This is a genomic window from Stutzerimonas sp. C6.4V, assembly GCF_058536345.1.
Genome location: NZ_JBZUBM010000001.1, coordinates 707,208 through 762,969, shown reverse-complemented (window position 1 = coordinate 762,969; position 55,762 = coordinate 707,208). Strand labels below are relative to the sequence as shown.

General features: G+C 61.5%; 56 protein-coding genes and 2 pseudogenes (1 of these 58 running past the window's edge). 34 read left to right on the top strand and 24 right to left on the bottom strand.

Features of this window, described 5'->3' with window-relative positions; translation table 11 throughout:
- Both AC4LFW_RS03640 and AC4LFW_RS03635 read left to right on the top strand, forming a co-directional pair.
- Window positions 1-694, top strand: the 3' portion of a protein-coding gene (locus AC4LFW_RS03640; protein ID WP_491817872.1) for a hypothetical protein. 254 nt of this gene lie to the left of the window's left edge; only the last 694 of its 948 coding nucleotides appear in the window; the start codon falls outside the window, past its left edge; it ends in the stop codon at window positions 692-694.
- Between the two features lie 5 nt (window positions 695-699).
- Window positions 700-1,275, top strand: a complete 576-nt coding sequence (locus tag AC4LFW_RS03635; protein WP_491817871.1) for a transglycosylase SLT domain-containing protein — start codon at window positions 700-702, stop codon at window positions 1,273-1,275.
- Between the two features lie 24 nt (window positions 1,276-1,299).
- Here the strand turns inward: AC4LFW_RS03635 and AC4LFW_RS03630 are convergent, their stop codons facing one another.
- Together AC4LFW_RS03630 and AC4LFW_RS03625 are read right to left on the bottom strand one after the other, a co-directional pair.
- On the bottom strand, window positions 1,300-1,764 hold the full coding sequence (locus tag AC4LFW_RS03630; RefSeq protein ID WP_491817870.1) for a TlpA family protein disulfide reductase: 465 nt from the start codon (window positions 1,762-1,764) through the stop codon (window positions 1,300-1,302).
- A 30-nt stretch (window positions 1,765-1,794) separates the two neighbouring features.
- Window positions 1,795-3,015 (bottom strand): virulence factor BrkB family protein, encoded by a 1,221-nt coding sequence (locus tag AC4LFW_RS03625; protein WP_491817869.1) that lies wholly within the window; start codon window positions 3,013-3,015, stop codon window positions 1,795-1,797.
- A gap of 153 nt (window positions 3,016-3,168) precedes the next feature.
- Between AC4LFW_RS03625 and arsC the strand changes: the two genes are divergently transcribed.
- From arsC to AC4LFW_RS03610, 3 genes are read left to right on the top strand one after another with little or no spacing between them, the layout of a single operon-like run.
- Window positions 3,169-3,522 carry an arsenate reductase (glutaredoxin) gene (gene arsC, locus AC4LFW_RS03620; protein WP_491817868.1) on the top strand — a complete coding sequence of 118 codons (354 nt, stop codon included), beginning with the start codon at window positions 3,169-3,171 and terminating at the stop codon, window positions 3,520-3,522.
- Window positions 3,519-4,124 (top strand): NAD(P)H:quinone oxidoreductase, encoded by a 606-nt coding sequence (gene wrbA / locus AC4LFW_RS03615; RefSeq protein ID WP_491817867.1) that lies wholly within the window; start codon window positions 3,519-3,521, stop codon window positions 4,122-4,124. Before arsC ends, wrbA (AC4LFW_RS03615) begins: the two co-directional genes overlap by 4 nt.
- Window positions 4,117-4,527, top strand: coding sequence for a DUF2069 domain-containing protein (locus AC4LFW_RS03610; protein WP_491817866.1), 411 nt, complete (start codon window positions 4,117-4,119; stop codon window positions 4,525-4,527). The genes wrbA (AC4LFW_RS03615) and AC4LFW_RS03610 overlap by 8 nt, the downstream gene beginning before the upstream one ends.
- A 74-nt stretch (window positions 4,528-4,601) precedes the next feature.
- On the opposite strand, the gene hda is transcribed toward AC4LFW_RS03610, so the two are convergent.
- From hda to AC4LFW_RS03595, 3 genes are all read right to left on the bottom strand, one after another.
- Window positions 4,602-5,306: a DnaA regulatory inactivator Hda gene (hda, locus tag AC4LFW_RS03605; protein WP_491817865.1), complete on the bottom strand. Its 705-nt coding sequence runs from the start codon at window positions 5,304-5,306 to the stop codon at window positions 4,602-4,604.
- Window positions 5,303-6,400, bottom strand: a complete 1,098-nt coding sequence (locus tag AC4LFW_RS03600) for an AI-2E family transporter (RefSeq protein ID WP_491817864.1) — start codon at window positions 6,398-6,400, stop codon at window positions 5,303-5,305. The genes hda and AC4LFW_RS03600 overlap by 4 nt, the downstream gene beginning before the upstream one ends.
- Window positions 6,401-6,517: 117 nt before the next feature.
- A complete protein-coding gene (locus AC4LFW_RS03595) occupies window positions 6,518-7,582 on the bottom strand; it encodes a DUF2066 domain-containing protein (RefSeq protein WP_491817863.1) in 1,065 nt (354 codons plus the stop codon).
- A 296-nt stretch (window positions 7,583-7,878) separates the two neighbouring features.
- On the opposite strand from AC4LFW_RS03595, the gene purM reads away from it, so the two are divergent.
- The 5 genes from purM to dapC are packed head-to-tail and all read left to right on the top strand — an operon-like array spanning window position 7,879 to window position 12,272.
- A complete protein-coding gene (gene purM / locus AC4LFW_RS03590; protein WP_491817862.1) occupies window positions 7,879-8,937 on the top strand; it encodes a phosphoribosylformylglycinamidine cyclo-ligase in 1,059 nt (352 codons plus the stop codon).
- Window positions 8,937-9,584, top strand: coding sequence for a phosphoribosylglycinamide formyltransferase (gene purN, locus AC4LFW_RS03585; protein ID WP_491817861.1), 648 nt, complete (start codon window positions 8,937-8,939; stop codon window positions 9,582-9,584). The genes purM and purN overlap by 1 nt, the downstream gene beginning before the upstream one ends.
- 8 nt (window positions 9,585-9,592) lie before the next feature.
- Window positions 9,593-10,303 carry a DUF3108 domain-containing protein gene (locus tag AC4LFW_RS03580; RefSeq protein WP_491817860.1) on the top strand — a complete coding sequence of 237 codons (711 nt, stop codon included), beginning with the start codon at window positions 9,593-9,595 and terminating at the stop codon, window positions 10,301-10,303.
- A gap of 57 nt (window positions 10,304-10,360) precedes the next feature.
- The gene (locus tag AC4LFW_RS03575) at window positions 10,361-11,026 is read left to right on the top strand and encodes a COG3650 family protein (RefSeq protein ID WP_491817859.1); all 666 of its coding nucleotides are present in this window, start codon (window positions 10,361-10,363) and stop codon (window positions 11,024-11,026) included.
- A gap of 49 nt (window positions 11,027-11,075) precedes the next feature.
- Entirely contained in the window at window positions 11,076-12,272 is a 1,197-nt protein-coding gene (gene dapC / locus AC4LFW_RS03570) for a succinyldiaminopimelate transaminase (RefSeq protein ID WP_491817858.1), read from the top strand.
- Window positions 12,273-12,310: 38 nt separating this feature from the next.
- On the opposite strand, the gene AC4LFW_RS03565 is transcribed toward dapC, so the two are convergent.
- Window positions 12,311-12,454: a hypothetical protein gene (locus AC4LFW_RS03565; RefSeq protein WP_491817857.1), complete on the bottom strand. Its 144-nt coding sequence runs from the start codon at window positions 12,452-12,454 to the stop codon at window positions 12,311-12,313.
- An 11-nt stretch (window positions 12,455-12,465) separates the two neighbouring features.
- Window positions 12,466-12,711: a hypothetical protein gene (locus AC4LFW_RS03560; protein WP_491817856.1), complete on the bottom strand. Its 246-nt coding sequence runs from the start codon at window positions 12,709-12,711 to the stop codon at window positions 12,466-12,468.
- A gap of 137 nt (window positions 12,712-12,848) precedes the next feature.
- Here AC4LFW_RS03560 and AC4LFW_RS03555 point away from each other — a divergent pair, with 137 nt between their 5' ends.
- From AC4LFW_RS03555 to AC4LFW_RS03535, 5 genes are all read left to right on the top strand, one after another.
- Window positions 12,849-13,181 carry a thioredoxin family protein gene (locus tag AC4LFW_RS03555; protein WP_491817855.1) on the top strand — a complete coding sequence of 111 codons (333 nt, stop codon included), beginning with the start codon at window positions 12,849-12,851 and terminating at the stop codon, window positions 13,179-13,181.
- Window positions 13,182-13,266: 85 nt separating this feature from the next.
- Window positions 13,267-13,632, top strand: a complete 366-nt coding sequence (locus tag AC4LFW_RS03550) for an ArsC family reductase (protein ID WP_491817854.1) — start codon at window positions 13,267-13,269, stop codon at window positions 13,630-13,632.
- Window positions 13,633-13,680: 48 nt separating this feature from the next.
- Entirely contained in the window at window positions 13,681-14,715 is a 1,035-nt protein-coding gene (dapD, locus tag AC4LFW_RS03545; protein WP_491817852.1) for a 2,3,4,5-tetrahydropyridine-2,6-dicarboxylate N-succinyltransferase, read from the top strand.
- Between the two features lie 114 nt (window positions 14,716-14,829).
- A complete protein-coding gene (locus AC4LFW_RS03540) occupies window positions 14,830-16,035 on the top strand; it encodes an aminotransferase class V-fold PLP-dependent enzyme (protein WP_491817850.1) in 1,206 nt (401 codons plus the stop codon).
- Window positions 16,032-16,445, top strand: coding sequence for a SufE family protein (locus AC4LFW_RS03535; protein ID WP_491817848.1), 414 nt, complete (start codon window positions 16,032-16,034; stop codon window positions 16,443-16,445). The genes AC4LFW_RS03540 and AC4LFW_RS03535 overlap by 4 nt, the downstream gene beginning before the upstream one ends.
- A gap of 20 nt (window positions 16,446-16,465) precedes the next feature.
- Here AC4LFW_RS03535 and tcdA read toward each other — a convergent pair whose 3' ends face one another.
- Window positions 16,466-17,272, bottom strand: a complete 807-nt coding sequence (gene tcdA / locus AC4LFW_RS03530; protein ID WP_491817846.1) for a tRNA cyclic N6-threonylcarbamoyladenosine(37) synthase TcdA — start codon at window positions 17,270-17,272, stop codon at window positions 16,466-16,468.
- A 200-nt stretch (window positions 17,273-17,472) separates the two neighbouring features.
- Here tcdA and dapE point away from each other — a divergent pair, with 200 nt between their 5' ends.
- The 7 genes and pseudogenes from dapE (at window position 17,473) to trhA (ending at window position 24,081) form a co-directional block, all read left to right on the top strand.
- Window positions 17,473-18,621, top strand: a complete 1,149-nt coding sequence (gene dapE, locus AC4LFW_RS03525) for a succinyl-diaminopimelate desuccinylase (protein WP_491817844.1) — start codon at window positions 17,473-17,475, stop codon at window positions 18,619-18,621.
- Window positions 18,615-19,424, top strand: a complete 810-nt coding sequence (locus AC4LFW_RS03520) for a putative RNA methyltransferase (RefSeq protein ID WP_491817842.1) — start codon at window positions 18,615-18,617, stop codon at window positions 19,422-19,424. The genes dapE and AC4LFW_RS03520 overlap by 7 nt, the downstream gene beginning before the upstream one ends.
- A gap of 22 nt (window positions 19,425-19,446) precedes the next feature.
- Window positions 19,447-19,818, top strand: coding sequence for a hypothetical protein (locus AC4LFW_RS03515; RefSeq protein ID WP_491817840.1), 372 nt, complete (start codon window positions 19,447-19,449; stop codon window positions 19,816-19,818).
- Window positions 19,772-20,494: a YqhA family protein gene (locus AC4LFW_RS03510; protein WP_491817838.1), complete on the top strand. Its 723-nt coding sequence runs from the start codon at window positions 19,772-19,774 to the stop codon at window positions 20,492-20,494. Before AC4LFW_RS03515 ends, AC4LFW_RS03510 begins: the two co-directional genes overlap by 47 nt.
- Window positions 20,495-20,750: 256 nt before the next feature.
- Window positions 20,751-23,267 (top strand): glycerol-3-phosphate 1-O-acyltransferase PlsB, encoded by a 2,517-nt coding sequence (gene plsB, locus AC4LFW_RS03505; RefSeq protein ID WP_491817836.1) that lies wholly within the window; start codon window positions 20,751-20,753, stop codon window positions 23,265-23,267.
- A 13-nt stretch (window positions 23,268-23,280) separates the two neighbouring features.
- Window positions 23,281-23,436, top strand: a pseudogene (locus AC4LFW_RS03500) (DUF4197 family protein); the annotation flags it as partial.
- Window positions 23,437-23,463: 27 nt separating this feature from the next.
- Entirely contained in the window at window positions 23,464-24,081 is a 618-nt protein-coding gene (gene trhA, locus AC4LFW_RS03495; protein ID WP_491817834.1) for a PAQR family membrane homeostasis protein TrhA, read from the top strand.
- A 19-nt stretch (window positions 24,082-24,100) separates the two neighbouring features.
- Here the strand turns inward: trhA and AC4LFW_RS03490 are convergent, their stop codons facing one another.
- Window positions 24,101-24,556 carry an ATPase gene (locus AC4LFW_RS03490; protein WP_491817832.1) on the bottom strand — a complete coding sequence of 152 codons (456 nt, stop codon included), beginning with the start codon at window positions 24,554-24,556 and terminating at the stop codon, window positions 24,101-24,103.
- 290 nt (window positions 24,557-24,846) lie between these two features.
- On the opposite strand from AC4LFW_RS03490, the gene AC4LFW_RS03485 reads away from it, so the two are divergent.
- From AC4LFW_RS03485 to AC4LFW_RS03475, 3 genes are all read left to right on the top strand, one after another.
- Entirely contained in the window at window positions 24,847-25,296 is a 450-nt protein-coding gene (locus AC4LFW_RS03485) for a DUF305 domain-containing protein (protein ID WP_491817830.1), read from the top strand.
- Window positions 25,297-25,421: 125 nt separating this feature from the next.
- The gene (locus AC4LFW_RS03480) at window positions 25,422-25,679 is read left to right on the top strand and encodes a heavy-metal-associated domain-containing protein (protein ID WP_491817828.1); all 258 of its coding nucleotides are present in this window, start codon (window positions 25,422-25,424) and stop codon (window positions 25,677-25,679) included.
- Between the two features lie 20 nt (window positions 25,680-25,699).
- Window positions 25,700-26,134: a DUF411 domain-containing protein gene (locus tag AC4LFW_RS03475; RefSeq protein WP_491817826.1), complete on the top strand. Its 435-nt coding sequence runs from the start codon at window positions 25,700-25,702 to the stop codon at window positions 26,132-26,134.
- Between the two features lie 92 nt (window positions 26,135-26,226).
- Here AC4LFW_RS03475 and mdoH read toward each other — a convergent pair whose 3' ends face one another.
- The 4 genes from mdoH to AC4LFW_RS03455 form a co-directional block, all read right to left on the bottom strand.
- Window positions 26,227-28,821, bottom strand: a complete 2,595-nt coding sequence (mdoH, locus tag AC4LFW_RS03470) for a glucans biosynthesis glucosyltransferase MdoH (RefSeq protein WP_491817824.1) — start codon at window positions 28,819-28,821, stop codon at window positions 26,227-26,229.
- Complete coding sequence (locus AC4LFW_RS03465) at window positions 28,814-30,331, bottom strand: glucan biosynthesis protein G (RefSeq protein WP_491820118.1); 1,518 nt, start codon at window positions 30,329-30,331, stop codon at window positions 28,814-28,816. The genes mdoH and AC4LFW_RS03465 overlap by 8 nt, the downstream gene beginning before the upstream one ends.
- A 237-nt stretch (window positions 30,332-30,568) precedes the next feature.
- Window positions 30,569-32,857, bottom strand: coding sequence for a beta-glucosidase BglX (gene bglX, locus AC4LFW_RS03460; protein WP_491817822.1), 2,289 nt, complete (start codon window positions 32,855-32,857; stop codon window positions 30,569-30,571).
- A 214-nt stretch (window positions 32,858-33,071) separates the two neighbouring features.
- Window positions 33,072-33,605, bottom strand: a complete 534-nt coding sequence (locus AC4LFW_RS03455; protein WP_491817820.1) for a DUF3087 domain-containing protein — start codon at window positions 33,603-33,605, stop codon at window positions 33,072-33,074.
- A 154-nt stretch (window positions 33,606-33,759) separates the two neighbouring features.
- Here AC4LFW_RS03455 and AC4LFW_RS03450 point away from each other — a divergent pair, with 154 nt between their 5' ends.
- A complete protein-coding gene (locus AC4LFW_RS03450; RefSeq protein ID WP_491817818.1) occupies window positions 33,760-34,248 on the top strand; it encodes a GNAT family N-acetyltransferase in 489 nt (162 codons plus the stop codon).
- Between the two features lie 57 nt (window positions 34,249-34,305).
- On the opposite strand, the gene wrbA (AC4LFW_RS03445) is transcribed toward AC4LFW_RS03450, so the two are convergent.
- The 7 genes from wrbA (AC4LFW_RS03445) to AC4LFW_RS03415 form a co-directional block, all read right to left on the bottom strand.
- Window positions 34,306-34,905 (bottom strand): NAD(P)H:quinone oxidoreductase, encoded by a 600-nt coding sequence (gene wrbA, locus AC4LFW_RS03445; protein WP_491817816.1) that lies wholly within the window; start codon window positions 34,903-34,905, stop codon window positions 34,306-34,308.
- Between the two features lie 349 nt (window positions 34,906-35,254).
- On the bottom strand, window positions 35,255-35,974 hold the full coding sequence (locus AC4LFW_RS03440; protein ID WP_491817815.1) for an LrgB family protein: 720 nt from the start codon (window positions 35,972-35,974) through the stop codon (window positions 35,255-35,257).
- Window positions 35,971-36,336, bottom strand: coding sequence for a CidA/LrgA family protein (locus tag AC4LFW_RS03435; RefSeq protein ID WP_491817813.1), 366 nt, complete (start codon window positions 36,334-36,336; stop codon window positions 35,971-35,973). The genes AC4LFW_RS03440 and AC4LFW_RS03435 overlap by 4 nt, the downstream gene beginning before the upstream one ends.
- A 177-nt stretch (window positions 36,337-36,513) precedes the next feature.
- The gene (locus AC4LFW_RS03430; protein WP_491820117.1) at window positions 36,514-37,293 is read right to left on the bottom strand and encodes a PhzF family phenazine biosynthesis protein; all 780 of its coding nucleotides are present in this window, start codon (window positions 37,291-37,293) and stop codon (window positions 36,514-36,516) included.
- A gap of 150 nt (window positions 37,294-37,443) precedes the next feature.
- A complete protein-coding gene (locus AC4LFW_RS03425; protein WP_491817811.1) occupies window positions 37,444-40,569 on the bottom strand; it encodes a transglycosylase domain-containing protein in 3,126 nt (1,041 codons plus the stop codon).
- A 180-nt stretch (window positions 40,570-40,749) separates the two neighbouring features.
- Window positions 40,750-43,824 (bottom strand): efflux RND transporter permease subunit, encoded by a 3,075-nt coding sequence (locus tag AC4LFW_RS03420; RefSeq protein WP_491817809.1) that lies wholly within the window; start codon window positions 43,822-43,824, stop codon window positions 40,750-40,752.
- A gap of 5 nt (window positions 43,825-43,829) precedes the next feature.
- Window positions 43,830-44,927, bottom strand: coding sequence for an efflux RND transporter periplasmic adaptor subunit (locus tag AC4LFW_RS03415; RefSeq protein ID WP_491817807.1), 1,098 nt, complete (start codon window positions 44,925-44,927; stop codon window positions 43,830-43,832).
- A 94-nt stretch (window positions 44,928-45,021) separates the two neighbouring features.
- Here AC4LFW_RS03415 and AC4LFW_RS03410 point away from each other — a divergent pair, with 94 nt between their 5' ends.
- Complete coding sequence (locus AC4LFW_RS03410) at window positions 45,022-45,681, top strand: TetR/AcrR family transcriptional regulator (protein ID WP_491817805.1); 660 nt, start codon at window positions 45,022-45,024, stop codon at window positions 45,679-45,681.
- Between the two features lie 45 nt (window positions 45,682-45,726).
- On the opposite strand, the gene AC4LFW_RS03405 is transcribed toward AC4LFW_RS03410, so the two are convergent.
- Complete coding sequence (locus AC4LFW_RS03405; RefSeq protein WP_491817803.1) at window positions 45,727-46,935, bottom strand: ammonium transporter; 1,209 nt, start codon at window positions 46,933-46,935, stop codon at window positions 45,727-45,729.
- A 337-nt stretch (window positions 46,936-47,272) separates the two neighbouring features.
- Window positions 47,273-48,769 carry a dGTPase gene (gene dgt / locus AC4LFW_RS03400; protein WP_491817801.1) on the bottom strand — a complete coding sequence of 499 codons (1,497 nt, stop codon included), beginning with the start codon at window positions 48,767-48,769 and terminating at the stop codon, window positions 47,273-47,275.
- A gap of 124 nt (window positions 48,770-48,893) precedes the next feature.
- Here dgt and AC4LFW_RS03395 point away from each other — a divergent pair, with 124 nt between their 5' ends.
- The 4 genes and pseudogenes from AC4LFW_RS03395 (at window position 48,894) to AC4LFW_RS03380 (ending at window position 52,304) form a co-directional block, all read left to right on the top strand.
- Complete coding sequence (locus AC4LFW_RS03395) at window positions 48,894-49,082, top strand: hypothetical protein (RefSeq protein WP_491817799.1); 189 nt, start codon at window positions 48,894-48,896, stop codon at window positions 49,080-49,082.
- Between the two features lie 40 nt (window positions 49,083-49,122).
- Complete coding sequence (locus tag AC4LFW_RS03390; RefSeq protein ID WP_491817797.1) at window positions 49,123-49,800, top strand: MOSC domain-containing protein; 678 nt, start codon at window positions 49,123-49,125, stop codon at window positions 49,798-49,800.
- Window positions 49,801-49,941: 141 nt separating this feature from the next.
- A pseudogene (locus tag AC4LFW_RS03385) lies at window positions 49,942-50,260 on the top strand (DUF2025 family protein).
- Window positions 50,261-50,381: 121 nt separating this feature from the next.
- Entirely contained in the window at window positions 50,382-52,304 is a 1,923-nt protein-coding gene (locus AC4LFW_RS03380; protein ID WP_491817795.1) for a HAMP domain-containing methyl-accepting chemotaxis protein, read from the top strand.
- A gap of 118 nt (window positions 52,305-52,422) precedes the next feature.
- On the opposite strand, the gene AC4LFW_RS03375 is transcribed toward AC4LFW_RS03380, so the two are convergent.
- Window positions 52,423-53,319, bottom strand: a complete 897-nt coding sequence (locus tag AC4LFW_RS03375; protein WP_491817793.1) for an EamA family transporter — start codon at window positions 53,317-53,319, stop codon at window positions 52,423-52,425.
- Window positions 53,320-53,533: 214 nt separating this feature from the next.
- On the opposite strand from AC4LFW_RS03375, the gene AC4LFW_RS03370 reads away from it, so the two are divergent.
- Window positions 53,534-54,238, top strand: coding sequence for a YebC/PmpR family DNA-binding transcriptional regulator (locus tag AC4LFW_RS03370; RefSeq protein WP_491817791.1), 705 nt, complete (start codon window positions 53,534-53,536; stop codon window positions 54,236-54,238).
- A gap of 36 nt (window positions 54,239-54,274) precedes the next feature.
- Entirely contained in the window at window positions 54,275-54,619 is a 345-nt protein-coding gene (locus AC4LFW_RS03365; RefSeq protein WP_491817790.1) for a YajD family HNH nuclease, read from the top strand.
- A 25-nt stretch (window positions 54,620-54,644) separates the two neighbouring features.
- Here AC4LFW_RS03365 and AC4LFW_RS03360 read toward each other — a convergent pair whose 3' ends face one another.
- Complete coding sequence (locus AC4LFW_RS03360; RefSeq protein WP_491817788.1) at window positions 54,645-55,076, bottom strand: universal stress protein; 432 nt, start codon at window positions 55,074-55,076, stop codon at window positions 54,645-54,647.
- 113 nt (window positions 55,077-55,189) lie between these two features.
- Between AC4LFW_RS03360 and AC4LFW_RS03355 the strand changes: the two genes are divergently transcribed.
- Window positions 55,190-55,627, top strand: coding sequence for a group II truncated hemoglobin (locus AC4LFW_RS03355; protein ID WP_491817786.1), 438 nt, complete (start codon window positions 55,190-55,192; stop codon window positions 55,625-55,627).
- Window positions 55,628-55,762 lie beyond the last annotated feature (135 nt).

Genomic DNA, 55,762 nt, shown 5'->3' with positions numbered 1-55,762 from the left:
CCAGGCCTGGCGCGAACTCTATGAAATTCCTCTGGGGGCGTTTGCTGTAGCTGGAGGCGTCGGCGCCAATCTGCTCAACGTGGTGATGCTTGGCAACGTGCCGGAAAGCGCGACTCGCGACTGGATCAGCTACGGATTTGCCGGACTCAACCCCTTCATCAATGTGGAATCCAACGGCCGCTCGCAGCAGAACCTTGCAAGCCTTGATGAACAACGCCGCGACGCCCGGCTTGAGTACTCAAGCTTGCCCTGGGCCGAAAGACCGGTACGAATCACCGCTGGCCCCGAGATCCACGAGCTGGTCACCGACCGCAACGGCATCCTGCGGCTGAACCTGCTCGATGGACCTTTCGCCGACCAGGACATCAGTCAGGTGGGCAGGCTTGAGCTGGAGGTCGAAGACCCACAGGACACCACAGCCGCGTCCGCCATGCTCCTGGTCAGCCGAAGCCTGCGGGGCAAACTGCTTGAGGCGCATGACCTTATTTTCGACGACCTGGAAGGTGACGATGTCAGCCAATGGGTGCACCGCGTCAAGCGGCTGTCCGAGCTCGGCCTCGAAGAAGAAGCCAGCGAACTCGAGCAGAGCCTGATCGAGCTGACGCGCCATGATCCCGATCTGCAGCAGGAATTCCTGCGCAGCCTCATGCAGGACGCCGGTCGCCAGGCGAGCGATTCAGGCAGTGACGACTGAGATCCATGCAGCTGCTGCGCGGACTTCTGCTACTGACGGTGATGAGCATCGCCTGGCCGGCGTTCGCCAGCCTTCGCCAGGCACCAGAACCCGAACTGCGTGACCTTATGCAGCGGACCGTCGCGGAGGCAGAGAGCTTCGCCGACCGATTCGATGCCGAGGTCTGGCTGCTGGATATGTCGACACGACTCAAGCGATACGTACCGGATGCGCAGGAACGCTTGACCTTGCTTCGACTGGTGCATCAAGAAGCCAGCAAGGCAGGATTGAAACCGGATCTGGTACTGGCGCTTATCCATGCCGAAAGTCATTTCGATCGTTTCGCCATTTCCAGCGTAGGTGCGCAGGGCATGATGCAGATCATGCCCTTCTGGAAGGCCGAACTGGGGCGCCCGCAGGACAACCTCACCGATAACGCGACCAATCTTCGCTACGGCTGCACCATCCTCAGCTATTACCTGAAGAAGGAGAATGGTGATATCAACCGGGCATTGGCGCGCTATAACGGCAGCCTTGGCAAACCCCAATACCCGGCCAAGGTCATCGGCTTCTGGCAGGACTTCTGGTACGTAAAGCCGTAACAGGAATGGTACCGCCGAAGCGCCTTACGGGCCCTCTTGCAATCGTGCCAGATGCATGGCCAGACCTTCGGCGGTCTGTTCGCCTACAAGGCTTTGCCGCACTTCTCCTTCAGAATCGACGATGTAGGTGACCGGCAGCACCGCGCTACGTGGCAGGTCGAGCCGCTCGGCAGGGTCCAGGCTCAACACCCTGAAATCGATCCCAAGCGTCTTGGCGGCATCCCGCAATTCGTCACCCTGCAGACCATCGAAATTGACTCCGAGCACGGTCACATCGTCTCGAGAAGCGTCCAGAGTGTTCAGTTCAGGGATTTCGGTACGGCACGGCCCACACCATTCAGCCCAGTAATTGATCAGCAGCCATTGCTTATCGAGCTGGCTTGGCGTTACCTCCGCTCCGTGTTGGTCCGGACCCCAGCTTTCGTTGCAGCCCGCCAGTACGAGACAGGCAAACACGCCCGCCAGCAGGCCATTCAAGCGATTGATCATGCGTATTTACCTTGTGAAGACGAAGTCAGCTTATACCCGTTTGGCCTGCAGCCAGTCGGCAACGCTTCCGCCAAACAGATTGGCCTGTTCCTGCTGTAGCAACTCCAGGGACTGACGCAGCGTCGGGTACCAGGGCTCGTCCAGATGCTCCGGCAGTTGCTGCAGGCCGGAAAGCGGCCATGGGCTGCTGCGAAGCAAGCGATCGAAGCTGTAGTGTCCAAGGTCTCGACACAGCACCCAACCCGACGAACCGGTTCGGCAGACGAGTTTTTCCCGCTCGAAAAACTCCAGGATTTCGTCCCATTCATCCTCAGGCAGGCGCCAGCCCTGACGATGTGCGTCGCGCAGGCGAACCTCCCGGCCCGCCCGCTGGCTGTCATACAGCACCCGGAGCAACCCCAACATGACGAGCAGGCGCGGCACTGATCTCCGTCGCCACTGCACCGACGATGACAAGCCGCATACCAGCTCGGCACCAAACAGCACGATCATCCAGGAGAGGTAGACCCAGAGCAGGAACAAAGGCACCGCGGCAAACGCACCGTAGATCAGCTGATAGCTGGGAAAATAGCTGACATAGAGACCAAACAGCTGCTTGGCTGCCTCGAACAGCACCGCCGTGAACAGCCCACCGGCCAGCGCATGCTTGAGCGGTACTCGTGTATTGGGTACTGCCGCATAGATGAGGGTGAAGGCGGCGACGCTGAACACCAGGGGCATTACCTTCAGAATCGTGCGCGCACCGATCAATGCGTGGGGTCCCGATATCAACGACAGCGAGGTAATGTAGGTACTCATGGCGAAACCCGCACCCAGCAGCAACGGCCCCAAACTGAGGATGGCCCAGTAGAGCAGGAAGCTCGACATGCCCCGCCGCGGCTGCCTCACCCGCCAGATCACGTTGAACGCCTTTTCGATAGTCAGCAGCATCATCAGGGCCGTGGCCATCAGGAAGCCAACACCGAACCAGGTCAATTGTCGCGCCTGGTCGGTAAATGCGATCAGGTATTCCTGGATGGTGGCCCCGGTCGAAGGAATGAAATTGCTGAAGATGTACATCTGGATCTGCTCGCCTACGCCCTGAAAGGCTGGAATGGCCGACAGCATGGCAAAGGTCACGGTCATCATCGGAACGACCGCGAACAGGGTGGTGTAGGTCAGCGCCGCGGCACTGTGCGGGCCGCGATCGGCCAAAAATCGCTGCACAAGGAAACGGCAGAATTCCATCAGGTCGTTGATCCGTTGCTGCAAATCCATCTCCTCGTTGGCGAGTCACGGCCGATGACAGGCCAGCTGGAAGCGAATGATTACCCCTTTTGCTGACCTCCGCTTGGGACCAGCGTTTCAGGCAGTGCCGCAATGAAGGTTAGAATGGCCAACTACACTGGCGCGAAGCAACCACAAATGACCGAACTCGTCCTCTACCACAATCCACGCTGCTCGAAATCAAGGAGCGCGCTGGAGCTAATCGAACAACGCGGCCTTACCCCAAGGGTCGTCCGCTATCTGGAAACACCACTTTCAGCCTTCGAACTCAAGCAACTGCTCCACCGTTTGGGCATATCTGCCCGGCAGCTGTTGCGCAGCGGTGAGGACGAATTCAAGGCGCTTGGGCTCGCTGACCCGTCGCTGAGCGATGCCCAGCTCATCGAGGCGATGGTCGCTCACCCCCGCCTGATCGAACGGCCCATCCTGGTGGTGGGCAACGCAGCGGTGATTGGCCGTCCGCCGGAAAAGGTGCTGGAGCTGCTGCCATGAGCGAACCTTACATCCTGGTTCTGTATTACAGCCGTCACGGGGCAACTGCTGAGATGGCTCGGCACATCGCTCGCGGCGTCGAGCAGGGCGGACTGGAGGCCAGGCTACGTACGGTTCCGGCTGTCTCCGCTGAATGCGAAGCCGTGGCGCCTCAAATCCCCGTGGAAGGCGCAATCTACGCAACTCTCGACGACCTCAAGCGCTGTTCAGGCCTGGCGCTTGGCAGCCCAACCCGCTTCGGCAATATGGCTGCCCCGTTGAAGTACTTTCTCGACGGCACCAGCACGCTGTGGCTCACCGGAGAGCTGGTGGGCAAGCCGGCTGGTGTATTCACTTCGACTTCAAGCCTCCACGGAGGCCAGGAAAGCACCCTGCTGTCGATGCTCATCCCGCTGATGCACCATGGGATGCTGGTGTTGGGGCTGCCCTATAGCGAGAACGCACTGCTCGAAACCCGGGGCGGAGGCACGCCTTACGGACCGAGCCACCATGCCGGCACGGACGGCAAGCGCCAGCTGGATGAGCATGAAATCGCCCTTTGTCGCGCACTGGGCCAACGCCTCGCGCAGACCGCCAAGCGTCTGGAGAATGACCGTGGCTAGAAAGCCGAAACCCCTGCCCTCAATCGAATGGCTGACCCCGCGCGTCAAGCTCAGCCGTGCAGTCAGCCTGGCCAGCTTTATCGGCCTTGCCGTGCTCCTGACGACATGGAATCTGGTATTTGCCGACCTGCATGGCGCACGGACCTGGGTGGTCATCAGCATCCAGCTGATTCCATTGGTGCTGGTCGCGCCCGGCATGCTGTCCGGAAGTCCGCGCGCTCACGCCTGGACCTGCTTTATCGTCAACCTGTACTTCATTCAGGGCGTACTGGCCGCCATCGATCCGGCGCGGATGCTGTATGGCTGGCTTGAGGCACTGATCAGCCTGGCGCTGTTCACCAGCGCCCTGCTCTACACGCGATGGGCCTATCAGTACGAGCGAAAGATGGCAGGCGAAAGCTGACGCAACCTCTATGCAGCGCACCCAGGCGGATGAGCAGCATTTAACGCACCGGCTTCTTTGCCAGGATGCGTCAGTTACCAACCAAGCGTTTGTTTGAGGAACGGGATGGTCAGCTTGCGCTGCGCCTGCAGCGACGCCTGGTCGAGCCGGTCGAGCAGGTCGAACAGAGCACTCATGTTTCGCACGCCCCGCGTCAGGATGAATCGCCCGACATCATCGGGCAGGCTCAGCCCCCGGCGCGAGGCACGAAGCTGCAGCGCGCGGAGCTTGTCCTCGTCGGACAGCTCCTGGAGCTGAAAGACCAGCGACAGACTCAAACGAGATTTCAGATCCGCCAACTGAACGGTGATCTCCCGCGGCGAAGCATCGGCGGCCAGCAGCAAGCGACGACCGCTGTCGCGCAGTCTGTTGAACAGATGAAATAGCGCCTCTTCCCAGACAGGATCGCCCGCCACCGCATCCAGATCGTCCAGGCATACCAGCTCGCTCTGTTCCAGATTGTCCAGAAGTGCCGGCCCATATTGCGCAACGTCTGCAAGAGGGAGGTAAATCGCCAGTTCGCCGCGCTGCTCAACGCGCAGGCACGCCGCCTGGAGCAAGTGGCTGCGCCCGACACCGGCATTGCCCCACAGATAAATCAGCTCATCGGACCAGCCTGCCTCTGGCGAGCAGATGCGCTCGACATAGCCCAGCGCTGCGGCGTTGGCGCCAGGATAGAAGTTGGCGAAGGTGGCATCGTCGCGAAGACGAATACCCAAGGGAAGCTGGATGGGTTTCATGATTGGCTGGGTGGTTCGACCGAGGCGGCAGAAGGCTCTGCGTAAAGGTCGGAGAGTTTATAGAGATCATGAACATGCCGCAGCAACACCATGATTACCGCGGCCACAGGCAATGCCAGCAAGACGCCAGTAAAGCCGAACAACTGGCCACCCGCCAGCACCGCGAAGATCACCGCGACAGGGTGCAGGCCAATGCGGTCACCCACCAGCAGTGGCGTCAACAGCATACCCTCGAGCATCTGTCCCACGGTAAACACTGCCGCCACACCGAGCAGGGGATAGGGATCGAGGCCAAACTGGAACAGTACCGCGATGAATGCCGCGCTTATGCCGACCACAAACCCCATGTAGGGCACGATGCTGGCGAGACCGGCAAGCACGCCGATCAGCAGCCCCAGTTCAACGCCCACCAGCATCAGCCCAGCAGAATAGACCACTGCCAGGGCCAGCATCACCAGCAACTGTCCGCGCAGGAACGCACCGATCACCTCATGGCATTCGCGCATCAACGCCATCACCGTCGCTTCCCGCCGCCGCGGCAACAGCATGCGCAGCTTGGCCATGATCAGGTCCCAGTCCCGCAGCAGATAGAAACAGACCACGGGGACCAGAAGCAGGTTTGCCAGCCATGCCAGCAGCGCGATGCTCGAAGCGGTGGCCTGGCTGAGGATCACGGCGACCATATCCTTGGTATTGCCCAGATTGGCGGAAAACGCGCTCTTGAGTTGGTCGAAGCGCCAGAAATCATCGTCCAGCCCGAATTGCAGCTGGGCCCACGGCAGTGCAGTCATCTGCAGCCAATCCAGTGCCATGGGCGCCAGCTGATACAGATGCATCAGCTGCTTACCGAGCATCGGCACCAAGACCAACAGCAATACCAGGCACAGCAGGCTGAATAGCGCGAAAACCAGAATCACCCCCCAGGTACGCGAGAGCTTCCAGCGCTCCAGTCGATCGACCAGAGGGTCACCCAGATAAGCGAGCAGGATGCCTACAAGGAAAGGCGAAAGAATGGGAGAAAGCTGGTAGACCAGCCAGCCGAGAAACAACAGCCCCGCCAACCACAGCCAGCGGTTGGTTTGAGTGATGGTCATGCTCGAAGCACCTATTAGAGAAGTGAACCGCAAGCTGGGCTACACCAGCCGGCGAAAACGAACCCGCGGCAATAGACGAACGCCACAGGCCGCGCGACGTTACATCCGGAGTATCTGTTACCAGCTGTAGCGCAGCACTTCACCTGGCAGTTCTGCCTCGGGCGACGGCCCGGGTTCTGGCATGGATTGGCCCGGCTCCGACAACGGCGCTTCGGCGTCCAGCGGCTCAGCGGGAACCTCCTGCGCAGGCACTTCATGCAACCGGGCCAGCGCCAGCTGGGCCCGCAGCCGCTCGGGGCTGGCATTTAGCCGATAGACCAGACGATCGCTCTCGACACGCAGCAGGCGCCCGTCAAACGGCTCCAGCAAGCGGTCCAGCTCGGCGAAACGTTCAATGTCGGCACCCAGCACTTCCAGTGTCAGTTCCGAGGTCTCTCCCGGAGCGACGCGGTACTGCGGAGCGAGATAGCTGCTGACCGCCAGCATCACCGCGTCGGCCAGCGCCGGCAGGGTTTCGCCGCTGACCTGGCCCTGGGTCTGCTTGTCACCGATCCAGAGGCGCCAGTTCGCCTCCATGGCTTCGCCGGATGGTCGGGCAACCACGGTCAGCAAGCCGTCGGCATCGTAGCGTTCCGAAACCTGCTGCAACGCCTGTGGATCCTTGGCACCAAGCGTCTCGGCGGTTGCGGACAGCTGCTCACTTAGATCGGCCAGCGGGAGGCGCAACGGCAAGCCGCGGTGCTGTGCAGCCGCTTGAAGATCAGCGGCACCCTCCTGGGCGTCACCGATGAGCTGCGTGCCCTCGGCCGATTCGGTCAGCCACCAGGTCAGTAGACTTGGGCGGTCAGCACCCCAGATCGACAAGCCGGCGTCGCGCAGCGCACGCTCGGTTGTCGTCGAATCGAAACTCACCACCACCGCATCGCTTTCATATGCGTATCGGCTGACCAGCTGCTGCGGGTCATTGCGCAGCGCAGCGACCGCTGGCCGCTCCACGTTCGCATCGCCGGTCAGGCGCAGGACCAGCGTGTCGAACGCCTTGCGCAAGGCCTCCTCGCGCTCGGCAGGCTGCTGGCTGGCAACCGGCTCGCGCACCTTGTAGAGATCAGTGAGTGGCGCAGCCGTCACCGGCACGGAACAGACCGCACCGCAGAGAAGCAATAAGCGGGACAAGAGGCTCATGGAAATACTCGCTGGCTGGCCAGACATTGGGGGCCTTGCGATGGCGTAACGCACCATCGATTTCGGCTCAGGTTGGATCAGGCGTTATACCTTAAACAGGCGCCCTGGCCGGGGCAACCGCCGCGCCTGGACTCTGCATCGCGTATCACCCCGATTGGCTTCGGGATGGCCGGTCCGTGGCAAGCCTGATAAAATCGCGCGCTTTCCGCAGACCGGTCCAACGCCTCATCACGTCGCGACAGAAGCCTGATTCTGACCCGGTCGCCCGCCCTTCCCTTCACAGGTCCGGATTCTCTATGAGCAAGCAACCTTCCATCAGCTACAAGGACGCCGGTGTCGACATCGATGCAGGCGAAGCGCTGGTCGAACGCATCAAAGGCGTGGCCAAGCGCACCGCTCGTCCTGAGGTCATGGGTGGCCTGGGCGGCTTTGGCGCCCTCTGCGAGATCCCGGCCGGCTACCGGCAACCGGTACTGGTCTCCGGCACCGATGGTGTGGGCACCAAATTGCGCCTGGCCTTGAACCTGAACAAGCACGACAGCATCGGCCAGGATCTGGTCGCCATGTGCGTCAACGACCTGGTGGTCTGTGGCGCCGAACCGTTGTTCTTCCTCGACTACTACGCCACCGGCAAGCTCAACGTCGACATCGCCGCCACCGTGGTGACCGGCATCGGTGCCGGCTGCGAGCTGGCCGGCTGTTCGCTGGTAGGCGGCGAGACCGCTGAAATGCCCGGCATGTACGAAGGCGAGGATTACGACCTGGCCGGTTTCTGTGTGGGCATCGTGGAGAAAAGTGAAATCATCGATGGCTCCAGGGTAGCCGAAGGCGATGCGCTGATCGCTCTCCCGTCCTCGGGCCCGCATTCCAATGGCTACTCGCTGATCCGCAAGATCATCGAAGTGGCTGGCGCCGATATCGAAAGCACCCAGCTCGATGGCCAACCGCTGACCGAGCTGCTGATGGCGCCAACGCGCATCTACGTCAAGCCGCTCCTGCAGCTGATCAAGGACACCGGTGCAGTCAAAGCCATGGCGCACATCACCGGCGGCGGCCTGCTGGACAACATCCCGCGCGTGCTGCCCGAAGGCAGCCAGGCGGTCATCGATGTCGCCAGCTGGCAACGACCAGCCGTGTTCGACTGGCTGCAGCAGCAAGGCAATGTCGATGAGCACGAAATGCACCGCGTCCTCAACTGCGGCGTCGGGATGGTCATCTGTGTCGCCCAGGACCAGGTCGAGACAGTACTGGCCAATCTGCGCAGCTCCGGCGAGAGCCCATGGGTCATCGGTCATATTGGCTCGGCTGACAAGGATGCCGAACGCGTTCTGCTGAACAACCTGAAAAGTCATTGATGAGCCAATCCTGCAAGGTCGTGGTGCTGATTTCAGGGTCGGGCAGTAACCTGCAGGCCCTGATCGACAGCCTCGGCGAGGACAACCCGGTACGCATCTGCGCGGTCATCTCGAATCGAGCCGATGCGTTTGGATTGCAACGCGCAAGGAATGCGGGCATCGCCACGCATGTGGTGCAGCACAAGAGCTTTGCCGACCGTGATGCCTTCGATGCGGCGCTGATGGACATCATCGATTCACATCAGCCGGGGCTCGTAGTGCTGGCCGGCTTCATGCGGATTCTCACGGCCGGTTTCGTCCGGCATTACCAGGGTCGCCTGCTCAACATCCACCCGTCCCTGCTGCCCAGGTACAAGGGACTGGACACCCACCGCAGGGCCTTGGAAGCCGGCGACCGGGAGCATGGCTGCAGTGTCCATTTCGTGACAGAAGAACTCGACGGCGGACCGGTGGCGATCCAGGCTTCATTTGCCATCGAGCCGGGCACGGAGATCGGCGCCTTGACCGACCGGGTCCACGCGGCCGAGCATGTCATCTACCCGCTGGCCGTACGCTGGTTCGCCGAAGGGCGCTTGCGCCTCGCCGAACAAGGCGCGATGCTGGATAACACCCTACTGCCGGCTACCGGCCACCTGCTCAGAACCTAGGAGATACTATGCGTCGCGCCTTGCTGCTCGCCCTTGCCGTACTGGCCCTGCCGGTCCAGGCCCTGGAGTTCAAGCCCTTCTCCGCCAGCTATACCGCCGACTGGAAACAGGTACCGGTGAGTGGCACCGCCAAACGTAGCCTTGAAAAGACGGGTGGGGATACCTGGGAGCTGGAATTCGAGGCCTCGATGCTGGTCGCCAGCTTCAGCGAGCGCAGCACCTTCAAGATCGAAGGTGACACCTTCCTGCCGCAGAAGTACCGTCTCAAACGCAGCGGTCTGGGCAAGGGCAAGTCCATCAAGCATGATTTCGACTGGCAGGCCAAACAGGTCGTCGGCGAAGACCGCGGCGATCCGGTCAAGCTGCCGCTCAACCGTGGCCTGCTCGACAAGTCGACCTATCAGATCGCCCTGCAGCATGCTGTGGCGGCTGGCGAGAAGAGCATGAGCTACCAAGTCATCGATGGCGACGAAATCGAAACCTACGATTTCCGCGTGCTCGGTGAGGAGAAAGTCAGCACCAAGGCGGGCCAGGTCGACGCCATCAAGGTAGAGCGGGTACGCGACCCGACTCAGAGCAAGCGCCAGACTATCCTCTGGTTCGCCAAGAACTGGGATTACATGCTGGTCCGTCTGCATCAGGTGGAAAAGGACGGCAAGGAATACCAGATCATGCTCGACGAAGGCACCGTCGACGGCAAAGCCGTCAAAGGTAGCTGAAACAAGCGCGCCAGGCCGCTGGCGTTGCACTGCCCCGCCTGACATCGAGCCCACTCCATGACCTTGTCCTGCCGCCTGCTGTTCTGTCTCCTACCCGCCTTTGCCGGCTGTCAGTCATTGCCGTGGAGCGACCAGCCTCCGGCACGAGCCACGGAAAGGCTGCAGGGCACCATTACCCAGCAAGACGGCAGACTGTACCTAAACACCTGCCAGGGCCGACTCAGCCTGCAGCTGATCGACAGCGCCATGACTGGCTTAGCTGCCGATGCGCACATGCTGATGGCTGATAGTGGCCTCCCCTTATTTGCCGACGTTCGTGGCCACTTGGTCTCCAACGAAGCCGACGGCAGTCAACTGCAGCTGACCAAGGTGTATCGCCTAGAAGCCGAAGGCCGGGGCTGCAGCGACGACGCCTTCACTGAGCTGATGCTGGGTGCAAGCGGACATGAGCCTGGATGGAGCGTGCGGATCACCAGCCGTGGCCTGTTGCTGGAGCGTCCTGAACAGCCACCGCAGGCCCTGCCTTACCTTGAGGAACAGCTGCCAGGTGGCCAGACCAGCTTCAGCAGTGAAGCCAACGATCAGCGCCTCGATCTCTGGGTCGCGCCCCAGCGCTGCCTGGACAGCGCCACCGGCGCGGTCAGCCACTTGACCGCCGAGTTGCGCCTGAACGGAGAGACGCTACGTGGCTGCGCCTACTACGGCGGCGCCCGCCAGGACTGAACATTTCGAGGCGCGCACTGCGCGCTTCCCGACGCTTTGAAGACCGACCATGAATGACGCCCTGAACCTGCTACAGCCTTATCCATTCGAAAAGCTCCGCAGCCTGCTGGCCGGCGCTGAACCGCCTGCCGACAAGCGCCCCATCGCACTGTCGATCGGCGAACCGAAACACCGCTCACCGGATTTCGTGGCCCAGGCATTGGTCGACAATCTCGACCAGCTGGCGGTCTATCCCAGCACCCTGGGAGTCCCTGCGCTACGTGAGTCGATCGCTCGCTGGTGCGAGCGCCGCTTCGGTATCAGCCAGGGCGCACTCGATCCGGCGCGACACGTTTTACCGGTGAACGGCACCCGAGAGGCACTGTTCTCGTTCACCCAGGCAGTGGTCAATCGCCAACCGGACGCACTGGTGATCAGCCCGAACCCCTTCTACCAGATCTATGAAGGCGCGACCCTGCTGGCCGGAGCGACGCCGCATTACCTGCCCTGCAAGGCGGAGAATGGCTTCAATCCGGATTTCGACGCAGTCTCGGCAGAAGTCTGGCAGCGCACCCAGATCCTGTTTCTTTGCTCGCCAGGCAATCCGACCGGAGCGCTGGTTCCGCTTCACACGCTGAAAAAGCTCATTGCATTGGCAGACGAGCATGACTTCGTCATCGCGGCAGACGAGTGCTATAGCGAACTGTATTTCGATGAAAGCCAGCCCCCGGCTGGGTTGCTGACGGCCTGCGCTGCGCTGGGCCGGCACGATTTCAAGCGCTGCGTTGTCTTTCACAGCCTTTCCAAGCGGTCCAACCTGCCCGGGTTGCGTTCTGGCTTCGTCGCGGGGGACGAAGACATCCTCAAGGCCTTCTTGCTCTATCGCACCTATCACGGCTGCGCCATGCCGATCCAGACACAACTGGCCAGCATCGCCGCCTGGAATGACGAAACGCATGTACAGGCGAACCGGCAGCTCTATCGAGAAAAATTCGATGCCGTGCTGGAGATCCTTGCTCCGGTGATGGACGTACAGCGACCGGACGGCGGCTTCTATCTCTGGCCGAGCACGCCGATCGAAGACCAGCAATTCACCCGCGAGCTGTTTGCCCGCGAGCACGTCACGGTGGTGCCGGGCTCATATCTTTCGAGAGAAGTGGACGGGTTCAGCCCAGGCGCCGGTCGAGTACGCATGGCTCTTGTCGCACCGCTGCCCGAATGCATCGAGGCCGCGCAGCGAATCCGCACCTTTATCGAATCACTCTGAACAGACTTGCCGGACGCCAGGGGCGTCCGGCTGCAACCTCAGGCGACACCCGGCGGAATCATGTCCTTGCCATAGTCGCGCAGCTTTTCCAGGTTCTCCGGTTTCATATGTTCCGGGGTATCGGCCGTAGTCTCGTCCTGCTTTTGCTGCTGGTCCACATCCGGCTTTTCTGGCTCGTTCATGTCGCCCTCCGTCAGATAGCGTTTTCTTCCCAGATCAGTTCACCTTCGTCGCTTACTTCACGAACCTTCGTCAGGGCCGCTTCCGCCGCAACGTCCGCTTCCGAGGCGAGATCGTACCGCCGGCCATTGGCCACCTTGAATACCTGAGCATGCTCGTCCGTGTCACGACGCTTCACGGCGATGACCGCTTCGAATGCGTCGTCGGCAGGGACGGCCGACGAAATGGCCTCGTAGTTTTCGAAATGCTTGCGTGCCATACAGGACCTCATCGTTTACGACTGTATTCAGTGGACAACGCACAGCAGGAAAAAGATCGAGCGGCTTTCTCATGACACGCTGAACCGCAAGCCTTGAGCACGACTCCCAGCTTTAACCGGTACTATTGGAGGCCCATATGCCTATCAACGACACCTACAGCACCAGCGCACCCTCACGCGCCGAGGTGGACGCGCTGGACGGCTTCACATTGCTAGAATTCGGCACCGCCTGGTGCGGACACTGCCGCGCAGCTCAGCCGGCCCTGGCCGATGCGATGCGCGATCGCGCGCTGCGGCATCTGAAGATCGAGGATGGGCCAGGCCGGCCACTCGGCCGTTCATTTCGCGTCAAACTCTGGCCCACGCTGATCCTCTTGCGTCAGGGAGAGGAACTTGGCCGCCTGGTCCGCCCGACCACCGCCGACGTGATCGAGGACCTCTTGCGCCAGACAGATAGCCCCGCGAACTGAGCCTTGGAGCCGCTCAGGGCGGCAGGCGTGCGTTCATCGTGGCATAATTCCCGCCCCTGATTGGCCGGAGACCGCGGAGCCTGTTATGCCCGATGAAAACAAAGGACTGTGTCTGTACGGCATCAAGGCCTGCGACACCATGAAAAAGGCCCGGACCTGGCTCGACCAGCAGGGGCTGGGCTACGAGTTCCATGACTACAAAAGCGCCGGCATCGACCGCGCCCACTTGGAAGCCTGGTGCAACGAACATGGCTGGCAGACCGTACTCAACCGTGCTGGCACCACCTTCCGCAAGCTGGACGATGCGCAGAAAACCGAACTTGACCAGGCCAGGGCCATAGCGCTGATGTTGGCCCAGCCATCGATGATCAAGCGCCCTATCCTCGATCTGGGCGACAGGACGCTGGTTGGCTTCAAGCCGGACACCTACGCTGCCGTACTGGCAGCCTAGAACTGACACCCGCTCGCCATGACGAGCGCGATAGAAAAGGACTCCCATATGAACAATTCCTTATTCAGCCTGGCGTTTGGCGTCGGCACCCAGAACCGCCAGGGCGACTGGCTTGAGGTTTTCTACGCCCAGCCGCTGCTGGCGCCTGCCGGCGAGCTGGTTTCGGCCATCGCGCCTCTGCTCAAGTACGAAGGAGGCAACCAGGCAATCGCCATCAGCACTACCCTTGCCGCTCAGCTAGCAGACGCCATCAAGCCGCTCGACAGCGTGCAGCACGCCTTGCTGACCCGCCTCGCCGAGAGCCAGCGGCCACTGGTCGTGACCCTGCTCGCCGAAGACGCTGCATTGACCTCAACGCCCGAGGCCTACCTCAAGCTGCATCTGATCTCACATCGCCTGGTCAGGCCCCATGGTCTGAATCTCACCGGCATCTTCCCGCTGCTGCCGAACGTCGCCTGGACCAACCAGGGCGCGGTGGACCTGGCCGAGCTGGCCGAGCGGCAGCTGGAAGCCCGTCTGAAAGGCTATCTGCTGGAAGTCGTCTCGGTGGACAAGTTTCCCAAGATGACCGACTACGTGGTACCGGCCGGCGTCCGTATTGCCGACAGCGCACGCATCCGCCTCGGTGCCTACGTGGGTGAAGGCACCACAGTGATGCATGAAGGCTTCATCAATTTCAACGCCGGCACCGAAGGCCCGGGGATGATCGAAGGCCGCGTGTCGGCAGGCGTTTTCGTCGGCAAGGGCTCGGACCTTGGCGGTGGTAGTTCCACCATGGGCACCCTGTCCGGTGGTGGCAATATCGTCATTTCGGTGGGCGAAGGCTGCCTGATCGGTGCCAACGCCGGCATCGGCATCCCCTTGGGTGATCGCAACACTGTGGAATCGGGCCTGTACATCACGGCCGGCACCAAGGTGAATCTGCTCGATGAAAGCGGCGAACTGGTCAAGGTGGTCAAGGCTCGCGAGCTGGCCGGCCAGCCCGATCTGCTGTTCCGCCGCAATTCGCTGAATGGTGCGGTCGAATGCAAGACGCACAAATCGGCCGTTGAGCTGAACGAGGCGCTGCACGCCCACAACTAAGCCGAAATAGCCGATCGAACCGCTGGAGGCGCAAGGCTGAACGAGTGGCAAGCTGCCGACTCGTCGGACCTTCAGCCTCCAGCTTCTTTTCGGCAAAGCCAAAGGATCACAGCGATGTCTCTGGTATCTCCCTGGCGCACCGATTTCCCCGCCCTGGCCATTCTCGAGAGCCAGGGGCAAACCTACCTCGACAGTGCCGCTACCGCACAGAAGCCCCAGGCGTTGATCGACGCCCTGACCGGCTATTACACCTGCGGCACCGCCAATGTGCATCGTGCCCAGCACCAGCCTGCCGAGCGTGCCACCCGTGCGTTTGAAGATGCGCGCATCAAGGTGGCACGGTGGCTCAACGCCTCGTGCCCGACGGAGATCGTCTTTACCCGTGGTGCCACCGAGGCATTGAACCTGCTCGCGTACGGGCTCGAACACCTGATTGGCGAAGGCGACGAGATAGCGATCAGCGCCCTGGAACACCACGCCAACCTGTTGCCCTGGCAGCAACTGGCCAAGCGGCGGGGTGCCAGGCTGGTGGTATTGCCACTGGGCTCCGGCGGCATCATCGACCTCGATGCTGCGGCAAGACTCATCGGCCCGCGAACCCGCCTGCTGGCCGTCAGCCAACTGTCCAACGTGCTCGGCACCTGGCAGCCGTTAGCCGAGCTGCTACCGCTGGCGCAGGCGCAGGGTGCGCTGACGGTCATCGATGGGGCTCAGGGCGTCGTCCATGGCCGACATGACCTGCACACACTGGCCTGCGATTTCTACGTGCTGTCCAGCCACAAGCTCTACGGCCCGGAAGGTGTCGGCGCGCTCTACGGTCGGGGCGAGTCGTTACTGAAGCTCAAGCACTGGCAATTCGGCGGCGAGATGGTTCGGCTGGCCGACTTTCAGCAGGCCGACTTTCACGCCGCCCCGCTGGGTTTCGAGGCCGGCACACCGCCCATCGGCGGCGTGATAGGGCTCGGTGCGACCCTCGATTATCTGTCAAGGCTGGACGCCAACGCTGTGACCACGCATGAAGTGACACTGCACCAGGCCCTGCTCGCCGGCTTGACCGAGCGCGAGGGTGTTCGGCTGGTCGGCGCTCCGCAAGCAGCACTGGCCAGCTTCACGGTCGACGGTATCCATCACGGCGACCTGGCGCATCTACTCACCGAACAAGGCATCGCCGTTCGCAGCGGGACTCACTGTGCGCAACCCTTGATGAAATCACTGGGCCTCGAGGGTGCGACTCGGGTGTCGCTCGGGCTATACAACGATGGCGACGATCTGCAGCGTTTTTTCGACGCGCTGGACCAGGCGCTGGGCATGCTGCGATGACTGATCTACCCCAGGCCGCCGCGCAAACCCTAGATGCCTTCGAGCAAGCACCTGGGTGGGAACAGCGGGCCCGATTGTTGATGCAATGGGGCGAGCGCCTGGAGCCGCTGACGGATATGGAGCGGAGCGACGCCAACCTGGTGACCGGCTGCGACAGCAAAGTCTGGCTGGTCGGTGAAGGGCGCGACGGGCATTGGCATTTTCGTGGCACCAGCGAGGCGCGGCTGTTGCGGGGTCTGCTCGCGGTCCTGCTGGTTCGGGTCGAGGGACTGGACTCCGAAGGCTTACAGCGACTCGATGTCACCCAATGGTTCAACCAGCTCGGGCTCGCTCGGCAGCTGTCGCCCTCCCGCGCGAACGGGATGAATGCGGTAATCGGGCGGATGCGGGAGTTGGCGACGTCAGCCTGAGCCGGCAGAGCGTTCTGCGTTCAGCCCTTGCTACGCTCAGCCGGCCGCCGGGCCCCGGCGACCAGCTTGTCTACGGCACGCGCGGCAGCCGCCAGTCCAAAACTTGCCGTGACCATCATTGCTGCGCCGAATCCCCCCGCGCAGTCGAGCTTCACCCCCTCGCCGACGAAACTCTTGCTCTGGCAGACACCGCCGTCCGGCTTGGGGTAGCGCAGCTGCTCGGTGGAGAACACGCACGGCACGCTGTAGGTACGGCCTGGGGTGCGCGAAAAGTTATATTCGCGCCGCAGCAGAGAGCGCACCTTCGCCGCCAGCGGGTCGTTGAAGGTCTTGTTCAGGTCGCTGACCTGGATCTGGGTAGGGTCAACCTGCCCGCCTGCTCCGCCAGTCGCGATGATCTGGATCTTGCGCCGCTTGCACCAGGCAATCAGTGCGGCCTTGGCCGGCACGCTGTCGATGCAGTCGATGACGCAGTCCAGCTGCTCGGTGATGTAATCGGCCATGGTCTCGCGCGTGACGAAGTCGGCAACGGCATGCACCACGCAGGCCGGGTTGATCGCCTTGATCCGCGCTGCCATCTCGTCGACCTTGGGTTTGCCCACGGCACCCTCGAGCGCATGCACCTGCCGGTTGGTGTTGGTGATGCAGACATCGTCCAGGTCGAACAGGCTGATCTCACCGACGCCGCTGCGCGCCAGCGCCTCTGCGGCCCAGGAGCCGACCCCGCCGATGCCGACCACTGCTGCATGCGCAGCAGCAAGACGTGCCAGTCCCTCCGAGCCATACAGGCGCGCAATGCCGCCGAAACGCTGATCGTCGATTGCCATCCCGATTCCTCAATAAAACGCTGGGCTGATTATAGGGTGGCCCGGTGAGCCAAACACAGGGCAGCGATCGTTCTCCGAGTCACGTGCCGTCGACCGCAGCCTCCACGCTAGGCGATGCACCGACGGTACCCGCTCCCGGGAGGCACAGGCCCTGATTTGCTTTAATATGGCGCCCTTTCCCCGCCCGCCTCGGAGCCGTGATGACCGCCGCCGCCCTCTCCCCCACCCTCGAACTCGCCTGCGAGCTGATCAATCGGCCTTCGGTGACCCCGCTGGACGAGGGCTGCCAGAGGCTGATGAGCGAGCGTCTTGCCGCCTGCGGTTTTGCCGTCGAGCCGATGCACATCGAAGAGGTCGAGAATTTCTGGGCCGTTCGCGGCGATGACGGTCCGGTGCTGTGCTTTGCCGGCCATACCGACGTGGTGCCGACAGGCCCACTGCAGGCCTGGCAGAACCCGCCGTTTGCAGCGCGCATCGACGAGCACGGCATGCTGCACGGCCGCGGCGCAGCGGATATGAAAGGCAGTCTGGCGTCGATGATCGTCGCGGTGGAGCGTTTTACCGCTGACCACCCCAACCATAAGGGCCAAATCGCCTTTCTTATCACCAGCGACGAGGAAGGCCCCGCACACCATGGCACCAAGGCCGTGGTGGAGCGCTTGCGTGAGCGCCGTCAGCGACTGGACTGGTGCATCGTCGGCGAGCCTTCCAGCACCAGACTGGTCGGTGATGTGGTCAAGAACGGCCGCCGCGGCTCACTCGGCGGCACGCTCACCGTGCGCGGCCAGCAGGGTCATGTGGCTTATCCGCACCTGGCAAAAAATCCCATTCATCTTGCGGCTCCTGCCCTGGCCGAGCTGGCTGCCGAGCATTGGGACGACGGCAACACGTTCTTTCCGCCGACCAGTTTCCAGATCTCCAACCTGAACGCAGGCACTGGCGCCACCAATGTGATCCCCGGCACGCTGGAAGCGGTGTTCAATTTCCGCTTCTCCACCGAATCGACTGTCGAGGGTTTGCAGCAGCGCACCGCGGCGATTCTCGACAAACACGGTCTGGACTGGAGCCTTGACTGGGCATTGTCGGGCCTGCCCTTTCTCACCGAGCCGGGTGAACTGCTCGATGGCGTGGCCAGAGCGATCCGTAGCGTGACCGGCCGCGAAACCACCCCGTCCACCAGCGGCGGAACCTCGGACGGCCGCTTCATTGCCACCCTTGGCACCCAGGTGGTCGAGCTTGGTCCGGTGAACGCCACGATTCACCAGGTCGATGAACACATTCTCGCCAGCGATCTCGATCTGCTGACCGAAATCTACTACCAGACAATGGTTAACCTGCTCGCATGCTGATCTGCCCCATTTGCCGCAGCGAGCTCGACGCGGTCGACAGTGGCGTCGCCTGCGCGGCCAACCACCGCTTCGATCGCGCCCGCCAGGGCTATCTCAACCTCCTGCCGGTGCAGCACAAGAACAGCCGCGACCCTGGCGACAATCAGGCCATGGTCGAAGCCCGGCGGCGATTTCTCGATGGCGGCCACTACGCCCCGCTGGCCTGCCGCCTGGCGCAGCTGGCCGCGGAACATGCACCGAATCGCTGGGTTGATATCGGCTGCGGCGAGGGCTACTACACCGCGCAGATTGCAGACGCCCTGCCCGCTGCCAAGGGCTACGCCCTGGATATCTCGCGCGAGGCGGTGAAGCGTGCCTGCAAGCGAGCGCCGCAGCAGGAGTGGCTGGTGGCGAGCATGGCCCGCGTGCCGTTGGCCGACGCCAGCTGCGATCTGCTGGCAAGCGTGTTCAGCCCACTGGACTGGAACGAAGCCCGCCGCCTCTTAGCACCCGGCGGCGGTCTGCTGCGAATGGGCCCGACCCGCGAGCACCTTTGGGAACTGCGCGGCCTGCTCTACGACGAAGTACGTGACTACGATGACGAAAAGCACCTGTCACTGATCCCCGACGGGATGCATCTGGTCCACAGCGAGACGTTATCGTTCGAGCTGCAACTGGACAGTGCGCAGGCCCGTGCCGATCTGCTCGCAATGACGCCCCACGGCTGGCGCGCCAGCGCTGAACGCCGCGCCGCGGTGATCGATGCGTCCTTGCAGGTTCGGGTTGCGATACGCTACGACTGGATTCAGCGCGATCCGCATTAATTTCCACACAAGGCAGCCGCCCATGCGTCAACCGGATATCGAGATCTACCTCAGGGATGCCAACCAGGACGCCGTTACCCAATGGCTGAATGGGGCCGTTGGTAGCTGCACGCCCTGGCAGCAGAAAGGCAAGACTTTCAAATGCCACGCCGGGGACATTCCGGTGACCTGGCTGCCGAAGGCCGTTGGCAAATGGCATAGCCTGCTGTTGGAAAGCGACGCCACCCCCTGGCACGACGATATCGCCTGCGCGAGAGCCGCCCATGCGGCGCTCGGCGTCGAGATCCGCTGCGCGCCGGGTGGCTGGCAGGAAGAGGAGTCGATGGACGACGCGGACCGCTGGCTCAGTGTCAGCGAGCGCGGCGAGGCCGAAATCGTCTGGCGCACTGACTGAGGGCTGGTATCCACAGGGTGAAAACAGCCCGGCCTTCGGGTCAGTCGGCCAGCAGCGCAACGGGGATTTCCCACCTGACAAAACAGGCAACAAGCCAGGAGAAACAGTGTTAGCGGTTGGTGGCACCCCTGTGGTAGAACGCTGGGCATCAGCCATCCAGAAGCGAGTCACTGCCATAGCGGCGATCAGAGACGGACGAATGATCGAACAGATTTTTCAGCGAAGCCGTTTCCTGGTATGGGTTGCCGTCGCGACCACAGCCTTGTCTGCCGTACTTCTGTACGGCGTCAGCCTCAACACCATGGCGCACATACTGCTGGAGCTCTTTCAGAAAATTCCCAGCACGGCAGATGGGAGCAAGAGCCTGGCAGTCAAATTGCTGAAGCTGCTTGATCTACTGTTCATTGCAATCACCTTTCAGCTCATTGCCGTAAGCCTTCACCGGTTGTTCATCTCCCCAACGACGACCGAAAAAAGCCCATTGCTGGGCCCGCTGGAAGTCAGAACCTTCCACGACTTGAAGAAGACCTTGATCCAGGTCTCGGTGGTCATCCTCGTCATACTGTTCCTCGAGCATGCAGTCGAAATAGGCGCGACGTTGGAGACCCTGTACTTTGGAGCAGGTACCAGTCTTGTGATCTTCTCCGCCATTCACGCCTGGAAGAACATGAAATAAGCCACCCGGTACATGGCTGCGCCATTCGGCCGGACGCAACTGACCTCTGCTTCCAGACTCCGCGGCCATCGATCATGCTGCGGCAAATCGAGACGCGGCTATCCCGTGGCGAATGGCGAGCCCCAGCGAACCGCGGCCGATATTCCATCGGCGGCGCCACGAACTTGGCCTCAGCTTCAAGCTCTTTTTGCCCGGCCAGGCCGCATGCGGCACACTTGCCAATCCTAGGCATTAATCCCTTTATCGAATCTTCCAGATGACCCGTTCCCCGCTCCGCCGTCTGTTTTTCTCAATCGTGCGCCGCTTGCTGTATGTCTGGGTTCGTTCCGAGACCATCAACCAATCCGCCTTCTCGCTAAAGCTCGACCGCAGCCAGCCGGTGTTCTACATGCTGCAACGTGCATCATTGAGCGATCTGGCGGTGCTCGATCATGAGTGTGGCAAGGCGGGCCTGCCGCGCCCGGTGGCCGAGGTGGCGGTGGGTAATCATGTCGAGCCGGCAGCCTTCATTTTTCTCAACCCCGCCGCCAGCTGGTTCGGCAGGCGGGCGCGAGTCCTCACGCCGGAGCCACTGGTGCGGCTGGTCGGTGCGCTGGAACACAACGCGGTAGATAACGCCCAGATCATTCCGGTGAGCGTGTTCTGGGGCCGCTCGCCGGACCGGGAGACCAGTGCCTGGAAGCTGTTGTTTGCCGACAGCTGGGCCGTTACCGGGCGGCTGCGCAAGTTGCTCAGCATCGTCATGCTCGGACGCCAGACGCGTGTGCAGTTCTCGCCGCCGATTCAGCTCAACGAGTTGGTGGCGCAGAACAAGGGCCACGAACGCACGCTGCGCATGGTCCACCGCATGTTGCGGGTGCACTTCCGCCATCAGAAGACCGCCGTGATCGGGCCCGACCTGTCGCATCGGCGCAATCTGGTGAAGGGACTGGTGCATGGACCGCAGGTACGCCAGGCGATCAGGGACGAAGCCGAGCGCGACAATATCTCCCTGGAAAAGGCCGAAGCCCGGGCGCTGCGCTATGGCAACGAAATCGCCTCGGACTACGCCTACACCGCTGTGCGCTTTCTCGAGGTAGTGCTGTCCTGGTTCTGGAACAAGATCTACGACGGGATTCGCGTCAATCACCTGGAGCCGATACAGGACGCCGTGCAGGGCTATGAGGTGATCTACGTACCCTGCCACCGCAGCCACATCGACTACCTGCTGCTCTCCTATCTGCTGTTTCGCAACGGGCTGACACCACCGCACATAGCCGCGGGGATCAACCTCAACATGCCTGTGGTCGGCAGTCTGCTGCGCCGCGGCGGCGCCTTCTTCATGCGCCGCTCGTTCAAGGGCAAGCCGCTGTACAGCGCGGTGTTCAATGAGTACCTGCACACCTTGTTCAGCCGCGGATTTCCGGTGGAGTATTTTGTCGAAGGCGGGCGCTCACGTACCGGGCGCATGCTGCAGCCAAAGACCGGCATGCTGGCCATTACCCTGCGCAGCTACCTGCGATCTTCACGCCTGCCGATTCTCTTCGTGCCGGTGTACATCGGCTACGAGCGGGTCCTCGAAGGCCGCACCTACCTGGGCGAGTTGCGGGGCGCGGCAAAGAAGAAGGAGTCGATTTTCGACATCTTCAAGGTGATCGGGGCGTTCAGGCAGCGTTTCGGCCAGGTCTGGGTCAACTTCGGCGAGCCGCTGAAACTCAACGACTTTCTTGAACAACAGCAACCCGGCTGGCGTCAGCAGAACCTGGCACCGGAGTTTCGTCCCGGCTGGCTCAACGAGACCACTGACCGCCTGTCCGAACGCATCGCCCAGCGCCTCAATGAGGCCGCTGCGGTCAACCCGGTCAACCTGATAGCCCTGGCGATGCTGTCCACCAGCCGTCAGGCGCTGGACCGACGCTCCCTGGCAAGAATTCTCGACCTGTATCAAACCCTGCTGCGCACGGTGCCCTATTCGCCCCATATCACCCTGCCGGAGGGAGATGGCGAAGCGCTGATCGGCTACGTGAAGGATCTGGGCCTGCTCGCCGAGCAGACCGATGCGCTGGGCAATATTCTTTACCTGGACGAGCAGAACGCCGTCCTGATGACCTATTACCGCAACAACGTGATGCACATCTTCGCCCTTCCCGCCCTGCTGGCCAGCTTCTTCCAGAGCAGTTCGCGAATCAGCCGGGCGCAGATCCTGCGCTACACCGAGGCGCTCTATCCCTACCTGCGGGCAGAACTATTCATCCGCTGGGAACCGGACGAGCTGGAAGCCGTGATCGACCGGTGGCTGGCCGCCTTCGTCGAGCAGGGCCTGCTCAAGCTCGATGGTGAAAATTATGTGCGGCCGGCGCCCAGCTCGCGTCAGTTCGTGCTGCTGACGCTGCTGGCCCGGGTCATCATGCAGACGCTGCAACGCTTCTACATGGCTATCTCCCTGCTGCTCAACAGCGGCCAGAACAGCCTCGACGCGCAGGAGCTGGAGACGCTTTGCACGGTCATGGCCCAGCGGCTGTCGATCCTTCACGGGTTGAACGCGCCGGAATTTTTCGACAAGAGCCTGTTCCGACACTTCATCAAGAGCCTGCTGGATCAGGATGTACTGCAGCAGGACGAAGCCGGAAAGCTCGGCCATCACGCCAAGCTCGGCGAGCTGGTTGAAGGCGTCGCAAAGCGCGTACTGCCTGCAGAAATTCGCCTGTCGATTCGCCAGGTCGCACTGGAACCGCAGCATGACGAGGATCCAGCGACGACAGCGACCGCGTCCCATACAACGCGCACGGGTTAGGCCTCCGGGCGGGGCGCGCAACGGGACTGTGGAGGGCTGCGTCACGGAGCAGGCACTCGACGGGTTGTTCACGGTCACAGCCGAGCAGCAGGCGAGCGTTCGGCAGAACCCGGCTCAGGCGGCAAGTCGTATGGCGAAGAAGGTGTTCGGCCTCCTGAAGGGCAACTGATCGACAAGGTTCAGAACTGGGGAAACGATGTATCACGGAGAAAAATTCAACGCCTGGACACACCTGGCGGGGGGTGTGCTGGCAATTGCCGGAACGATCTGGCTGGTGACCCTGGCAATCCTCGATGGTGACCCCGCCAAAATCGTAAGTATGGCGATCTACGGGTTCACCCTGACATTGCTGTATACCGCCTCGACGATCTATCACAGCGTACGAGGCCGCGCCAAAGTCGTGATGCAGAAGCTCGATCATCTGTCGATCTATCTGTTGATTGCCGGTAGCTACACGCCTTTCTGCCTCGTCACGTTGCGCGGCGCCTGGGGTTGGTGGCTGTTCGGCATCGTCTGGTCACTGGCAGTGGTCGGTATGCTGCAAGAGATCAAACCTCGGTCAGAAGCACGGGTGCTGTCCATCGTGATCTACGCGGTGATGGGCTGGATCGTGCTGGTCGCGGTCAAGCCGCTGCTTGCCGCACTGGGCGGCACCGGCTTCAGCTTGCTGGTAGCCGGCGGCCTGTCCTATACAGGAGGCATCATCTTCTTCGCCTATGACCAGCGGTTCCGCCACTGGCATGGCATCTGGCATCTGTTCGTCATCGCAGGCAGCCTGCTGCACTTCGTTGCCATCCTGCGCTACGTGGTCTGAGGCTGCTGGTCTGGGTCAATCAGAGCTCGTGCATTCGATTGACCTGCTGCGCCAGACGCATGGTTTCATGTTCTTCGAGCTGCAACATCTCGCCGATCAGCTCGCTCGCGCTGTCCAGCCCAGGGCGGTTTTCCAGAGAGCGATACAGGTCGATGATCCGGTTGTGCATCGCGAAAACCTCTCGCGATATCTCGTCGACGCTCATCTGCGCATAGGCCTCGCTGTCAAGCTCCAGCGCGAGCATGTCCTGATCGACCGCATCGTGCAGCCGGGCTTGCAACGCCCGCGGCGAAGCGTGCTCCTTGATTCGTGCAATGGTGACGGTCAGCTCCTGCTCATGCTGGGCCAGATAGACCAGAAGCATCCTGGCCAGTGAGTCGCTGCGCTCATCAGCCCCTTCTGTCATGCAACGTGATAGCCGGGTGTGGGCCTGGCTGGTCCAGTCGACAAGCTCTTCGCATCGTTCGATTTTCATGGCGCCTCCATCCGCTGCAGTGATGTGTCGGGCGTGATAGCCGACACAGGCAAAGCGGAAGTCCGATGCAAACACGTACCGAGTGGATTGGCCAGTGCTGGATGACGTGTGCCAACGAGACAGTGCCGGCCCGTGAGGCTGCCTGACCGTGCTTACAACCGGCCTGCATGCGTCAACGTCGGCGACCCCATTCGAGTCGAGGTGCCTGACGAGCGAACGAGCGGCGCTCATCCGAGTCAGTTTTCATAGGCTTGGCAGCAAACCATTGACCAAACGATGAGGAGTAACCGATGAATAACTACGCCCGGTTCGGCGCGATGATTGCCACTTCTACCCTTGTCATGTTCGGTTTGATGTATCTGAACGTGTATAGCCTCGATCACATCTATTTCAGCGAGACGCGGGCCTATATGGCACTGGTGATGGGTGCGACCATGGCGGTCATCATGCTGGCCTACATGCTTGGGATGTATGGCAAGCGCGGCGTCAATATCGCGATCTTCGCTGGAAGCCTGCTGGTGTTCGCCGTGTCGCTCTGGCTGGTACGCAGCCAGCAGACGGTGGATCAGGTGTCGTGGATGAAGGCCATGATTCCGCATCACTCGATCGCCATCCTCACCAGTGAACGCGCCACCATTACCGACCCACGAGTGCGGGAGCTGGCGGATCAGATCATCCAGTCACAGCGTGAAGAAATCGCCCAGATGAAGCAGCTGGTCAACGAACTCGAGGGTGAGTAGGCGCCTGGCGAAACCTCAGCATGGCTCCCGTGAGCCGCGCATGAGCGCCGCTTGACCTTGCCACCAGGGAAAGGTTGATGATGCCAATCAGCGCCGGATAGGCCGGCAGTTGCGGAGGGCTTTTCATGAGTTCCATCAATCTTCAGGTGCAGGGCATGACCTGTGGTGCCTGCGTCCGGCATGTCAGCCAGGCATTACAACCTGTAGCCGGCGTCGGTGCGGTCGATATAGATCTGCAAAACGGGCGGGTGACTGTCGAAGGCAACCCGGATAGCTCCTCGCTCATTGCCGCGCTGGACCAAGCCGGATTCCCGGCCCAGGTCACCAGTGGGGCCATAGAGTCCACCGCGCCAGCGAAGGGTTGCGGTTGCGGTTGCCGTTGATCTCTAGCTGGAGTTTTTACATGAAATTGAAAATGGCTGTTATCGCTGCGCTCTTCATGGCGGGTAGCGCCCAGGCCGCCCAGGTCATCGATGTCCATCGAGACCCCAATTGCGGCTGCTGCAAGGACTGGATCAAGTACCTGCAGGCCAATGGATTCGAGGTGCGTGATCATGTCGAGAAAGACATGAGCGCGGTCAAGCAGCGCCTGGGCGTGGTGCCCCGTTTGGGCTCTTGTCATACCGGCGTGGTCGACGGCAAGTTCGTCGAAGGACACGTACCTGTGGCGCAGATACAGGAGCTTCGGCAGCGTGAGGATCTGGTAGGTGTCGCTGCGCCCGGAATGCCTGCCGGCTCACCCGGCATGGATTACGGCCAACCCGCTCAGGCCTACCAGGTAATCGGGCTTACCGCTGACGGTAAGGATGTGGTGCTGGCGGAGTACCCTGGAGACTAAAGGCTCCTGGCCAAGGGCCACCGAAACCTGTTGCGCTAGTGAACAGCCTGTCCGTACCGAACGGCAGGCTGTTCAGCAACCGCCAGGCAGCGTTACGTATGCACGGCCTCGATGGTTGCTGGCGTTTCCGACGCTTGCGGTTCTACGCGAAGTGATTTGCCATATGCAGCGCGCCAGGACCCGTAGCGCTCGTCCTGCCAGACACGCTGATGCAGACGCGCCATGCCTTGCGGGTCGTTCAGCAGGCGCCATCGCGCTGCTTCGGCATCACCGTTGGGGCCGGCGTCGAGAATCTGTTGCATACGTTGCTCACGTAGCGCCTCGGCGCCCGGCACGACCTTGGCGTGACGGGCCCGAGCCATACCGCAAACCAGTGCGTTGTAGATCGGGTCCACGGTTGCGGCAACGAAACCATCATGCAGCGCATTGGCTTGGTTCTGTAATGTATAGCGATCCGTCGAGGCCAGTTCCGGCGGGGGGTTGTGCTCCTCCGGGATCAGGAACAGCTTCAGCCGACGCGCGACCAGCCCGGGCTTGGTGCGACTGGTGATTACCGAGACCGCTGCAGACAGCATCAGCGACACCACGATCGGTGCCAGCCACCAGAGGAACGCCGGGTCAAGCCAGCCGACCAGGGCAGTCCAGAGCGCGCCCAGCAGCATCTGCGGGCCATGCCGGCGCAGCGCTTCGCTCCATGGCGTGGCGTTGTCTGCACGTTGCGGCGAGTTCCACTGCACCGACCAGCCAAGGAACGCCGCAGTGACGAACACGGTGTGAAACACCATGCGCACCGGGGCGGCAAGCATAGAGAACAGGGTTTCGAGAATCATCGACAGCAGCAGCCTGATTCTGCCCCCGTATTCGTTCGCGCCCTGTATCCAGATCAGCAATACGCTCAGCAACTTGGGCAGGAACAGCAGTGTAAGCGTTGCGGAAAACAGCGCGATGGCTTCACGCGGATGCCACTGCGGCCACAGCGGATAGAGCTGGTTGGGCTGCAGGAAATACTCCGGCACCATCAGGGTATGGATCGCCAGCAATCCGGTCGACAGGGCCAGGAAGACGAACCACAGCGGTGCCGACAGGTAGGACATCACGCCTGTCAGGAACACGAAGCGGTGCACGGTGTGCATTCCCTTGACCAGGAACAGGCGGAAGTTCATCAGGTTGCCGTGGCACCAGCGACGATCGCGCTTGAGCTCGTCGAGCAGGTTCGGCGGCAGCTCCTCGTAGCTTCCCGGCAGATCATAGGCAATCCAAACGCCCCAGCCGGCTCTGCGCATCAGCGCGGCTTCGACGAAGTCGTGGGAGAGGATGTCCCCGGCGAACGAGCCCTTGCCTGGCAGCGGCGCCAAGGCGCAATGCTCGATAAAGGGCTTTACCCGGATGATCGCGTTGTGCCCCCAGTAGTGGGACTCGCCCAGCTGCCAGAAATTGAGCCCTGCGGTAAACAAAGGCCCATAGACGCGCGTCGCGAATTGCTGCATGCGTGCATACAGTGTGTCCATGCCCGAAGCGGTAGGGGCTGTCTGGATGATGCCGGCGCCCGGGTTGGCCTCCATCAGCCGCACCAGGCTGGTCAGGCAGTCACCGCTCATCACGCTGTCGGCATCAAGTACCACCATGTAACGGTAGCTGCTACCCCAGCGCCGACAGAAGTCATCAATGTTGCCGCTCTTGCGCTTCACTCGGCGACGACGACGGCGGTAGAAAATATGGCCGAAGCCATCGACGTCGCGGCATAGCTCGAGCCAGGCCTTCTGCTCAGCGACACAGGTATCAGGGTCGTTGCTGTCGCTGAGCACGAAGATATCGAAGCGCTCGATCTGACCGGTCGCCTTGAGCGATTCGTAGGTGGCCCGCAAACCGGCGAATACTCGCGGTACATCTTCGTTGGCAATCGGCATCACCAGCGCCGTGCGGGCTTCGCGCGGTATTGGTTCGTCACCGAGTGTACTGGCGGAAATATTGTGTTGGTCATGCCCCTTCAGCAGCTGAAAAAATCCCATCAGGGCCGTCCAGAACCCCACCGATACCCAGCAAAACAGCAAGGCGAACAGGATCAGAATGCTTGTCTGAACGACATAAGGGAGGATCTGCCTGGCCGTTTCCAGCCAGGGCTGCTGAAGCACGCCCTGCAGATCCACCAGAGCCCAGCCCTGGTACGGCAGCACCGACTTCATGTGCCAGGTCGCGATGACCGTCTGCACCAGCATCAGGATCAACAGCGTGGAACGGCGGAACGCGGCCATCTTGCGCCAGCCCGAGCGGTCCATGGCTCTGGCAGTCGGCGGCGGATCGACGATGCGGTTCTTCTTGCGCAGCAAGCGCCACCAGCTCAGTCGCAGCACATTGGTGTGCCAGGGTTCGGGCACCATTCGTGTGCGTACAATCGGCGGTGTCGAGCTGATGCAGGGCTGGCCCTGATGATCCTGTGAAAGCGCCCGGCCACGCTCAAGAGTGTCGCTCCAGCCAAGCTTAAGCCGCGCAACCACCGAGCCGAGCAATCCTCTGCCAGTGGGCAGGCCCTGTTGCTCACCGACTACGTGGGCAAGTGCCGTGTGAAGAGCATCCAGATCGCTGCCCGCCCCTTCTGTCTCACGGAGCAGTGCGGCGCGCTGTTCTGCATTCAACTGAAGACAGTTCAGGTAGTCCGCAATAAGGGACGCTTGCGCAGGATTATTCATGGCTTGGAATCTGATAGCTCCAGGTCTCGGAAAGTGTCTTCTCACCTTCCACCAGCGCTGCGCGCAACTCGACCGGCTGCGCCGGGTCACGGACTTTCAGCCTAAGCGTCAGACGCCAGCCTTTGGTCACCGGATTGTGGCGCAGATTGTTTTCGACCAGCTCGGCATTGTTACCTACGCTCACCCGGGTCGACACCATGGCCTCGGCCGGCAGCGCAGCCAGATTGGGGCCGACGAAGTCGACGATCAAGGCCGTGCTGCCATCGGGCTGCCGGATCAGGTTCGACTGCTTGACGTCGCCGGTCGATAACCGCGTCTGGCTCACCCAGGCCAGCTCGGGATCGTGCAGCGATGGCTCATCCATGGTGAAGTGCAACACGTAACCGAAATCCAGTGGCTGGCCCGGCTGCGGTGATTGCTCGGGCACCCAATAGGCAACGATGTTGTCATTCGTCTCGTCGGGAGTTGGGATCTCGACCAGCTCTATATGCCCCTTGCCCCAGTCGCCGCGAGGTTCTACCCAGCCGCTTGGACGCAGCTCATAGCGGTCGTCCAGGTCTTCGTAACGGCCGAACTCGCGAGTGCGTTGCAACAGGCCGAAGCCGCGCGGGTTTTCGACCGCATAGCTGCTGATGGACAGCCGCTTGGGATTGTTCAGTGGCCGCCAGATCCATTCACCATTGGCTGCGTGTATGGCCAGGCCTTCAGAGTCGTGAAGCTGAGGGCGGTAGTTGAGCTGGCTGCTGGGCTGGTTGGCCCCAAACAGATACATGCTCGTCAGCGCCGCGAGGCCGATCTTTTCTACCGGCTGGCGCATAAAGACTCGTGCCTGAACATCTACGGTACTGTCCTTGCCCGGCGTCACCACCATACGGTAGGCACCGGTCGCGCGAGGCGAATCCAGCAGTGCATAGATCACGAGGTTGCGGCGGTCGGGCTGCGGCCGCTCTACCCAGAATTCGCGGAATCGCGGAAACTCTTCGCCGCCCGGCAAGGCGGTGTCGATGGCCAGGCCACGGGCGGACAAGCCATATACCTGATGTTTGCCGACCACCCTGAAGTAGCTGGCACCGAGCAGCGTCATCAGCTCATCCGCCTTGTCGGCCTTGTTCAGCGGGTAGAGTACCTTGAAACCGGCGAAGCCAAGGTTTTCCAACGCTGCCGGCTCGATCTGCACATTTCCGAAATCGAACATCTGCGGGTCGTACTTGATTTCCTCGACGCCGCTGCTGGTGATCTCGTTGATTTTCACCGGCACATCGAAATGCATGCCCTGATGGTAGAACTGCAACTGGAACGGCGTGTTGGCGTCGTGCCAGAGCGCTTTCTCCCCACGGAACCTGAGTTGCTGGTAATCGGCGAAAGCCATCTCGCGAAAGACCGCCGGCAGGTTGCTTTGCGGAGCCACATAGCGCTCCGCAGCAAGCTTTTCTGCCCGTGACGCGACATCCTCGATGCCGAACGCCCAACCATTCCCAGCCAGCAATGCCATCGGCAAGCTCAAGAGCATGCCAAGCAACTGCTTCTTGCCGAACCGGAATCTGAGATTAAAGACCCTTGACACATAGCCTCCTGACTTACTGACCGATATACGGCCTGGGTTTGCCCTCATTGGTCTGCCGTTACGGCAAATGATTCCCAACGGGCGGAAAGTAAACGAAACGACCTGTTGCAATCAGCCACACGCCCTCTTCGGCGCCGAAACGCTTATTTCGGCACCGCAAAGAATCCAGGGGTAATGTTCCCGCTACAGCAATTCGAAGGCTTGCCGCTGGACCTGTTGCGAATCCAGCCCTATCTGGACTTCGAATTCACCCGGCTCGGCTACCTGTTGAAGCTTCGCATTGAAGAACGCGAGATCCTGTTCATCGATAGCGAATCGAATCTCCCGCTCTTCACCGGCTTTCAACGTGACCTTACGGAAATCCCGCAGCTCTTTTACCGGACGGATCACCGAGGCGAACCGGTCATGAATGTACAACTGCACGACGGTGGAGCCGTCCCGGGAGCCCTTGTTCTTCAGCACGATACTTGCCTCGATCGACCCGCCGGGCGCCAGCTTTGCTGACGAGAGGCGCATGTCGGAGAGTTCGAAATCGGTATAGCTCAGGCCATAGCCGAAGGGATAAAGCGCGCCGTTGGGCTCTTCGAAGTACTGTGAGGTGTAATTGCCCGGCTTGCCCTCGACAAAGGGGCGCCCCACTCGCAGATGGTTGTAATAGGTCGGGATCTGGCCAACCGACCGTGGGAAAGAGATCGGCAGCTTGCCGGACGGGTTGTAGTCGCCAAACAGCACATCGGCGATCGCATGGCCGCCCTCGGTGCCGCTGAACCAGGTCTCAAGGACCGCGTCGGCGTTCGCCTTCGCCCAGGTCAGCTCAAGCGGTCTGCCATTCATCAACACCAGGACCAGTGGCTTTCCGGTCTGTTTCAGTGCCTCCAGCAACTTCTGCTGGCTGGGCGGAATACGCAGGCTGGTACGGCTCGAGGACTCGTGAGACATGCCGCGCGACTCGCCCACCGCGGCAACGATGACCTCGGCCCGCCTGGCCACCTCCAGCGCCTCGGCGATCATTTGCTCCGGCGTGCGGGGGTCCTGTACCACTTCCGGCTTGTCCCAATTGAGAAAATTCAGGTAGTCGACCATGTGCGGGTCGTCAGTGACGTTCGCACCGCGGGCATAAAGCAATTGACCCGTCTCACCCAGGGCATCCTGCAAGCCTTTGCGCAGGGTGATGGATTGTGTGGCCACGCCAGCGGCCGACCAGCTGCCCATCATGTCCACCGGCGCATCTGCCAGTGGCCCGATCAGCGCGATACGCTTGCCCCTGTCCAGCGGCAACGTCTGCCGATGGTTTTCGAGCAGCACCAGGGACTGGCGCGCCACCCGCCTGGCCTCTTCCCGGTGGAGCCTGCTTTCTGCGTTGATGTCCCCCGGATCGTCCATGGCCGTACCGATGCGACGAAACGGATCGTGGAACAGGCCCATGTCGTACTTGGCGCCCAGTACCTCGCCCACGGCGCGGTCAATTGTGCGCTCCGGTACCTGTCCGCTCCGGACCAGCCCAGGCAATTCCTGCAGGTAGAGCTCATCGGCCATGCTCATGTCGACGCCAGCTTCGATCGCCAGTTTTGCCGCCTCTCTACCATCGCGCGCCACGCCATGCTTGATCAGCTCACGCACCGCGCCGTGATCACTCACCGTCACACCCTTGAAGTCCCAGTCACGGCGCAGCAGATCCTGCAGCAGCCAGGTGTTGGCACTGGCCGGCACACCGTTGATGGAGTTGAGTGCAACCATCATTCCGCCAGCACCCGCCTCGACGGCTGCGCGGTATGGCGGCAGGTAGTCCTGATGCATGCGCATCGGGCTCATGTCGACAATGTTGTAGTCACGGCCGCCCTCGACCGCACCGTAAAGAGCGAAATGCTTGACGCTGGCGGTAATGCTGTCCGCTGCCTGGGGCGACTCGCCCTGATAGGCCTTGACCACCGTACGGGCAATCTCCGACACCAGGTAAGGGTCTTCGCCGAAGCCTTCGGAGGTTCGCCCCCAGCGCGGGTCGCGGGTGATGTCAACCATCGGCGCAAAGGTCATGTCCAGCCCGTCGGCACTGGCCTCGATGGCTGATACCCGGCCGCTGGTGGCAATTGCATCGAGATCCCAGCTGGACGCCAGGCCAAGCCCGATCGGGAAGATGGTGCGGTGGCCGTGAATGATGTCGTAGGCAAAGAAGACCGGTATCTTCAGGCGGCTCTTCAGCGCCGCTTCCTGCATGGGCCGGTTGTCCATCGGCGTCACGGTGTTGAAGGTACCGCCGATTCGTCCCGCGGCCAGCTCCTTGAGAATGCGATCTCTCGGCATGTCCGCGCCGATGCTGATGAGCCGCAGCTGGCCGATCTTTTCCTCAAGGGTCATCTGCTCGATGAGGCCGGCAACAAAAGCCGATTTGTCATCCAGCGGAGCGGATGGCGTTTGTATAGCCGAACACCCGGAAAGACACGCAATCAGACCTAGCAGGTACAACCTTTTCATTGAAAATTCCTGGCTTGCAAGGCGTTAAGGCGGACCTTGGCGTTCCGCTTGAACAACAGCATTGTCGGGAGGACCGCCTTGGGTGTTCGTGCTCCTCGCGAACGTGAGGAGGGTTCGGCTGCAGGCTGCTTGCCGAGCGGCAGATATTACCCGGAGCGCGCCCTGCCAGGTAGATGGAGACTGCCTCGCCACTACAATAAAAACGGAAGCTGAATCACGCGGCGAAACGCTTTACCTCTTCGATCCATTCAGCCTCCAGGCGAACCTGCTCCGTTTCGAGCCCCTTCGCCTGCATGACGTCACGGTGCCTATCGATTTCGCCACGAATCTCGCTGAGCGAACCGGTATTGCCGTCCAGCTCATGCATCTGTATCAAACCCAGATGGTAAAAGCGCAGCAGCTTCATCGCACTCGGATCGCCCTGCGCTACACCTGTGGTTATGTGGTGCATTACATTCGTTATCCGCATCAGGCTGCGCTTGAGCTGCCAGCCGTACACAGCACATGCCATCCAAGGCTTTGGCCAGTAAACCCAGCGTACCAGCGCAACCGTCAGCAGTAACCCGGCGGCAACGCCAGCCATGTTCAACATCACGCCATCTCGACCGGGCTCGCCCAGCAGCGCCACCGCCAGGGATGCCAGGCCCATCGCGAGCACTGCAAAGGTCACCACCACGATCAGGGTGCTGCGTCGGGTCTGCTGACGGTAATGTTCGGGACTAAGCTGCTTGATTTCGAATGTCACCACGAGGCTGATCCTTTATTGGCCAAGAGCAGAAAAGCTCTGGTCGCAGCATTATCGCCGCAACCAGGCTCCAGCGAGCTGACCTTGCGCATCAAGGCGCACGCTTGGGGCGACCTAGCCGAATCAGTGCCTGGAAAAATCATATGAGGACGGATGCATGCGCAGACTCGCCACACCCAAGGACATCGATCGCGTCTACGACATCTACATGCACGAAGACGTGGTGCCCTTTCTCGGCTTCGACCCCATGCCGCGTGAAGCCTTCGGCAAGGTCTTCGATCCGTTGTTCGACAGCGGTTGCTTCTACGTCTATGAACTGGCCGGTCAGATACAGGGCTTCTACAAGGCACAACGCCATGTTGGCCGAGCAGCCCATGTGGCCTATCTTGGGACGCTCGCCGTAGCGCCTGGAATGAAAGGGCAAGGCGTGGCAAGGGCAATGTTGGAGGATGCGATCGCCAGGCTGTCCAGGGCTGGGATCAAGAGGATCGAGCTCACGGTCGAAGCGGACAACCCACGGGCGATTGCCTTCTACGAGCGATCTGGTTTCCGCCACGAAGGCACTCAACGAGCCGCCTACAAGCGCGCCTCGGATGAAGGCTATGTCGACGAGCTGATGTATGGCCTGTTGCTGAACGGGCAATAAGCCCACCGGGGTCATGCAGCGACGCAGAAGGACTTCCCTCGCGCCGCTGGACCAGGCCTAACCCATCAGTTTGGACGTGACCTTGGCTACGTGTTCGCCCTGATAGCGGGCAATGGTCAGTTCCTTGTTGGACGGCTGACGCGAGCCGTCACCACCGGCGATGGTCGAGGCACCGTAGGGCGTACCACCGTTCACTTCGGAAATGTCGAAGAACTCACCAATGCCGTAGCCGGTGGGCACGATGATCATTCCGTGGTGCGCCAGGGTCGTCCAGGTCGAGGTGATGGTCATTTCCTGGCCGCCACCGGTACCGGTCGAGGTGAAGACGCTAGCAACCTTGCCATGCAACGCACCCTTGGCCCATAGGCCTCCGGTCTGGTCGAAGAAGGTGCGCATCTGGCTGGACATGTTGCCGAAGCGAGTCGGCGTGCCCACGATGATGGCATCGTAATCAGCGAGTTCCGCCGGACTGGCAATCGGCGCCTGCTGATCGACCTTGCCACCAGCGTTCTTGAACGCATCTTCGGGCATGGTTTCGGGCACACGCTTGACCGTAACCTCGGCACCTTCGACGCGCCGTGCGCCCTCGGCAACCGCGTTGGCCATGGTTTCAACGTGACCATACATCGAGTGATACAACACAAGAATCTTTGCCATGTTCAAGCTTCCTCTTTCTGGGTTGATGTGTGCCGGGGCGGGTCTGCTCCCCGATGCGCCCGTGACTGGCGCGTCATCAGGGGGCCGGCCCGATCTCCTGTTCGGCAATCGGAGCGGCACAAAGTGTCGGGCCATGCGCATCGGCGATCATTTGCTCTCGCGCCTGCCTGCCCTGGGCAAACCGAGTTGGTGCCGGGCAGTAGCGCTCATGGCGATAGCCTGAGACGGCGCTGCGATTGCCGAACGGTCTCGTGCCGGGATGAGGCCATCCTCCATCCGATTGGCATCGGTTTGGTTGGATAATTCCGCACAAACAGATCGGCAAATTCGATGATCAACCCACTCGGGATCAAGACAGGGAGGTCAGCAAAAGCGGTAGGAATAAGGCAATGAGGATCCCGAGCAAGCTCATCCCCAATGCCGCAAAGGCGCCACACTCATCGCCCTCCTCCAGTGCTCGCGCCGTGCCGATGGCGTGCGCATTGATGCCATAACTGAGCCCTCGCGCCGCCGGATGATCGACACCCGCCCACCCCAGCAACAGCGGACCCAACGCCGTACCGATCACGCCTGTAAGCATCACGAACACCGCTGCCAGCGAAGCGAGGCCGCCGATCTGCTCGGCCACCAGCATGGCAATCGGCATGGTCGCGGCCTTGGGCGACAGGCTCATGAGTACTTTAAGGTCCGCCCCCAGCGCACCGGCGATCGTCAAGGTCAGGACCACGCCCAACACACCGCCACTGATCAATGTGATCAGGATGGGCCAGAACAGCGCGTGAATGCGACGGAAATGCCGGTACAACGGCACCGCCAGTGCCACGGTTGCCGGGCCGACCAGTACGGCCACCATCGACGCGTCGGCGCGGTAGCTCTGGTAGTCGATCCCGCACAGATAGAGCGTGCCGACAACCAGCAGCATGCCCACCATGACCGGCTGCAGTATCAGCCAGCCACTGCGACGGTACAGCGCAAGGGCCAGCTGGAACGCGATCAGCGTCAGCGCCACCGAGAACAGCGGGTGATCCAGCGTCATGGTCCAGACGCCCTGCCAGTCAACACCGCTCATGGCTGGTCTCCCCGCCTGCGATCCATGCGGCGGATCAGTGCCTGCATCAGCCAACCGCAAAACGGCACGGTCACCATTAGCGACAGGACCAGTCCGGCAGCGATGGCCGGCAGGTCCGCGAGCAAGGCGTCGCTACTGGTCATAATGCCTGCCGCCGGCACGATCAACAGCAGAGGCAGGTACTGCAGCAGCAGCGCAGCGGTCTTTTCCAGGGGCTCGGGAATACCTCGACGCAGCAACAGCAGGCCGAACAGCAGCAACATGCCGATGATAGGGCCAGGCAATGCCGGAAGCAGCGAGAGGTGGATGACGTTGCCCAGCAGCTGCAGCACGACCAGCCAGGTCAGGCCTTTGAGAATCATAGTGGTCCTTGAAGAACGGTAGAGCGGATCGAGGATGATGCCGGGATCGGCGGTGCGCGGCACGCCTTCGACGCGAAGAGCTAACCACCTAGCCGGCGGAACAGGTGCAAACAGATGGCCAAGCGGTAAGCGAGTGAAGCTTCGACCTCGCCGACAGGACATCCAGCAAGCGCGCGGTCAGATCTCGATCGTGCCCTGAAGATAAAGAACAGCGTGTCCGGCCACGAGGACCCGCTCGCCTTCGATCCGGCAATGCAGCAGCCCGCTGCGAGCTGATGCCTGTAGCGCCAGCAGCTGCGTCTTGCCCAGCCGTTCACTCCAGTATGGCGCCAGCCCCGCATGGATGGAGCCGGTCACCGGGTCTTCGTCGCCGCCGTTGGCTGGCCAGAAATAGCGCGAGACGAAATCCTGGTCCCGCCCCGGCGCGGTAGCCACGACGTCCAATGGCGCCAGTGACTTGAGTAGGGCGAGATCGGGCGACAACTGGCAGACCTGATCTTCGTCTTCATAGACTGCGAACCAGGCCTGACGGCTGCGCAGCACCGCCTGCGGCAACGTCCCAAGACCATTGAACAGTTCGACCGGCGGGTTCTCGACCGCTTCCGGAGCACGGTTAGGAAAGCTCATTTCCAGCAAGCCATCGTCCAGCTGAGCTACGCTGATATCGCCTACCGCAGCCGCACGAAAGGTGAGCGGTGCCGTCGTCAGGTTCTGCCCCAACAATACGAAAGCGCTGGCCAGTGTGGCGTGCCCGCAGAAGTCGATCTCGGTTAGCGGCGAAAACCAGCGAATGAGGAAACCACCGTCAGGCTCACGTACCAGAAAGGCCGTTTCCGACAGGTTGTTCTCCCTGGCGATGGCCTGCATCTGGGCGTCGCTCAGCCAATCCTCCAACGGCACGACCGCCGCCGAGTTGCCTTTGAACCGCTCCTGGGTGAATGCATCGACCTGATAGATCGGCAGTTTCATCTCTCGCCCTCGCCTGATTAAAGCCCGTCACTGGGTCATGAAGGGTGAGAGTGTCACCGAGCGCGGGGCGATCGGCAAAGGTCATCTGCGAGACAGGCCGAAACGGTGAGGTGTTATCAGCCGCTCGACCCGCCATCGTCAGGACCGCTCTTCACTGCTGGCTGTCAGTGTTGGCTTAAGCGGCTCGCCGACCGGCTCGCATTGCGTCTGCGCCCCAGGCTGGAGATAGGGTTGCAGTATCGGCGCCATGCCCTTGAGCACCTGCACTGGCAATGCAGAGGTGAAGCGGAAGCTGTCCGCCCCGCGGCCCGGTACATAGGCAGTCAGCGTACCGAAGTGATTCGGCCCAAGATAGAAAACGAAGGTGGCGGTGCGGTTCAGCGCCAGCGAACTGATCAGCCGTCCGCCTGCGCCCACGGTCTGGATCCGGTTGTCTCCGGTCCCGGTCTTGCCACCGACGCGCAGTGCCTCCCCATCGGCCATCATGAAACTGCCGCGCAAACGCCGTGCCGTGCCGCCCTCGACGACGCTGGCCAAGGCCTCGCGAAGCGCGGTGGCGACCTCACTGGGCAGCACCCGCACCCCGACATCCGGCTTGATGCCAAGGCGGGTTTCATAGGGCGTGTCGCTGGCGAAATGCAGGCTGTCGATGCGCACGCTGGGCAACCGCACACCGTCGTTGACGATGATCCCCATTAACTCGGCCAACGCCGCCGGCCGGTCTCCAGAGCTGCCCAGAGCCGTAGCCAGCGATGGCACCAGATGATCGAAGGGATAGCCCAGGCGCTGCCAGCGCCGATGAATGTCGGTGAACGCTTCCACCTCGAGCATGATGCGGATGCGGCTATCCCGTGCGCTCTTGTGACGACTGCGGAACAACCAGCCGTACACCTCCTGGCGCTCGGCGGCACTGGCCGCTATCACCTCGGTAATGCCAGCGTCCGGATGCTTGATCAGGTAGCCCAGCAGCCAGAGATCCAGCGGGTGGACACGGGCGATGTAGCCCTGGTCCGGCAAACTGTAGGCGCCTGGCGCATAGCGTTCGTAGAGCGAGTCGACCGCCTTCTCGGTGAGCTCCGAACCTGGCAGGCGCGCCTTGAGAAAGCGCTCGAAGGTCACGCGGTCCGCCTCGGGCATGAGGTAGCGGTGCACAGCTGCCAGCCTGGACGGCGTTGCGCGCATGCCGTCCAACAGTGCTTCGATGCGCTCGTCCGCGCTCTTGTCCCGGTACTTGCGCCAGAACCGCTGCAGGAAGACCGACCCTTCGCGGTCGGCGAAACGTTGCAGATATTCCTGCCGCTTGGGGTTGTCGTCGCGTTTCAACAGCTCGGCACCGTTGGACGTCTGGTAGGTGCTGTAGCTCACCAGATCACGCATCAGCCTCACGAATGGCAGGTTGATGGACTCCTGCAGCGCTTCACGCATGGTAGGCAGGCGGCCATCATCCTCCCGGCGGAAATTGCCGAAACGGTGCATGCCGGCACCGGTGAAGAAGCGTTCGGCCGGGCTCGCCGAATAGCGCCGCTCGAGCGCCGCATCCAGCATTGCCGGCAGGTTGCGGTCCTCATGCTCGATCAGATAACCCAGCGCCCAGCGCGTCAGCGGATCAACTGCCTCGGCCTTGCGCAAGGTCGGGACATCGCTCTGCGCATAACGCTGATGCAGTTCGGCGATGACCTCGAGGTAAGTAGTCAGCACACGCAATTTAGCCGTCGAACCCAGCTCGAGCTTGCTGCCCTCGTTGATGTCGAACGGCTGGTTGGTGTTGTCCGTCTGTACACGTACACGAAAGCCCTGCTCGCCGCGCTCGAACAGGGTAAAGCTGTATCGCACGTCACCGGTGCGCTCCGGTGAAAGCATGCGTTCGCCGAACAGGCCCGCTTCACCGGCAAAGGCCGGATCGGCAAGGCGGTGCAGGTAGTCGCTGATCCGTTCCTGCAATTCGCCGTGCAGCGGTGTGGTCGCGGCCAGGTCAAGACGATCCAGATCGTACAGCGACACACCCAACAAGTTGCTCAGGCGCATACGCGCTGCCGTAATGCCCTTGCTCGATGGCACCTCGCGAATGCCGGGCTCGCGCCGCAAGTCGCGAAAGGTCACCTTTTGCTGCAGCGCGGCGTTACGCAACCGCGTGCCAATTACGCCACCGTTGGCCAGCAGGCGGATGTGACTGTCGGTCAGTTCGGCCATGTCGTCGCGCCCTGCTCCCAGGTAATACGACGGCCGCCGCTGGGCGATCAGCAGCGAGAGCACCTGGCGCAGCGCCAGTCCCTGCGCTGCGTAGCTGGTGCCGGCGTTATAGCGCGAGTCCAGCAGACGGTTGACCTCGGCGAAGTCGGCGCCGTACCACAGGCGCAGGCCGTCGGCGATGCCATGGACCTCACCATGCCCGTAGGCAGCGGAAAGCGGCACGCTATTGAGATAGTCCCGAACGATGCGCTGCCGCGTGGCCATGGTCTGCTGGCCTTCACGATAGGTGCGCACACTGGCGGAGATCATTTGCCGAATCTTCTCTTCGGCATTTCCGGTGCGGCCCTCCGGCGAGTGACGATACTTCTCGACCTGTGTGGCCAGCGTACTACCACCGGCTGCCTGGACTGGCAGACCAAGCTTCTTCTCGACCTGGCTGACTGCAGCCATGGTGAAGCGCGGCCAGTCTACAGCAGGATTGGCGCGTGGCCGTTCGGCATTAAGCAGTCCCCGATCCTCGATGAACAGCAGGCTCATCGCTACCAGCGGCGGCACATCGTCAAAGCTTCCGTAGTACTGATGCGGATAGCTATTGGTATAGAGCGGCTCGCCCCGGCAATCGTCGATCGTCAGCCCGGCCTGGGACTTTTCCGGATAAGGCACAAAGAATCCATGGCCGGCGTAGCGCTGCAGCGCTGGCGAAAAACGCACCTGCTGCTGGATATCGAAGCCGCGCTGTGTCAGCCGCTCGAGAAAGGTCGGCAATTGCGCATAACCCAGCCTACGATCGAACGGACCGGCAGCCGGAAACAGAATCGCCGAGCTGGCGCCGGATTCGAGCCCATAGTCGAGCTTTTCGGCATAACGGCTTAGCCACAATGCCTGCAGCTTTGAGGTCTGCATTTCATGCCAGGCGGCATATCCGCCACCGGCCAACAATGAAACGCCCAGCAACAGACCCATACGGCGAGCCAAACGGCTGCCATGTCTCGGTTGATTTGCGGGTTTCTTGGGTACCGGCGCACGTTTGCCTTTACCCGTCCGGGATGAGTCGGACCGCCATACTGCGCCCATATATTCCGGCCTGGCTTCCTTGAGGATTAACAGGCTTAAGCTTAGCGTGCGGCGGTTCGCCCGGTGTCCCCAAGTAGACGAACGGAGACGCCCTTTTGTGCGCTGAGAATGGCCGCGGCGTTACCTCGGCGGCCTTTGCAATCTAAGCAATGGCTGGCCAGGCGCTGCACGCCGACAGCTTCAGCCCTGAGGCGTTTCCCTGACCCTGAACCAGGCAGCGTAAAGCGCTGGCAGGAACAGCAGGGTTAGCGCAGTCGCGACAATCAAGCCGCCCATGATGGCCACCGCCATTGGGCCGAAGAACACGCTGCGTGACAGGGGGATCATCGCCAGCACGGATGCCAGGGCAGTCAGCACGATTGGCCGGAAGCGCCGCACTGTCGCATCGATGATTGCATTGAAGCGATCCTGCCCGGCGCCGATATCCTGCTCGATCTGGTCCACGAGGATCACCGAGTTACGCATGATCATGCCGGACAGCGCGATGGTGCCAAGCATCGCCACGAAGCCGAACGGCTTGCCGAACAACAACAGGAACAGGGCAACGCCGATCAGCCCCAGCGGAGCGGTGAGGAACACCATGGCCGAGCGCGAGAAGCTCTTGAGCTGCAGCATCAGCAGGCTCACCACGACGATCACGAACAACGGCATGCCAGCGTTCACCGATGCCTGGCCACGGCTGGAGTCCTCGACAGTTCCACCGACTTCGAGCAGGTACCCGCCAGGCAGCGAGTCGCGGATCTCCACCAGGCTCGGTTCGATCTGCTGGACCAGCGAGGCGGGCTGCTGGTCACCGTAGATATCGGCGCGAACGGTCACGGTCGGCAAGCGATTTCGATGCCAGATCACCCCCTCTTCGAAGCCATATTCCAGCGTCGCGACCTGCGACAAGGGCACACTGCGACCGCTTGCAGTGGGAATGGCCAGACTGGGTAGCATCGATAGCGCCTCGCGCTCACGAACGGTACCGCGAATCAGGATCTCGATGAGCTCATTGTCCTCACGAAACTGGCTTGCGGTGGTACCGGTGAAGGTGCGCTTGAGGAAGCCCGACAGCTCGACCGTGCTCACGCCCAACGCACGGGCGCGATCCTGATCCACATTCAGCCAGACCACCTTGCTCGGTTCCTGCCAGTCGAGGTGTACGTTTGCGACATAGGGGTTTTCACGCACCTTTGCCGCCACCTGGCGTGCCAGTTTGCGCACCACGTCGATGTGCTCGCCGGTCACCCGAAACTGAACCGGATAGCCCACCGGCGGGCCGTTTTCCAGCCGGCTGACACGACCACGCAGGGTCGGGAAATACTCTCGCAGACGGTCGATCAGCCAGCCGCGCAACGCTTCTCGCTGCTCGATGCTCTCTGCCAACACCACGATCTGCGCGAAGCTGGTCGCCGGCAACTGCTGATCCAGCGGCAGGTAGAACCGTGGTGAACCATTGCCCACGTATGCCACGTAATTGTCTATCCCCGCACGGTCCTTGAGCATTTCCTCGAGGCGATGCACCTCGGCTTCGGTGGCCTTGAGCGATGCGCCTTCGGCCAGCTTCAGGTCAACCATCAGCTCGAGCCGGCCCGAGGCAGGAAAGAACTGCTGCGGCACGATTCGAAACAAGCCTATCGCGCCTATGAAGAGCAGTAACGTCAGGATGATGACCGTCTTGCGGCGGCGTACACAGAATTGGATCACCCGCCGTACCCGCTGGTAGAAGGGTGTCGAGTAAGGGTCATGGCCCTGATCGCTGCCACCGTGTTTGGCGGCGTGACGCTTGGCCAGGTCCGGCAGCAGCTTCTCGCCGAGCAGCGGTACGAACACCACGGCCGCAATCCATGACGCGATCAGGGCGATGGTCACTACCTGGAAGATGGAGCGGGTGTATTCGCCGGTGCTGGACTGTGCAGTGGCAATTGGCAGAAAACCTGCTGCGGTAATCAGCGTACCGGTGAGCATCGGGAAGGCCGTGCTGGTCCAGGCATAACTCGCCGCCTTTAGCCGGTCGAAGCCCTGCTCCATCTTGATCGCCATCATCTCCACGGCAATGATCGCGTCGTCCACCATCAGCCCCAGTGCCAGTACCAGCGCGCCCAGCGAAATCTTGTGCAAGCCGATGTCCAGGTAGTTCATCGCTGCAAAGGTCATGGCCAGCACCAGCGGAATCGACAGCGCCACGACCAGACCGGTGCGCACGCCCAGCGAGAAGAAACTCACCAGCAGAACGATTACCAGAGCCTCGATCAGCACCCGTACAAACTCGCCCACCCCGGTCTTCACAGCGGCTGGCTGGTCGGACACCTTGCGCAGCTCCATGCCCGCAGGCAGCTCCCGCTGAAGGCGCGCGAACTCTTCTTGCAGCGCTTCGCCCAGCACGAGGATGTCGCCCCCCTCCTTCATCGACACGGCAAGCCCGATTGCCGGTTCACCCATGAAGCGCATGCGCGGCGCGGGCGGGTCGTTGAAGCCACGATAGACCTCGGCAACGTCGCCGATGCGGAAAGTGCTGCCAGCCACGCGGATGGGGAAGTTTCGGATTTCCTTCACTGTCTCGAAGCTGCCGGTCACGCGCAATTGAACGCGGTCGCTGGGCGTTTCGACGAAGCCCGCCGACATCACGGTGTTCTGCGCTTCCAATGCCTGCTTGACGGCTTCCAGCGGCACACCCAGCGTGGCCAGCTTGACGTTGGAAAGTTCGATCCAGATCTTTTCGTCCTGCAAACCGATCAGTTCGACCTTGCCGACATTCCTTACACGCTGCAGCTGGAGCTGGATGCGATCGGCGTAATCCTTGAGCACGGCATAATCGAAGCCCTTGCCGGTCAGCGCGTAGATGTTGCCGAAGGTGGTACCGAACTCGTCGTTGAAGAACGGGCCCTGCACCCCGGCGGGCAAGGTGTGTCGGATGTCTCCGATCTTTTTGCGGATCTGATACCAGAGGTCTGGAATCTGCTCGGACCGCAGCGAGTCACGGGCCATGAAGGTGACGTTCGACTCGCCCGGCCGCGAGAACGAAACGATGCGCTCGTATTCACCGGTCTCCATCAGCTTCTTTTCGATGCGCTCGGTGACCTGACGCGAGACCTCTTCGGCGGTAGCGCCAGGCCACTGCGTCTGGATCACCATCGCCTTGAAAGTAAAGGGTGGGTCCTCGCTCTGGCCGAGCTTGCTGTAGGACAAGGCTCCCACGATAGCCATCAGCAGCATCAGATAAACCACGATCTGCCGATTGCCCAGCGCCCAGGCGGAAAGGTTGAAGCGCATCGTGGTTACTCCTGCGCTGCCAGGACGACCGGACGGTTGTCGCGATCCACCGCCCTGACCGACTGGCCCTGATGCAACATCTGCACGCCGGCCAGCACCACCCAGTCACCAGCATTCAGGCCATCAAGCACAGGTACCAGCGATTCACCATAGGCACCGGTGCGCACAGGAACGCGCTCGAGTGTGGCATCGCTTTTCACCCGCCAGACATAGGCCTCGCCCTGCTCAGCGGTGATGGCGGACAGGGGAACGGCAAGCGGGATGTCGCCATTGTTGCGGATGGATACCAGGGCACTCTGGCCAAGCTCGGCGGGCACCTCGGCGTCATCGAAGGCAACCCGTGCCGAATAGGTACGTGACTGCTGGTCAGCCGCTGGGGACAGTTCGCGGATATGTCCCGGATACTGCTTGCCGGGATGCGACCAGATTTCCACCTCCACTTTCTGGCCCACCGAATAGCGGTCCAGCGCCTGTTCCGGCAGGTTTATCGACACCTCGCGCTCCCCATCGGCCGCCAGAACGAACGCCGTCTGGCCTGGCGCAACGACCTGGCCGACTTCGACTCGCCGCTGGGCGATGACGCCGTCGCGGGTCGCACGCAACACGGCGTAGTCAACCTGATTGCTTGCCACATCATATTCGGCGCGAGCCTGCTGCAAGCGCGCCTGCGCCGAGCGATAGGCGTTTTCCGAGGTATCGAACTGCGAGCGGCTGACAAGCTGGCGATCCATAAGCGTCTTGTAGCGCTCATGCTCGGCGCGGGCGACGCGCAGGTTGGCCTCGGCGGCAGCGACCTGAGCGCGGATACCCTCCAGTTGCAGTTTGACGTCCCGGGGATCCAGGCTCGCCAGCGCCTGGTCCTTGCGCACCCGCTCGCCTGCTTCGACCATTCGCTCGGTTACCTTGCCGCCAATCCGGAATGACAGCTCGGGCTCGTAACGAGCGTGAACCTCTCCGGGATAGCTTTCGAACGCTTCCCCGGCAGCTTGTGGCTGGACCACCATCACGGGACGTGTCGAGACTTGTTCCGGCTCACTGTTGCCGCAACCGGCAAGCACGGCGAAACCAAGGATACCGAGGAAGGGCAAGGCATGTCGGAACACGTCGGATCTCTCTCTGTCGCGATGCGGGTTCTAATACTTATACTGCGCGGTATAGTAAAAATACCGAACCAGCCAGTCCAGTATTAAAAACCTCATGACCGATAGCCTATCTATCTCCTCTGGCCCCGGCCGGCCGAAGGATCCAGCCAAGCGCGAGGCGATTCTCGCGGCAGCCCGAGACCTGTTTCTCAACAACGGCTACGAAGGCAGCAGCATGGAGGCCATCGCGGCAGAAGCCGGGGTCTCCAAGCTCACGCTGTACAGCCATTTCAAGGACAAGGAAGCCCTGTTTGCTGCGGCGGTGAAGGCCATCTGCGAGACACGCCTGCCTCGCAGCCTGTTCCTGCTGGATGGGGATCGCCCGATTGGGCAAGCGCTGCTCGACATCGGCTGCGCCTTTCAGGAGTTGGTCAACAGCCCCGAATCGATTGGGTTGCATCGTTTGATGGTGGCCATGGCGACACAGAACCCGGCCCTGTCACGCATGTTCTTTGACGTGGGCCCACAGCTACTGCTCGTCGACCTTCAGCAAATGTTTGCCCATGCCAACGATCGTGGCCTGCTGAATACCCCCGAGCCGATGCGTGCGGCTGAACACTTCTGCACCTTGATCAAGGGTGCTGGCCATTTCCGCCTGTTGATCGGCTACGTCGACCAACTGGAAGCGGAAGATGCGAGGCGGCATGTCGAAAGCTGCATTGAGCTGTTCATGCGCGCCTATGGAGGCCGTCAGTTTCAGGATGGCTTGCCGTAACGATAAATGCTGGCCGCGCGTAGCGGCCAAGCTTACCGGTTGGGCTTAGTCGTGACTCAATGCGCCGATGCGGTGAATGGATAGGTCCGCGCCATTGAATTCCTCCTCCTGGCTGAGGCGAATGCCCACCACCGTCTTGAGCAGGCCGTAGACCAGGAATCCGCCCATCAGCGCAACCACCACACCCAGCAGGCTGCCGATCAGCTGGCTGAAGAGGCTGACGCCACCCAGTCCACCCAGCGCGTGCTGGCCGAACACACCACAAGCCAGCCCGCCCCAGACGCCACATAGGCCGTGTAATGGCCAGACACCCAGCACGTCATCGATCTTCCAGTTGGCCTGCGCCGCGGTGAATGCCCAGACAAACAGCGCACCGGCTACAACGCCCGTGGCCAACGCACCGATCGGGTGCATCAGATCCGAGCCGGCACAGACCGCCACTAGCCCCGCCAACGGCCCGTTATGCAGGAAGCCAGGGTCGTTTCGGCCGACCGCCCAGGCGGCAGCCGTCCCGCCAACCATCGCCATCAGCGAATTGATCGCCACCAGCCCACTGACCTCTTCCAGGGTCTGGGCACTCATCACGTTGAAGCCGAACCAGCCGACGATAAGAATCCACGACCCCAGCGCCAGGAATGGAATGTTCGATGGCGCAAAGGCCACCAGACGGCCGTCGCGATATCGGCCATTGCGTCGACCGAGCAGAATCACCGCGCCGAACGCCAGCCAGCCACCCATGCCGTGCACTACCACCGAGCCGGCGAAATCGTGAAACGGAGCGCCGAACTGTGCTTCTAGCCAGGCCTGAAGGCCGAGATTGCCGTTCCACATCAGACCTTCGAAGAACGGGTAGATGAAGGCAACGATCAGCAGAGTCGCGCACAGCTGCGGCCCGAATTTGGCGCGCTCGGCAATACCCCCGGAGATGATCGCAGGAATCGCGGCCGCGAACGTCAGCAGAAAGAAGAACTTGACCAGCGAGTAACCATTTTCGGCAATCAGCTGATCGGCCGGCTGGAGGAAGGTGACGCCATAGGCAACCCAGTAGCCGATGAAAAAGTACGCCAACGTGGATACCGCAAAGTCAGCGATGATTTTCGACAGCGCATTGACCTGATTCTTCAGGCGTACAGTACCGACCTCCAGAAAGGCAAAACCGGCGTGCATCGCCAGCACCATGACGGCGCCCATCAGAATGAACAGGGTATTGGCCCCGTGAACCAGAACTTCAACCGCACTGCTTGGATTATCCATCTACTGCGTCCTGTGGAGTTAGCGCACCAAAACAGCAAGCCTTATCAACTAAACGCACCAAATTGCGTCACGCTTTTGAATTGGCTTGCGTTCACTTACGACGAGGGCTAACCAGAGCAGCTCGAGTTCTCTCCGTTAAACCTTGTTCATCAAAGGGTTACGAGAACTGCGCGTGTTAGCCAGGCTGTCTTCCTGCGCCATTTGGGGGCTGCAGGCGATAGAGCCGCACCAGACCAATGCAAGTGCTATACCAGCGAAGCGGCGATAACGTACCAAAGTGGCGCAGCAAGTCCTGCCTCCAAGCGGAATGGCGATGGCTAAGCGGACTGAAATGGAACTACAAGGCAGACAGCGTCTGGTATTCGTCCTGGGCCAGCTGATCGGTCATGCCGCTGACGAAGTCCTGCAACATCCGGCAGCGGTAGTAGAACTCCCACAACGGCCAGTCCGGGGCTCCCTGAAGGTGCGCCTTCAGGGCCTCGTGATAAGCCTTGATCAGCTGGCTGGGCAAACGACGGGCAAGCATCTGCAGATAGGGCTCACGCCGGCAGGTGCCTTCCGTAAGCGCCTGGAAGGTTTGCGGCGTCACCACCAGCAGCGGTGCGTAGGCATCGAGCAGGCCCTGCAGGATTCGGTATCCCTGTAATTGCAACGTTTCCACCTCGCGGTGGCAAAACACGCGGTCCATCGCGACATCCTTGAACGTCTGCACGATGGCGTTGGGCAAGCTGGCGTCCTCCAGCAATGCGCGGTCCAGGGTGCCGTGGTAGACCGCTTCGATATGTTCGATGAACTGCGCCGCCGCATGCTGCACCAACGGATGAACCATGTTCACCCGCAACCAGATGAAAAATTCACCCACTTTGTTGATCGGCTCGTTCTGCGCACGGGACTGGGCGTACTCGACCATGCTGCGAAAGCTGCGATCGGTGGCGCCAATCGGTTCGTCGGGAGAGCCGTGCTCGGCAAATCGGCTGACCAGCAGCTGCGCCAGCTGGTCGATGGTGAAGATGCCTTTTTCCACCGAGTCTTCGATATCGGCCAGGCAGTAGGCAATATCGTCAGCCGCTTCCATGATGTAGGCCACCGGATGGCGGGTGCCGGGCTGCAGGCCTAGCGCAGCCCGGAGATCAGCGACGAAAGGTTCCTCCGCAAGATAGAACCCGGGCTTCTTCAGCAGATAGGCGCCGGGCGTCCCCTTGGCCGGCTTTGGTGCGTAGGCGGCGCGCACGTACTTGAGCAGACCGGCTGTCTGCGTATATGTCAGGTTGAGACGCAACAGGCTCACCACCAGCCGGATCGCCTGGGCATTGCCTTCGAAGTGCTCCAGGTCACGCAGCATGCGCAGGCGCAGTTCGGCATCACCCTGCCCGTCTGGCACGGCCGCGTCGAACAGTGTGTCCATGTGCCGCGTGAACCACTCGCCAATGGCGAACTCACCGAAGTGCCCGAAGGGTGGATTGCCAATGTCATGCATCAGGCACGTCATCTCCACCAGGCTCTCCAAGGCCCCTTGCAGCCCGTCCAGACCGTAGCGTGCCGCCTTGTCACCCAGCTGCTTGTACAGTGTGCGGACAATGAAGCGTCCGGTCTGCTGGACCTCGAGTGAGTGCGTCAGCCGGCTGCGAACCGCGGCGTTGCGCTCAAGAGGGAAAACCTGGGTCTTTTGCTGAAGACGCCGAACCGCGGCGGAGTTGATGATGCGGCCCCGGTCACTTTCAAGCTGATCGATAATCAGCGACAAGTCACCGTCCAAGGCCCTGGGGGCCGAGTCGACGCGTCCGTAGGGTCGCTGACGGGATATCTTGTCCTTGAAGTTCACTGACCCCGGCATGGCGTACTCTCGTCTATCTCAGGTACCGCGAGCCTAGCGCGGTACAGCGGCTTTACCAAGCAGCGGGCCGCCCCCCGGCTCCGTTGTCGTTTAGAATTCCCGCTCGCTAAACGGGGACCCAAAAATGAGCCGGTCGGAATTTCACCAGCAGCATGCCGAGCGCGCGAAAGCAGAAGCGCAGCGCCTTTCCGAACAGCGCTCAACGCTGGGCCCGCGCTGGTTGGCCTGGGTCGCGACCGAGCTGTACCAGCTCAAGCCGCCGGAGTACGCAGCCATGGTCCGCCGCGAGCTCGCCCGGCTCAACGAAGGCTGAGCACAGGTTGCTTTCTATGCCTCCCAACCAGGAAAGGTGCATGCGATGGCCGATCGATGGCCCCTTTCTACGGGATCAGCTCCTTTCTTTACCTCGTACAGACAAGCCGTCTGCCATCGACAAACACCTTGCAGCAGCTACTGTCTGGCTCGATTACGACGGTCTGCAGGGTGACCGGGTCGCCGACCGCCGCTTCCATGGCGGCCCCGATCGCAGCCTTTGCCATTACCCGGCCGAACATTACCGTCGCTGGCGCAACCTTTACCCGCACCTAGCCACCATCGGCCCCGCCGCGTTTGGTGAAAACCTGTCCACCCAGGGGCTGGACGAGCGGCAGGTATGTATCGGCGACCGTTTCCGCTGGGGCGATGCTGTGATCGAGGTGAGCCAGCCCCGCTCGCCTTGCAGCAATCTGGACCGCCGTCATGACGCCCGTGGGCTGGCCCGGCAAATGGCACAGAGCGGCAGAACCGGATGGTTGTACCGAACCCTGGAGCCGGGCGCGGTTGAACCAGGCCTCGAGCTACAGCTGATCGAGCGCCCCTGCCCTGCAGCAAGCGTACTGCGCGTTTGGCGCAGCTTCACAAATAACACTCTCAGCGATGACCAACTCGCCTGGCTGGTCGATTTGCCGAACCTGGCCATCGAATACCGCAACCGTTTTCGCCAACGGCTCGACGCGAGTCGTCGACGCCAGGACCAGGGCACGTTGTTCTGAGCCATGCCTAGCGGCGACATGCCGCTGTTCAACCGAAACGCTTGTCATGACAATGCCCGACTTCGAAGCGCCCTCGGAGAAGGACGCCAGTACAAGGCCTGCCCCTGCGTGTAAATCACCGAATCCATACGCGAGGTCTACATGAGCATCACATCCGTCGACATCTGCCAGGCTGCAGACCGCCTGCAGGGTTTCGTGGGATACAACGGCAAGAGCGGCAAACACATCGTCCGATTCAGCGAGGACTCGTTCGGTATGGATGTGGCCGACGCCAGCATCATCCCCGCAAGCGAGTTTGTCTGGCAGCCCGTCGAGGGCGAGCAGATGACACTCAGCCGCAAGCTGCCAGCTATTGATCGACCAGAATGTGAATAGCCGCCTGGACATCAGCGAGCCGCTGCTCGTCTATGTGCGTCGCCTGGATCTGCCCGAGATACGGGCGCAACGAATGCTGCGCTGATCGAACTGAGCCAGGATCGTTCGACAAATGCGGTCGTATGACAACACCTCAAGTATTTGGCGATGACGCCGATGGCGTAGTACGACCCGTTATGGGCATTCCGCCTGCTTGAGGAAGCACAATGAAAAATCTCAAGGTCAGCTACAAGCTGGCCCTAGGCTTCGCCTCGGTACTGCTGCTCACCATTGGTGTTGCTGCTATCGGGGTTTTCAGCATGGACGCCCTGATCTCGCGAAGCGAGAAAGCGCAGACGGCCGAAAACCTGCTTAACCAAGCCAATCAGATCCGCTACGCCCAAGTCCGCTTCGAAGAGCGTGGCGATGCCAAGTACGTGGCGCAGGTAACCGATGCAGTGGCGAATATCGCCAGGATCGTCGAACAGAACCGAGCCAGCTTCTCCGATCCACAGAACCGTGCGTACCTGGAAGCCATGGCCAGCGAGGCTAGCGGCTATCAGGGCGCGTTCGAGAAACTCGTCGCGCTGCATGCGCTAAAGAAGCAGACCCGCGCGAACTGGGTCGATGCCGGCAATACCACCGACAAGTTGATCGCCGATCTGGAGCATCGCTGGAACGGTGTGCCAGGCAACCCGGTCCTGCACCCGACCAGCGACATCGCCAACATCGCCCTGCTCACCACCGATCTGTCCAAGCAGAACCGCCTGCTGCGCTTCACGGTTCGTGGCTACCTGATGGAGGAGTCTGAACCAGCCCTGCAGGCCCTGAACCGGCAGTTCGATGCGTTGAACGCGGCCATAGCGCCGTTGCAGGAGGAACTGATCGGGCCTCAAGCCGATAGCCTGGAAGCCCTTCGGGCCAGCGCGACACAATACGTGGAGCTGGTAAAGAAACTGCCGCCGATCGTTGCTCAGCAACAGCAGGCCCGCCAGGACATGGAAAGCATTTTTGCCAGGCTCTACGATCAGGCACAGGGCATCATTTCCAGCCAGACGCAGAAACGTGCGGACGATGCCCGAACCAAGAAGCTCCAGCTAATGGGCGTTACGCTGCTTGCCATCGTTCTCGGCGTGCTGATCGGCGGGCTCATTGTCCGCCAGATCACCCAGCCGCTGAACCAGGCCGTGCGAATCGCCGAGCGCATCGGTGCAGGCGACATGACCGGCCAGGCAGCCGAACAGCGCGACGATGAGTTTGGCCAGTTGCTGCAAGCACTGGGCAAGACACGCGGCAACCTGCAAACCTTGATCGGCCATATCGGTGGCATCACCGCACAACTGGCCACGGCCTCCAGCGAACTGTCGGCAGTGACCGAACAGACCAGCGCCGGAGTCAACAGCCAGCGCCAGGAAACCGACCAGGTTGCCACCGCCATGCATGAGATGACCGCTACCGTGCAGGAAGTGGCACGCAACGCTGAAGAAGCATCGAACGCCGCCCAACGGGCCGACCAGCAAGCGGCCAAAGGCAACACCGTGGTCCAGCGCGCTCTGTCGCAGATCGACCGGCTCTCTAACGAGGTGACGCTTTCCGCCGAAGCCATGACCCAGCTGAATCAGGAAACCGATGGCATCAGCACCGTGCTGACCGTGATCAACGGCATCGCCGAACAGACCAACCTGCTGGCTCTGAACGCAGCGATCGAGGCGGCACGAGCCGGTGAAGCGGGTCGCGGGTTCGCCGTAGTCGCCGACGAAGTTCGTGGGCTGGCTCAACGTACACAGCAGTCCACCGCGCAGATAGAAGCCTTGATTGCCAACCTGCAAAAGGGCGCGCGTACCGCATCGGGAATGATGGACAGCAGCAGTAGCCTGGCGCGCGATACCGTCGCCCTGGCCCGGGACGTGGGTGCCGAGTTGCAAGCCATCACGGAAACCGTCTCGGTGATCCAGGCCATGAACCAGCAGATCGCCACGGCGGCCGAACAGCAGAGTTCGGTTGCCGAAGAGATCAATCGCAGCGTGCTGAGCGTGCGAGACGTGGCCGACCAGTCAGCCGAAGCGGCTCGGGAGACCGCTTCCTCCACAGCCCGCCTGGCCCAGCTGGGCGGCGAACTTCAGACGCTGATCGCGCGTTTCAAAGTCTGACGTTTGTTGCCAAGGACTGGATAGCCACGCTGCGAGATGTCGTTATCCAGTCCTGAATGACAGGCGTAAACCCCCGCCATCCGCCCCGGTTGGTTGTCCGACACGGGGCGCTTTGCTTTCAGGCAGCCGTGTTGCCAAACACGGTGCGCAGCCGGCCGACGACCCAGCCTCCACCTACATTGACCGCCAGTCCCAGCATTACCAGCAACGCACCGACCCCTTGCAGCAGCCCCAGGTGCTCATCCAGCAACAACGCCGCGGATGTCAGGCCTACCACCGGCACGAGCAATGAGAAAGGCGCCACGGTATTTGCTGGATAACGCGACAGCAAACGGCTCCATAGCCCGTAGCCGAGGATGGTGGCACCAAACGCCAGGTAAATAAGCACCAGAAGAGAATCCATACCGAAGCTGCGCAATGCCGCCTCGATCACATCCGGGCCTTCGAGTATCCAGGACAGGGCGAGGAACGGAAGCGGAGGAATCAGGCTCCCCCACACTACCAGGCCGACCAGGTTCACTTTGCCAACCTTGCGCGTGACGACATTCCCCAGTGCCCACATCGACGCCGCGCAGATCGTCAGCACAAAGCCCGCCAGCGTCATGCTGCGATCGCCCTGCATTCCGATCAGCAGCAAACCACCCGCGGCAATCAACAACCCGACCAGGTTGGCCAAACGGAGACGTTCTCCGAGAAACAGCACGGCAAAAAACAATGTGAAGAATGCTTGTGACTGCAATACCAGGGACGCCAGACCGGCCGGCATGCCGACTTTCATCGCCGAGAAGAGAAACGCGAACTGCCCCAGCGAAATGGTTGCACCGTAGGCCAGCAGCCAGCGCAGCGGCATCTGTGGACGCTTGATGAACAGAACCGCGGGAAACGCCGCCAGCATGAACCGCAGTGAGCCCAGCAGCATCGGCGGGATGTCATCCAGACCGACCTTGATCACAACGAAGTTCATACCCCAGACAACGATCACAACCAGGGCCAGCATCAGGTCCTTGGGCGACATGGCGCAGCTCCCAGACAAAAACGCATTAAAGCTGTCGCCAGGGTCATAGTCCTCATACAGCGAGCGTTCAATCTGCCGTTACAGTCACCTGCTGCGCTGCCATACGTCTGCGAAGGTTCGGAGTTGCGTACGGCCCGTGCCTGCGGCGGCGGCAACGGCTAGAATCGCTCAATCATCCGACCCTCCTCCCATTTCAGCAAACACGAGAGTAACCATGGGCGCACAGTGGAAAGCGAAACATAAGGAAGCGGCAGCCAACGCCAAGGGTCGTACCTTCGGCAAATTGTCCAAGGAAATCATGATCGCGGCCCGTAGCGGTGCCGACCCGGACATGAACCCTCGCTTGCGCCTGGTCGTCGAACAGGCCAAGAAGGCCTCCATGCCCCGTGAAACCCTGGAGCGCGCCATCAAGAAAGGCGCCGGCCTGCTGGGCGAAAGCGTTCACTATGAGCGCACCACCTATGAAGGCTTCGCCCCGCATCAGGTCCCGGTGATCGTTGAGTGTCTGACCGACAACGTCAACCGCACCGTGGCGGAAATCCGCGTGCTGTTCCGCAAGGGTCAGCTCGGCGCATCCGGCTCTGTGGCCTGGGATTTTGACCACTGCGGGATGATTGAAGCCGCGCCAGCTAGCGCCGACGCCGATGCCGAACTGGCCGCCATCGAGGCCGGCGCGCAGGATTTCGAGGCCGCAGAAGACGGTGCCACGCTGTTCATCAGCGATGCCACCGACATGGACGTGGTCTGCCGCGCCCTGCCGGAGCATGGTTTCACCGTGCAGTCGGCACAGCTCGGTTACCGTCCAAAGAATCCCGTCAGTACGCTGTCAGACGCCGAGCTTGAGGAGGTCGAAGCCTTCCTCAGCGCGATCGACGCCCATGACGATGTGCAGAACGTATACGTCGGCCTTGCCGGCTGACCGAACGCAGCCAGACGCTCAGGTAGAGAGACAGCAATGAGTACAAACAAACCCAACACGCCCTACGCCCAACGCGAACAGGGCTACCGGGAAAAAGCGTTGAAGATGTACCCCTGGGTCTGCGGGCGCTGCGCCCGCGAGTTTTCGGGTAAGCGGTTGAGCGAGCTGACGGTCCATCACAAGGACCACAACCACGACAACAACCCGGAAGACGGCTCGAACTGGGAACTGCTCTGTCTGTACTGCCACGACAACGAGCACTCACGCTATACCGACAACCAGTACCACGCCGAAGCCAAGCCTGGCAGCGATCTTGGGCCAAAGGAAACATTCAAGGCCTTCGCCAATCTGGCAGACCTGCTCAAGGGCAAGCAGGATTAAGGCTGGCGAGATGCTGAGGTGTCGACTACTTCACCAGCAGCACCGGCACCGAGACCTCATGTATCACCCGATTGGCTACCGATCCGAGGATCATGCCAGCAAAGCTGCCTAGCCCACGCGTGCCCATGACAACGGTATCGCAGCCAAACCGCTGCACGGCTTCACTGACCTGCTCGGCGACATTACCAAGCGCTGAGTGGGTCTCATACTCCAACCCTGCTGCCTGCAGCGCAGTGGCTGCCTCCTCGAGGGTGCGGCGAGACTTTTCCATAAGACTGCTGTTTAGCTCGTCGATCATGTCGGCGGTGACATACTCACCATAGATCACCGGCTCCTGCTGGACATTCAGGACCTGAACCCGCATCAGGTTGGGTGCTTCCGCCGCCAGATCGATAATGTACTGCAGCGCACGCTTGGCATTGGCCGAGCCATCAAAGGCCAACAGAAAATTACGCATATCCCGACTCCTTCTAGTGTTTTGCAGCAGCATAGACCACAGCCCAACCCTGCCGGAAAAGCGCACCCGAAGCATTGATCTGGCGCACCTTGGCGTAATCTAGGAATCAGGCAATGACCCTCATCGCCCCAGTATTCGGCGTTGGCGACGCCTCCTTCCAGGCTGCCGGCGGCGAGCCAGGTATAGAACGCCTTGTCACCGCCTTTTATCGCAATATGGAGCAACTGGAATCTGCAGGCTGTGTGCGCCGGCTGTACCCACGAGACCTGGATGACTCACGCCAGCGGCTGGCCGCCTTTCTGTGCGGCTGGCTGGGCGGGCCGCGCCGCTACGCCGAGCGATTCGGAAACATTCATATCCCGCGTTTCCATACCCAATGGCCGATCGGCGAGCTCGAGCGAGACGTGTGGCTCGACTGTATGGCGCGGGCGATTGCCGAACAGCCCTACACGGCCGAGTTCGCCCACTATCTACTGATGCAGTTACGCGTACCGGCCGACCGTATTGTTCTGGCTTGCCAATCGAGATGTCCGCATCATTCGCCAGTCTGACCACCGAACTGACTACCGAACCCTGCCCACCCGGAAGTGTCATGTTTCCTGCAGAAGGCCATGACCCTGTTCAGTTCAGCTCTCTGGGGGGTTGCCGTGATGCTTCACTTCATCTAAGCGGGCATGGACTTACTG

Coding starts and splice junctions, on each gene's coding strand:
- AC4LFW_RS03465 (WP_491820118.1), bottom strand. CDS start 30,331: ATGCTCTTGAGCTTGCCGATGGCATTGCTGGCTGGGAATGGTTGGGCG.
- purN (WP_491817861.1), top strand. CDS start 8,937: ATGAGCCAATCCTGCAAGGTCGTGGTGCTGATTTCAGGGTCGGGCAGT.
- trhA (WP_491817834.1), top strand. CDS start 23,464: ATGTATCACGGAGAAAAATTCAACGCCTGGACACACCTGGCGGGGGGT.
- AC4LFW_RS03595 (WP_491817863.1), bottom strand. CDS start 7,582: ATGAGCCTCTTGTCCCGCTTATTGCTTCTCTGCGGTGCGGTCTGTTCC.
- AC4LFW_RS03630 (WP_491817870.1), bottom strand. CDS start 1,764: ATGATCAATCGCTTGAATGGCCTGCTGGCGGGCGTGTTTGCCTGTCTC.
- wrbA (WP_491817867.1), top strand. CDS start 3,519: ATGAGCGAACCTTACATCCTGGTTCTGTATTACAGCCGTCACGGGGCA.
- AC4LFW_RS03540 (WP_491817850.1), top strand. CDS start 14,830: ATGTCTCTGGTATCTCCCTGGCGCACCGATTTCCCCGCCCTGGCCATT.
- wrbA (WP_491817816.1), bottom strand. CDS start 34,905: ATGGCAAAGATTCTTGTGTTGTATCACTCGATGTATGGTCACGTTGAA.
- AC4LFW_RS03380 (WP_491817795.1), top strand. CDS start 50,382: ATGAAAAATCTCAAGGTCAGCTACAAGCTGGCCCTAGGCTTCGCCTCG.
- purM (WP_491817862.1), top strand. CDS start 7,879: ATGAGCAAGCAACCTTCCATCAGCTACAAGGACGCCGGTGTCGACATC.
- tcdA (WP_491817846.1), bottom strand. CDS start 17,272: ATGGCAATCGACGATCAGCGTTTCGGCGGCATTGCGCGCCTGTATGGC.
- AC4LFW_RS03390 (WP_491817797.1), top strand. CDS start 49,123: ATGCGATGGCCGATCGATGGCCCCTTTCTACGGGATCAGCTCCTTTCT.
- AC4LFW_RS03550 (WP_491817854.1), top strand. CDS start 13,267: ATGCCCGATGAAAACAAAGGACTGTGTCTGTACGGCATCAAGGCCTGC.
- AC4LFW_RS03475 (WP_491817826.1), top strand. CDS start 25,700: ATGAAATTGAAAATGGCTGTTATCGCTGCGCTCTTCATGGCGGGTAGC.
- AC4LFW_RS03395 (WP_491817799.1), top strand. CDS start 48,894: ATGAGCCGGTCGGAATTTCACCAGCAGCATGCCGAGCGCGCGAAAGCA.
- AC4LFW_RS03575 (WP_491817859.1), top strand. CDS start 10,361: ATGACCTTGTCCTGCCGCCTGCTGTTCTGTCTCCTACCCGCCTTTGCC.
- AC4LFW_RS03420 (WP_491817809.1), bottom strand. CDS start 43,824: ATGCGCTTCAACCTTTCCGCCTGGGCGCTGGGCAATCGGCAGATCGTG.
- AC4LFW_RS03355 (WP_491817786.1), top strand. CDS start 55,190: ATGACCCTCATCGCCCCAGTATTCGGCGTTGGCGACGCCTCCTTCCAG.
- AC4LFW_RS03600 (WP_491817864.1), bottom strand. CDS start 6,400: ATGACCATCACTCAAACCAACCGCTGGCTGTGGTTGGCGGGGCTGTTG.
- AC4LFW_RS03580 (WP_491817860.1), top strand. CDS start 9,593: ATGCGTCGCGCCTTGCTGCTCGCCCTTGCCGTACTGGCCCTGCCGGTC.
- AC4LFW_RS03405 (WP_491817803.1), bottom strand. CDS start 46,935: ATGGATAATCCAAGCAGTGCGGTTGAAGTTCTGGTTCACGGGGCCAAT.
- AC4LFW_RS03425 (WP_491817811.1), bottom strand. CDS start 40,569: ATGGGCGCAGTATGGCGGTCCGACTCATCCCGGACGGGTAAAGGCAAA.
- AC4LFW_RS03410 (WP_491817805.1), top strand. CDS start 45,022: ATGACCGATAGCCTATCTATCTCCTCTGGCCCCGGCCGGCCGAAGGAT.
- AC4LFW_RS03520 (WP_491817842.1), top strand. CDS start 18,615: ATGCTGATCTGCCCCATTTGCCGCAGCGAGCTCGACGCGGTCGACAGT.
- AC4LFW_RS03565 (WP_491817857.1), bottom strand. CDS start 12,454: ATGAACGAGCCAGAAAAGCCGGATGTGGACCAGCAGCAAAAGCAGGAC.
- dgt (WP_491817801.1), bottom strand. CDS start 48,769: ATGCCGGGGTCAGTGAACTTCAAGGACAAGATATCCCGTCAGCGACCC.
- AC4LFW_RS03515 (WP_491817840.1), top strand. CDS start 19,447: ATGCGTCAACCGGATATCGAGATCTACCTCAGGGATGCCAACCAGGAC.
- AC4LFW_RS03440 (WP_491817815.1), bottom strand. CDS start 35,974: ATGAGCGGTGTTGACTGGCAGGGCGTCTGGACCATGACGCTGGATCAC.
- bglX (WP_491817822.1), bottom strand. CDS start 32,857: ATGAAAAGGTTGTACCTGCTAGGTCTGATTGCGTGTCTTTCCGGGTGT.
- dapD (WP_491817852.1), top strand. CDS start 13,681: ATGAACAATTCCTTATTCAGCCTGGCGTTTGGCGTCGGCACCCAGAAC.
- AC4LFW_RS03485 (WP_491817830.1), top strand. CDS start 24,847: ATGAATAACTACGCCCGGTTCGGCGCGATGATTGCCACTTCTACCCTT.
- arsC (WP_491817868.1), top strand. CDS start 3,169: ATGACCGAACTCGTCCTCTACCACAATCCACGCTGCTCGAAATCAAGG.
- AC4LFW_RS03635 (WP_491817871.1), top strand. CDS start 700: ATGCAGCTGCTGCGCGGACTTCTGCTACTGACGGTGATGAGCATCGCC.
- dapC (WP_491817858.1), top strand. CDS start 11,076: ATGAATGACGCCCTGAACCTGCTACAGCCTTATCCATTCGAAAAGCTC.
- dapE (WP_491817844.1), top strand. CDS start 17,473: ATGACCGCCGCCGCCCTCTCCCCCACCCTCGAACTCGCCTGCGAGCTG.
- AC4LFW_RS03360 (WP_491817788.1), bottom strand. CDS start 55,076: ATGCGTAATTTTCTGTTGGCCTTTGATGGCTCGGCCAATGCCAAGCGT.
- AC4LFW_RS03435 (WP_491817813.1), bottom strand. CDS start 36,336: ATGATTCTCAAAGGCCTGACCTGGCTGGTCGTGCTGCAGCTGCTGGGC.
- AC4LFW_RS03370 (WP_491817791.1), top strand. CDS start 53,534: ATGGGCGCACAGTGGAAAGCGAAACATAAGGAAGCGGCAGCCAACGCC.
- mdoH (WP_491817824.1), bottom strand. CDS start 28,821: ATGAATAATCCTGCGCAAGCGTCCCTTATTGCGGACTACCTGAACTGT.
- AC4LFW_RS03480 (WP_491817828.1), top strand. CDS start 25,422: ATGAGTTCCATCAATCTTCAGGTGCAGGGCATGACCTGTGGTGCCTGC.
- AC4LFW_RS03450 (WP_491817818.1), top strand. CDS start 33,760: ATGCGCAGACTCGCCACACCCAAGGACATCGATCGCGTCTACGACATC.
- hda (WP_491817865.1), bottom strand. CDS start 5,306: ATGAAACCCATCCAGCTTCCCTTGGGTATTCGTCTTCGCGACGATGCC.
- AC4LFW_RS03375 (WP_491817793.1), bottom strand. CDS start 53,319: ATGTCGCCCAAGGACCTGATGCTGGCCCTGGTTGTGATCGTTGTCTGG.
- AC4LFW_RS03365 (WP_491817790.1), top strand. CDS start 54,275: ATGAGTACAAACAAACCCAACACGCCCTACGCCCAACGCGAACAGGGC.
- AC4LFW_RS03555 (WP_491817855.1), top strand. CDS start 12,849: ATGCCTATCAACGACACCTACAGCACCAGCGCACCCTCACGCGCCGAG.
- AC4LFW_RS03535 (WP_491817848.1), top strand. CDS start 16,032: ATGACTGATCTACCCCAGGCCGCCGCGCAAACCCTAGATGCCTTCGAG.
- AC4LFW_RS03560 (WP_491817856.1), bottom strand. CDS start 12,711: ATGGCACGCAAGCATTTCGAAAACTACGAGGCCATTTCGTCGGCCGTC.
- plsB (WP_491817836.1), top strand. CDS start 20,751: ATGACCCGTTCCCCGCTCCGCCGTCTGTTTTTCTCAATCGTGCGCCGC.
- AC4LFW_RS03490 (WP_491817832.1), bottom strand. CDS start 24,556: ATGAAAATCGAACGATGCGAAGAGCTTGTCGACTGGACCAGCCAGGCC.